At 69.9% G+C, this 54,646-nt stretch carries 54 protein-coding genes and 1 pseudogene (2 of these 55 only partly in view); 24 read left to right on the forward strand and 31 right to left on the reverse strand.

What is annotated here, in order from left to right:
* The 4 genes from ACVTJA_RS48530 to ACVTJA_RS48545 all read right to left on the reverse strand — a co-directional run.
* Positions 1 to 814, reverse strand: partial view of a TIGR02270 family protein gene (locus ACVTJA_RS48530; protein WP_465831205.1) — the 5' portion only. It extends 611 nt beyond the left edge of the window; only the first 814 of its 1,425 coding nucleotides appear in the window; its start codon is at positions 812 to 814; its stop codon lies beyond the left edge, outside the window.
* A 257-nt stretch (positions 815 to 1,071) separates the two neighbouring features.
* Complete coding sequence (locus tag ACVTJA_RS48535) at positions 1,072 to 1,902, reverse strand: Ig-like domain-containing protein (RefSeq protein ID WP_465831206.1); 831 nt, start codon at positions 1,900 to 1,902, stop codon at positions 1,072 to 1,074.
* A gap of 135 nt (positions 1,903 to 2,037) precedes the next feature.
* Entirely contained in the window at positions 2,038 to 2,331 is a 294-nt protein-coding gene (locus ACVTJA_RS48540) for a hypothetical protein (RefSeq protein ID WP_465831207.1), read from the reverse strand.
* A gap of 53 nt (positions 2,332 to 2,384) precedes the next feature.
* On the reverse strand, positions 2,385 to 4,280 hold the full coding sequence (locus tag ACVTJA_RS48545) for a lipase maturation factor family protein (protein WP_465831209.1): 1,896 nt from the start codon (positions 4,278 to 4,280) through the stop codon (positions 2,385 to 2,387).
* 161 nt (positions 4,281 to 4,441) lie between these two features.
* Between ACVTJA_RS48545 and ACVTJA_RS48550 the strand changes: the two genes are divergently transcribed.
* Entirely contained in the window at positions 4,442 to 5,098 is a 657-nt protein-coding gene (locus ACVTJA_RS48550) for an MBL fold metallo-hydrolase (RefSeq protein WP_465831211.1), read from the forward strand.
* A 6-nt stretch (positions 5,099 to 5,104) separates the two neighbouring features.
* Here the strand turns inward: ACVTJA_RS48550 and ACVTJA_RS48555 are convergent, their stop codons facing one another.
* Entirely contained in the window at positions 5,105 to 5,902 is a 798-nt protein-coding gene (locus ACVTJA_RS48555) for a hypothetical protein (protein WP_465831213.1), read from the reverse strand.
* Positions 5,895 to 6,791: a dimethylarginine dimethylaminohydrolase family protein gene (locus ACVTJA_RS48560; RefSeq protein ID WP_465831214.1), complete on the reverse strand. Its 897-nt coding sequence runs from the start codon at positions 6,789 to 6,791 to the stop codon at positions 5,895 to 5,897. Before ACVTJA_RS48560 ends, ACVTJA_RS48555 begins: the two co-directional genes overlap by 8 nt.
* Positions 6,792 to 7,029: 238 nt before the next feature.
* On the opposite strand from ACVTJA_RS48560, the gene ACVTJA_RS48565 reads away from it, so the two are divergent.
* Together ACVTJA_RS48565 and ACVTJA_RS48570 are read left to right on the forward strand one after the other, a co-directional pair.
* Positions 7,030 to 7,197: a hypothetical protein gene (locus ACVTJA_RS48565; RefSeq protein WP_465831216.1), complete on the forward strand. Its 168-nt coding sequence runs from the start codon at positions 7,030 to 7,032 to the stop codon at positions 7,195 to 7,197.
* Positions 7,198 to 7,950: 753 nt separating this feature from the next.
* Positions 7,951 to 9,648, forward strand: coding sequence for a GTPase (locus ACVTJA_RS48570; protein ID WP_465831218.1), 1,698 nt, complete (start codon positions 7,951 to 7,953; stop codon positions 9,646 to 9,648).
* Positions 9,649 to 9,879: 231 nt separating this feature from the next.
* Here ACVTJA_RS48570 and ACVTJA_RS48575 read toward each other — a convergent pair.
* Positions 9,880 to 10,284, reverse strand: a pseudogene (locus ACVTJA_RS48575) (M23 family metallopeptidase); the annotation flags it as partial.
* Positions 10,285 to 10,572: 288 nt separating this feature from the next.
* Here ACVTJA_RS48575 and ACVTJA_RS48580 point away from each other — a divergent pair.
* Positions 10,573 to 11,835, forward strand: coding sequence for an amidohydrolase family protein (locus ACVTJA_RS48580; protein ID WP_465831220.1), 1,263 nt, complete (start codon positions 10,573 to 10,575; stop codon positions 11,833 to 11,835).
* Positions 11,836 to 11,841: 6 nt separating this feature from the next.
* Here the strand turns inward: ACVTJA_RS48580 and ACVTJA_RS48585 are convergent, their stop codons facing one another.
* Both ACVTJA_RS48585 and ACVTJA_RS48590 read right to left on the reverse strand, forming a co-directional pair.
* A complete protein-coding gene (locus ACVTJA_RS48585; RefSeq protein ID WP_465831222.1) occupies positions 11,842 to 12,957 on the reverse strand; it encodes an alpha/beta hydrolase in 1,116 nt (371 codons plus the stop codon).
* A gap of 128 nt (positions 12,958 to 13,085) precedes the next feature.
* A complete protein-coding gene (locus ACVTJA_RS48590; RefSeq protein ID WP_465831224.1) occupies positions 13,086 to 13,952 on the reverse strand; it encodes a sulfotransferase domain-containing protein in 867 nt (288 codons plus the stop codon).
* 140 nt (positions 13,953 to 14,092) lie between these two features.
* Between ACVTJA_RS48590 and ACVTJA_RS48595 the strand changes: the two genes are divergently transcribed.
* From ACVTJA_RS48595 to ACVTJA_RS48605, 3 genes are all read left to right on the forward strand, one after another.
* Entirely contained in the window at positions 14,093 to 14,758 is a 666-nt protein-coding gene (locus ACVTJA_RS48595; protein ID WP_465831226.1) for a TetR/AcrR family transcriptional regulator, read from the forward strand.
* A 10-nt stretch (positions 14,759 to 14,768) separates the two neighbouring features.
* Positions 14,769 to 15,668 carry a sterol desaturase family protein gene (locus ACVTJA_RS48600; RefSeq protein ID WP_465831228.1) on the forward strand — a complete coding sequence of 300 codons (900 nt, stop codon included), beginning with the start codon at positions 14,769 to 14,771 and terminating at the stop codon, positions 15,666 to 15,668.
* Positions 15,669 to 15,806: 138 nt separating this feature from the next.
* Entirely contained in the window at positions 15,807 to 17,396 is a 1,590-nt protein-coding gene (locus ACVTJA_RS48605; protein ID WP_465831230.1) for a glucose-6-phosphate isomerase, read from the forward strand.
* Positions 17,397 to 17,414: 18 nt separating this feature from the next.
* On the opposite strand, the gene ACVTJA_RS48610 is transcribed toward ACVTJA_RS48605, so the two are convergent.
* Entirely contained in the window at positions 17,415 to 18,311 is an 897-nt protein-coding gene (locus ACVTJA_RS48610) for a LysR family transcriptional regulator (protein WP_465831232.1), read from the reverse strand.
* A 111-nt stretch (positions 18,312 to 18,422) separates the two neighbouring features.
* On the opposite strand from ACVTJA_RS48610, the gene ACVTJA_RS48615 reads away from it, so the two are divergent.
* Positions 18,423 to 19,385 (forward strand): alpha/beta hydrolase family protein, encoded by a 963-nt coding sequence (locus ACVTJA_RS48615; protein ID WP_465831234.1) that lies wholly within the window; start codon positions 18,423 to 18,425, stop codon positions 19,383 to 19,385.
* Positions 19,386 to 19,415: 30 nt separating this feature from the next.
* On the opposite strand, the gene ACVTJA_RS48620 is transcribed toward ACVTJA_RS48615, so the two are convergent.
* Positions 19,416 to 19,598 carry a hypothetical protein gene (locus ACVTJA_RS48620; RefSeq protein WP_465831235.1) on the reverse strand — a complete coding sequence of 61 codons (183 nt, stop codon included), beginning with the start codon at positions 19,596 to 19,598 and terminating at the stop codon, positions 19,416 to 19,418.
* Between the two features lie 164 nt (positions 19,599 to 19,762).
* On the opposite strand from ACVTJA_RS48620, the gene ACVTJA_RS48625 reads away from it, so the two are divergent.
* The 4 genes from ACVTJA_RS48625 (at position 19,763) to ACVTJA_RS48640 (ending at position 22,230) form a co-directional block, all read left to right on the forward strand.
* Complete coding sequence (locus ACVTJA_RS48625; protein WP_465831237.1) at positions 19,763 to 19,975, forward strand: hypothetical protein; 213 nt, start codon at positions 19,763 to 19,765, stop codon at positions 19,973 to 19,975.
* A 707-nt stretch (positions 19,976 to 20,682) separates the two neighbouring features.
* On the forward strand, positions 20,683 to 20,874 hold the full coding sequence (locus ACVTJA_RS48630) for a hypothetical protein (RefSeq protein ID WP_465831239.1): 192 nt from the start codon (positions 20,683 to 20,685) through the stop codon (positions 20,872 to 20,874).
* 12 nt (positions 20,875 to 20,886) lie between these two features.
* Complete coding sequence (locus ACVTJA_RS48635) at positions 20,887 to 21,657, forward strand: SDR family NAD(P)-dependent oxidoreductase (protein ID WP_465831241.1); 771 nt, start codon at positions 20,887 to 20,889, stop codon at positions 21,655 to 21,657.
* A 57-nt stretch (positions 21,658 to 21,714) separates the two neighbouring features.
* Entirely contained in the window at positions 21,715 to 22,230 is a 516-nt protein-coding gene (locus ACVTJA_RS48640; RefSeq protein ID WP_465831243.1) for a hypothetical protein, read from the forward strand.
* A gap of 3 nt (positions 22,231 to 22,233) precedes the next feature.
* Here ACVTJA_RS48640 and ACVTJA_RS48645 read toward each other — a convergent pair whose 3' ends face one another.
* From ACVTJA_RS48645 to ACVTJA_RS48675, 7 genes are all read right to left on the reverse strand, one after another.
* Complete coding sequence (locus ACVTJA_RS48645) at positions 22,234 to 22,683, reverse strand: RrF2 family transcriptional regulator (protein WP_465831244.1); 450 nt, start codon at positions 22,681 to 22,683, stop codon at positions 22,234 to 22,236.
* A gap of 439 nt (positions 22,684 to 23,122) precedes the next feature.
* On the reverse strand, positions 23,123 to 25,903 hold the full coding sequence (locus ACVTJA_RS48650) for a hypothetical protein (RefSeq protein ID WP_465831246.1): 2,781 nt from the start codon (positions 25,901 to 25,903) through the stop codon (positions 23,123 to 23,125).
* A gap of 468 nt (positions 25,904 to 26,371) precedes the next feature.
* A complete protein-coding gene (locus ACVTJA_RS48655; protein ID WP_465831248.1) occupies positions 26,372 to 27,391 on the reverse strand; it encodes a cytochrome d ubiquinol oxidase subunit II in 1,020 nt (339 codons plus the stop codon).
* Positions 27,381 to 28,682: a cytochrome ubiquinol oxidase subunit I gene (locus ACVTJA_RS48660; protein ID WP_465831250.1), complete on the reverse strand. Its 1,302-nt coding sequence runs from the start codon at positions 28,680 to 28,682 to the stop codon at positions 27,381 to 27,383. The genes ACVTJA_RS48655 and ACVTJA_RS48660 overlap by 11 nt, the downstream gene beginning before the upstream one ends.
* A gap of 51 nt (positions 28,683 to 28,733) precedes the next feature.
* Positions 28,734 to 29,243, reverse strand: coding sequence for a hypothetical protein (locus tag ACVTJA_RS48665; protein WP_465831252.1), 510 nt, complete (start codon positions 29,241 to 29,243; stop codon positions 28,734 to 28,736).
* Positions 29,240 to 29,644 carry a phage holin family protein gene (locus tag ACVTJA_RS48670; protein WP_465831254.1) on the reverse strand — a complete coding sequence of 135 codons (405 nt, stop codon included), beginning with the start codon at positions 29,642 to 29,644 and terminating at the stop codon, positions 29,240 to 29,242. The genes ACVTJA_RS48665 and ACVTJA_RS48670 overlap by 4 nt, the downstream gene beginning before the upstream one ends.
* A gap of 169 nt (positions 29,645 to 29,813) precedes the next feature.
* Positions 29,814 to 30,842 (reverse strand): ADP-ribosylglycohydrolase family protein, encoded by a 1,029-nt coding sequence (locus ACVTJA_RS48675; RefSeq protein WP_465831256.1) that lies wholly within the window; start codon positions 30,840 to 30,842, stop codon positions 29,814 to 29,816.
* Positions 30,843 to 31,353: 511 nt separating this feature from the next.
* Between ACVTJA_RS48675 and ACVTJA_RS48680 the strand changes: the two genes are divergently transcribed.
* The gene (locus ACVTJA_RS48680) at positions 31,354 to 32,796 is read left to right on the forward strand and encodes a methyl-accepting chemotaxis protein (protein WP_465831257.1); all 1,443 of its coding nucleotides are present in this window, start codon (positions 31,354 to 31,356) and stop codon (positions 32,794 to 32,796) included.
* A gap of 32 nt (positions 32,797 to 32,828) precedes the next feature.
* Here ACVTJA_RS48680 and ACVTJA_RS48685 read toward each other — a convergent pair whose 3' ends face one another.
* From ACVTJA_RS48685 to ACVTJA_RS48705, 5 genes are all read right to left on the reverse strand, one after another.
* Positions 32,829 to 33,089 (reverse strand): hypothetical protein, encoded by a 261-nt coding sequence (locus ACVTJA_RS48685; protein ID WP_465831258.1) that lies wholly within the window; start codon positions 33,087 to 33,089, stop codon positions 32,829 to 32,831.
* Between the two features lie 7 nt (positions 33,090 to 33,096).
* Positions 33,097 to 33,549: an RrF2 family transcriptional regulator gene (locus ACVTJA_RS48690; protein ID WP_465831260.1), complete on the reverse strand. Its 453-nt coding sequence runs from the start codon at positions 33,547 to 33,549 to the stop codon at positions 33,097 to 33,099.
* Positions 33,550 to 33,551: 2 nt separating this feature from the next.
* On the reverse strand, positions 33,552 to 34,553 hold the full coding sequence (locus tag ACVTJA_RS48695; RefSeq protein ID WP_465831261.1) for a 2Fe-2S iron-sulfur cluster-binding protein: 1,002 nt from the start codon (positions 34,551 to 34,553) through the stop codon (positions 33,552 to 33,554).
* Between the two features lie 17 nt (positions 34,554 to 34,570).
* On the reverse strand, positions 34,571 to 34,954 hold the full coding sequence (locus tag ACVTJA_RS48700) for a group I truncated hemoglobin (RefSeq protein WP_465831263.1): 384 nt from the start codon (positions 34,952 to 34,954) through the stop codon (positions 34,571 to 34,573).
* 316 nt (positions 34,955 to 35,270) lie between these two features.
* Positions 35,271 to 35,900: a flavin reductase family protein gene (locus ACVTJA_RS48705; protein ID WP_465831264.1), complete on the reverse strand. Its 630-nt coding sequence runs from the start codon at positions 35,898 to 35,900 to the stop codon at positions 35,271 to 35,273.
* 87 nt (positions 35,901 to 35,987) lie between these two features.
* Between ACVTJA_RS48705 and ACVTJA_RS48710 the strand changes: the two genes are divergently transcribed.
* A complete protein-coding gene (locus tag ACVTJA_RS48710) occupies positions 35,988 to 36,665 on the forward strand; it encodes an ArsR/SmtB family transcription factor (protein ID WP_465831266.1) in 678 nt (225 codons plus the stop codon).
* 14 nt (positions 36,666 to 36,679) lie between these two features.
* Here ACVTJA_RS48710 and ACVTJA_RS48715 read toward each other — a convergent pair whose 3' ends face one another.
* The 4 genes from ACVTJA_RS48715 to atpG form a co-directional block, all read right to left on the reverse strand.
* The gene (locus ACVTJA_RS48715) at positions 36,680 to 37,090 is read right to left on the reverse strand and encodes a F0F1 ATP synthase subunit epsilon (protein ID WP_465831268.1); all 411 of its coding nucleotides are present in this window, start codon (positions 37,088 to 37,090) and stop codon (positions 36,680 to 36,682) included.
* Positions 37,091 to 37,111: 21 nt separating this feature from the next.
* Complete coding sequence (locus tag ACVTJA_RS48720) at positions 37,112 to 37,681, reverse strand: hypothetical protein (protein WP_465831270.1); 570 nt, start codon at positions 37,679 to 37,681, stop codon at positions 37,112 to 37,114.
* A 36-nt stretch (positions 37,682 to 37,717) separates the two neighbouring features.
* Positions 37,718 to 39,163 (reverse strand): F0F1 ATP synthase subunit beta, encoded by a 1,446-nt coding sequence (gene atpD, locus ACVTJA_RS48725; RefSeq protein WP_465831272.1) that lies wholly within the window; start codon positions 39,161 to 39,163, stop codon positions 37,718 to 37,720.
* Positions 39,164 to 39,420: 257 nt separating this feature from the next.
* Positions 39,421 to 40,305: an ATP synthase F1 subunit gamma gene (atpG, locus tag ACVTJA_RS48730; protein WP_465831273.1), complete on the reverse strand. Its 885-nt coding sequence runs from the start codon at positions 40,303 to 40,305 to the stop codon at positions 39,421 to 39,423.
* A gap of 225 nt (positions 40,306 to 40,530) precedes the next feature.
* On the opposite strand from atpG, the gene ACVTJA_RS48735 reads away from it, so the two are divergent.
* The 3 genes from ACVTJA_RS48735 to ACVTJA_RS48745 all read left to right on the forward strand — a co-directional run bounded on the left by ACVTJA_RS48735 (position 40,531) and on the right by ACVTJA_RS48745 (position 42,066).
* Positions 40,531 to 40,953, forward strand: coding sequence for a response regulator (locus tag ACVTJA_RS48735; RefSeq protein ID WP_465831275.1), 423 nt, complete (start codon positions 40,531 to 40,533; stop codon positions 40,951 to 40,953).
* A 78-nt stretch (positions 40,954 to 41,031) separates the two neighbouring features.
* Positions 41,032 to 41,679, forward strand: a complete 648-nt coding sequence (locus ACVTJA_RS48740) for a SanA/YdcF family protein (protein WP_465831277.1) — start codon at positions 41,032 to 41,034, stop codon at positions 41,677 to 41,679.
* A 114-nt stretch (positions 41,680 to 41,793) separates the two neighbouring features.
* On the forward strand, positions 41,794 to 42,066 hold the full coding sequence (locus ACVTJA_RS48745) for a hypothetical protein (protein WP_465831278.1): 273 nt from the start codon (positions 41,794 to 41,796) through the stop codon (positions 42,064 to 42,066).
* A 210-nt stretch (positions 42,067 to 42,276) separates the two neighbouring features.
* Here the strand turns inward: ACVTJA_RS48745 and ACVTJA_RS48750 are convergent, their stop codons facing one another.
* Complete coding sequence (locus ACVTJA_RS48750) at positions 42,277 to 43,854, reverse strand: SMI1/KNR4 family protein (protein ID WP_465831280.1); 1,578 nt, start codon at positions 43,852 to 43,854, stop codon at positions 42,277 to 42,279.
* A 453-nt stretch (positions 43,855 to 44,307) separates the two neighbouring features.
* Between ACVTJA_RS48750 and ACVTJA_RS48755 the strand changes: the two genes are divergently transcribed.
* The gene (locus tag ACVTJA_RS48755) at positions 44,308 to 46,161 is read left to right on the forward strand and encodes a CotH kinase family protein (RefSeq protein ID WP_465831282.1); all 1,854 of its coding nucleotides are present in this window, start codon (positions 44,308 to 44,310) and stop codon (positions 46,159 to 46,161) included.
* A gap of 42 nt (positions 46,162 to 46,203) precedes the next feature.
* Positions 46,204 to 46,548: a thioredoxin family protein gene (locus ACVTJA_RS48760; protein WP_465831284.1), complete on the forward strand. Its 345-nt coding sequence runs from the start codon at positions 46,204 to 46,206 to the stop codon at positions 46,546 to 46,548.
* Between the two features lie 450 nt (positions 46,549 to 46,998).
* On the opposite strand, the gene ACVTJA_RS48765 is transcribed toward ACVTJA_RS48760, so the two are convergent.
* The gene (locus ACVTJA_RS48765; RefSeq protein ID WP_465831286.1) at positions 46,999 to 48,573 is read right to left on the reverse strand and encodes a hypothetical protein; all 1,575 of its coding nucleotides are present in this window, start codon (positions 48,571 to 48,573) and stop codon (positions 46,999 to 47,001) included.
* 82 nt (positions 48,574 to 48,655) lie between these two features.
* Between ACVTJA_RS48765 and ACVTJA_RS48770 the strand changes: the two genes are divergently transcribed.
* The 4 genes from ACVTJA_RS48770 to ACVTJA_RS48785 are packed head-to-tail and all read left to right on the forward strand — an operon-like array spanning position 48,656 to position 51,560.
* A complete protein-coding gene (locus ACVTJA_RS48770; RefSeq protein ID WP_465831288.1) occupies positions 48,656 to 48,973 on the forward strand; it encodes a hypothetical protein in 318 nt (105 codons plus the stop codon).
* A 42-nt stretch (positions 48,974 to 49,015) separates the two neighbouring features.
* Complete coding sequence (locus ACVTJA_RS48775) at positions 49,016 to 49,663, forward strand: peptidoglycan-binding protein (RefSeq protein ID WP_465831290.1); 648 nt, start codon at positions 49,016 to 49,018, stop codon at positions 49,661 to 49,663.
* A 21-nt stretch (positions 49,664 to 49,684) separates the two neighbouring features.
* Positions 49,685 to 50,191 (forward strand): hypothetical protein, encoded by a 507-nt coding sequence (locus ACVTJA_RS48780; protein WP_465831292.1) that lies wholly within the window; start codon positions 49,685 to 49,687, stop codon positions 50,189 to 50,191.
* Positions 50,145 to 51,560, forward strand: coding sequence for a hypothetical protein (locus ACVTJA_RS48785; RefSeq protein WP_465831293.1), 1,416 nt, complete (start codon positions 50,145 to 50,147; stop codon positions 51,558 to 51,560). Before ACVTJA_RS48780 ends, ACVTJA_RS48785 begins: the two co-directional genes overlap by 47 nt.
* Positions 51,561 to 51,587: 27 nt before the next feature.
* Here the strand turns inward: ACVTJA_RS48785 and ACVTJA_RS48790 are convergent, their stop codons facing one another.
* Positions 51,588 to 52,568 carry an NADase-type glycan-binding domain-containing protein gene (locus ACVTJA_RS48790; RefSeq protein WP_465831295.1) on the reverse strand — a complete coding sequence of 327 codons (981 nt, stop codon included), beginning with the start codon at positions 52,566 to 52,568 and terminating at the stop codon, positions 51,588 to 51,590.
* A gap of 857 nt (positions 52,569 to 53,425) precedes the next feature.
* Here ACVTJA_RS48790 and ACVTJA_RS48795 point away from each other — a divergent pair.
* Positions 53,426 to 54,085, forward strand: a complete 660-nt coding sequence (locus tag ACVTJA_RS48795) for a hypothetical protein (RefSeq protein WP_465831297.1) — start codon at positions 53,426 to 53,428, stop codon at positions 54,083 to 54,085.
* A gap of 10 nt (positions 54,086 to 54,095) precedes the next feature.
* Here the strand turns inward: ACVTJA_RS48795 and ACVTJA_RS48800 are convergent, their stop codons facing one another.
* Positions 54,096 to 54,646, reverse strand: partial view of an ABC transporter ATP-binding protein gene (locus ACVTJA_RS48800; protein WP_465831299.1) — the final stretch only. 1,306 nt of this gene lie beyond the right edge of the window; the window shows 551 of its 1,857 coding nt (coding positions 1,307-1,857); its start codon lies off the right edge, out of view — the gene reads right to left on this strand; the stop codon is at positions 54,096 to 54,098.

Raw genomic sequence — 54,646 nt, forward strand, 5'->3', positions numbered from 1 at the left:
TGCGGCCGGACACGTCAGGCGCCTCCGCCAATTCCTGGCACGCCCGCCATACCGCGAGCTGACCGGACACGAGTCCCGCCTCCAGCGCCGCCGCCCGAAGCTGGGGCGCGGACGAGGCAAGCCCCAGGCAGACTTCCTTCGCCCCCACCTCCCCCGGCCAGCACCGCGCCGCCCCCAGCGCCGCCAGTCGCACCTCGGGCGCCGGGTGTGTCAGCAGTCGCGCGAGTCGCGACGGGCCGGGAGAGTCGCCGTGCACGCAGAGCGCCTCCACGGCCGCGGCCACCACTTCCGGCTCCTCCCGCGCATCCAGTACCCGCGACAGTCGGGCGGCCAGTCCCGGCCTCTCACTCAAGCCCAGCGCTCGCGCCGCCGCGCGACGCATCTCCCCGCCCTGGCGCAGCAACGCCAGCACGGACGCCACGCCCTCCCCGTCGTCTCTCCGCAGCAGGACGGAGGCGGCGACTCGCACCTTCTCTTCGTCCCCTTCCGTGAGTGCCGGCCACAGCAGGCGCGTTTCCACCTGGGGGCCACCGGCCACCAGTCCATCCAGATGCGCCCGCAGGCGGCGCTCATGGCCCCGAGCCACCTCCATCAGCGTGTAACGGGGAGAGAGGAGGGCACGCTCCCACTGCGAGGAGAGGAAGCACGCATCCCCGAAGTGGTCCTCCAGCACATCCCAGCGCAGGCGCGAATCCGGCCGCAACAGCAGCACGGGAGGCGAGACGCGCCCCGGAACTTCCGCCCGGCGTACCAGGTTGGACACGTCATGCCCCCCGCGCTGAAGCATGCCCAGGCCCGGCTTGCGAGCCTTCAATGTCTGACTTCAACGGGCCGTCATGGATGACGCAAGACCCGCGAGCCAATCACTGTGCAGTACGTGGCTGCGGGGAAACCCTCACTCCCGCCTCGGCGCATGGGTGCTGGGCAGTACGAGACACAGGACTGCCCCGGCGTGCAATCCTGCTCGGCCAGGTCGCGGGAATCCGCGCGGGCGCCACAAGCACGGCGCCAGGCCCCGGGGAGAGACACCATTCGCGCATGGCAGAGCGCTCGCGCGCGCCCCGCCGTCTGTTACTTGACGACGAGCTCCGCCGCCGTGCGCCGCCGGCCGGCGACGACGGAGACCACGGCGCGGCCGGACCCCACCGCCGTCACGCGGCCATCCTGCGACACGGACACCACCGAGGCGTCCGAGGTGAACCACTCCAGCGGCACGCTCTCCAGCACGGCGCCGTTGCGGTTGTAGGCGCGCGCCTGGAGCTGCACGGACTGGCCCACGCGCTGGAACTCGTAGTGGGTGAGGTTGAGGCCCAGGCGCGCGAAGTCCGGCGGCACCACCTGCACGGCGATGGCGCGGCTCAGGTGCCCCAACGTGGCGGTAACGGTGGCCGAGCCCGGACGCACGGCGATGAGCTGCCCGTCCTCCACGCGCACCACCGACTCGTCCGAGGCGCGGAACTCGGGCGCCGCGTCCGCGAGCGACTCGCCCTGCTCGTTCCTCGCCACCACGCGCAGCTTGATGGTGCGCCCCACCTCCATGAAGTCCGCGCCCGGCGCCTTCACGTCGAGTGAGTTGAGGATGGTGAGGTCCAACGGAATCGCCGTGCGAATCTTGCCGCCGGTGACGCCGATGGTCGTCTTGCCCGACTTGCGCACCGTCACCACGCCGTCCTGCACGAGCGCCACGTCCGTGGCGGAGCTGGTCCACCGGAGCTTCGGCTCGGACATCTGGTGGCCCTCGGTGTCGAGGACCACATAGTCCAGCTTCACGTTCTGCCCCGGCGTCCGCAGGTACTTCGTCGGCAGGGGCTGGACGGTGATGGAGTCGGGGGACGGACCGCAGGCGCTCGCGAGCCCGAGGGCGAGAATCAGGACGGAACGAAGTGGGAGGCGCGTCTTCACGGCGGAGGCGGAAGGGGACGGAGGGCGCGGGCATCCTAACGCCGCGAGACCGCCCCGGTGGGAAAAGGGCCCGCTTTCGTCCACGGCCGCACGCCTGCCGCCGCCCGGCGTCCCTCCGTCCGGGCAGGCACGCGGCTACCAGAGCCCACTCCCCGCCCCGCGCCCTACGAGGCGCGGCCGGGCGGCCCGGGCTGCGTCCGCGGGGGCTTCCATCACTACGCCGACCTGGCCACCGGACAACCGCACCAATGTCCCCACGGGGTAGAAGCCCGCCACCGTGGTGAAGAGGCGCGCCTCCCTGAGGTCGAAGCGGGTGCCGGCGCGGTGGGTGATGAGGCGGAGCGCCGAGTCCGGCGCGAGCCCCGGGTGGGGCGGCGCCGGGAAGGTCAGCAGGTCGAAGGCGCACGGCACAGGGAGAAGACATTGCACCGCCGCAAGACATTGCACCTTCGGAGAGGGTGCGACGCCTTGCGGCACCCCGGTTACGCCTGTGCATCCCATTGCAGCCGGGGGACGCGTCCCCTGGGCTGGGGCCCCGGCGCCAGGGACAGCGGCGGGACGTAGAGGCCCAATTGCTCGCGCTTCCACCAGACGCCGGTGCGCCGCTTCTCCTCCAGGTCGGCCATCTTGTAGTCGTAGAGCACGGCGCGGACCATGCGCGGCGGCTTGTCCGGGAAGGGATTGCGCTCCAGCAGCTTCAGCACCTCGGGCGAGCCCTCCAGCAGACGGCCCAGGAAGGCGATGAACCAGCTCGTCGGCGTGCCGAGCGCCGCGAACCACATCTGCCAATCCAGACGCGGCTGGTGCGGCGCCACCTGCTTCGGCGGCTGGTTCGGGTCGCTGACCTTGTAGCGGAACCGGTATTCCTTCCAGTGCTCGCCGTCGTCGGAGCCCTCGATGAGGATTTCCGGCCGCTCCACTGTCATCACGCTGAAGAGGCCATACGGATTCACGGAGCGCAGCGCACGCGCCCGTGACTCCAGCCACCCCAGCGCGCCGAGGATTCGCTCCGGGCGGCGCGGCCACCACTCGAAGCGGCGGAGCACCTCGGCCGTGCCGAGCACCATCACCGGCGCGGCCAGCACCGTGGACAGCCCCGTGCGCCACCACGGGCAGGGCCGTGCAGGTGTCGTGATGCCGAGCGGCAGCACGCGCCGCAGCGCCGCGTCGTCCAGCAGCCACAGCCCCAGCGCGAGCGACTGGAGGTTGAAGAAGCCGTAGTTGCCCGTGGCCGCGATGCTGGCCTGCAAGCCGGCGAAGGCCCCGAAGGCGAGCTGCCGCACCCTGCGAGGCCCGAAGGTGAAGAATGGAATCGCCGTCTCCATGCCCAGCGTGGCCGCGGTGGTGGCGCGGTGGAGGGACTTCGGCAGGTGGTGCGCGTACCAGCCGCCGCGCGTGGGGAGCGGCGCCGTCTCGTAGTAGTGGTCCATCGCCGTCAGCTCACGCCACGTCTCGTCGCCGGACTGGAGCTTGCTGAGGCCGGAGCCGAAGTAGAGGCGGAACACGAGCAGCCGGAAGAGGACCACGTCCAGCGCGGAGGGCGCCTCGCGGCCCAGGCCCGGCCGCAGGCCTCCGGGCGCGGTGAGCGCGGACAACAGGCCCATCTCCAGCAGCAGCACGTCCCACTGGAAGGAGAGGAACTCGCGGCCCACGGCCACGTAGGACAGGTACAGCGCCCACAGCAGCGACGCGCTGAGCCTCGGCGCGATGTTGAAGAGCAGCGCCAGTGAGAGCACCTGTCCCGCGCGGCAGCCCCGCACCAGCGTGGCGTCGGACGCGTCGAGCCAGAACACGGACGGCGTCATCTGCAACTTCTCCCAGCCGGAGCCGGGCAGCGCCGCACGCTCCGCCTCCAGCCGGTCCCGAATCGGCCGGATGCCGCGCGAGCCATAGAGCCCGAGCATCTGCCGCCCCAGCGACGTGAAGGCGATGAGGAAGGTGCCGCCCATCAGCCGGAGGAAGGCCCAGCGCACCAACCGGTACTCGTGCGGTACCGCCTTGGAGCCGAAGAGCCAGGAGTCCACCCGCGCGGCCGGACGCCGGTTGCGGGCAATGACGGCGTACACGCCGCGCGCCACGTGCAGCACGCCGGGCAGCAATCCCAGCCGCGCGGCCATGCGCGTGCTCCGTCTGGGCGACCAGGCGAGCATCCGGAAGGCCGCCTCCGCTCCGTGGGACACGTGGCCGGACGGCTCCACCAACTGCATGGCCCGCTTCATGTCCGCCTTGCGGATGCCGAAGGCCCAGCGGTGCCACCAGCGGCCCGGCTCGAAGCGCACGCGCCCTCGCGTGTTGAGTTGCCACCGCGCCACCCAGCGGCGGCAGAAGCCACAGTCGCCATCGAAGAGGACGAGCGGCCGCGAGGCCGTCCCACGCATGTTTCGCGCCAGCATGCGTGAAGGTGGGGCGTGTCTCCGCGCGGTGACCGCCCCTCCCCTTCCAGACCGCCCGCCCGTGGAGCAGGAGGAGGGACGTGCCCGCGACACACCCCGGCCGAGGGTGCGGGTGACACGCCCGGGAGGTGCCTACGTTTCACGGCATGAGCGAGCCCAGGGGCAAGGCGAAGCGGCTGATGGAAGTGGTCCCCGGCGTCCACCATTGGACCCTCTCCGACGAGCGCATCGGCGGCGCGCGAAGTGACGCGTACGCGGTGGTGGACGAGGACGGCGCCGTCGTCCTCATCGACCCGCTGCCCATCGACGAGGCGCTGCTGCACAAGCTGGGCAAGGTGTCCGCCATCGTCCTCACGGCGGGCAATCACCAGCGCTCGGCGTGGCGCTTCCGCAAGGACTTCGGTGCCCCGGTGTGGGCGCCAGAGAGCGCGCAGGGCTTGGAGGAGGCGCCGGACTACTTCTACGTCGCGGGTGACACGCTGCCGGCGGGGCTCGTCTCGTTCCACACGCCCGGGCCCACGGAGGCCATGTACACGCTGTGGATGCAGCAGCACCCGCGCAGCGTGGCCTTCATCTCGGACCTGCTGACACACGAGGGCCGGGGCACGCCGGAGTTCGTCCCCAGCCAGTACCAGGACGAGCCCTTCCGCACGCGCCAGAGCGTGCAGCGCATCCTCGACCATCTGCCGGTGCAGACGGTGTGCTTCGCGCACGGTGCGCCCATCGTGAACGAGGGAGCCACGGCGCTGCGCCGCGCACTGGAGCAGGACTCGGAAGTGCTGCCGAGCGCTCCGGCACCCTGATTCGGGTCAGAGCGCGCCCTCGCGCACCAGCACGTGGCCCGCGTCCTGCCCGGGTGGGACGAGGTGCAGCACCTCGCCCGCCTCCGCGCGGTCCAGCAGTCCGCTCAGCGTGGGCAGGTCCGTGACGGACACGCGCTGCGTGGGAGGCAGGGACAACCGCCGCTCCATGGCCTCGGCCACTCGCGCGCCATTGGACACGTCGGTCTCGTAGACGAAGGTGCGCTCGCCGTACTCGTGGCCTCCGGGCACCCGGCCCACGAGGCGCAGCGGGCCGAGCCGCGCGTGGACGCGGATGCTCGGGTTGTCCCACTGGGCCACGCCGCGCAGGCGCGTCGCGCGCAGCATGGCGAGCGTCAGTGCCTTCACCCACGGCGCGGCGCCGGTGCCAGGGAGGAAGCTCAGCAGCGACACGCCGATGAACAGGCCCGGCGTCACCGACGGCGCCGCGTAGTACGCCGCGCCGATGGTCGGGTCCTCGTCAGCCAGTCCGAGCCGCTCACGCACCTCGGGCTTCACCATCCGCGCCGGGCAGCGCAGCAAACCGATGGCGCCCGGCAGCAGGTACAAGTCCGACAGCACCCAGCGCGGCACTCCGATGCCCCCGAAGGCGAGCTGGTTCAGCGCGAGGTACTGCGCCGCGAGGTCGAGGTTCCGCTCCGCGGGCAGGTAGCGCACGGGCACGCCCAGCGGTGACAGGTCCAGCGAGTCCGCATGCTCCACCGAGCCGAGCGCCACCATCGACACGCCCGGGTGCTTGGACAGGAACTCCACCGCGCCCTTCGTCAGCTCACTGGAGTCACGCATCGGCTTCGATGTCCTTCGCCACGCTCGTCAGCCGGTACTCATCCGGAATCTTCACCGACTCCGCGTCCACCTCCGCGCGGGACACGAGACAGCGCGACGAGCCGCCACCCTTCTCACACAGCTCGCGCATGGTGAGCGGCACCACGCGCATGCCGAGCAGCGCCAGCCGCGCGCGCACCGCGTCCGGCACCACCGAGGGCGCGAGCAGGTCGCGTCCCACCGGCAGCCCGTTGGTGGCGTACCGTCGGATTTCGTCCTCCGTCACCACGAGCAACCGCTGCTCACCGAAGCGCTCGCGCAGACGCGCGTACGAGTCCGGCGCGATGACATCCGGGCACACCATCAACCGGTCCACGGCGGACAGTGGGAGCACGGCCATGTTGCCGTGGAAGGCGGGCTCGCGGACCTGCACGCGCACGACTTCTCCGGGGAAGTAGCGCGCCGCGGCCTCCAGTCCGTCCAGCGTGGTACGGCCGCCCCAGAACAGCAGCGTGGCGCCGTCGAAGGAGGCCACGTCGCCGTGCGCCTCCCAGATGCCCACGCCGGGGTCCACCACCTCCATGCCCATGCGGCGGGCCATCGGGGCCCAGTGCTCGCGCTCCGTCTGACGGTGCGCGCTCATCATGCGCGGCAGCAGGAACAGCGGCGGTGCGCCCTTACGCGACACCACCTGTCCGCACTCGGCGGCGTAGGGCATTCCCGTGAGCAGCTCGGAGGGAGAGGGCAGCGCCACCACGGTGCCGCCGCGCGCCTCGATTTCTCGAGCCAGAGCGAGCCACTCGTGCCGGGCCTGGCGTGCGTCGACCTGCGGGGCCTCGCGGCTGCGGAAGTTGTTGCGCCCGCGCAGGGCCCACGTGCGCCCCGGGGGCGACATGAGGAAGAGGTCCATGATGCCTTGCTTCTACTCCCGCCCCGTTCCACGCCGCCACCACGTGCATTCCATGAAGCGGCCTTCCGGACGAGCCCTCCGCGTAAGGAGGCCTGCCCGTGCGCACCGGCCTGTAAAGGCTTCCGGCGGAAAAGGCCCACGCATGCCCACCGTTCTCCCCTGGCCGAAGAGGCCCGAAGCGGAAGCACGGGGCGCACGCGCGGGCCGGCACTCCTCGCGCCCCGACACGGAGAGCACCATGAGCACCGAGACGAAGGTGAAGAAGGTGAAGGAGCTGTTCGTGCAGGACCTGGCCCGCATCCGTGGCGGCGCCGGACAGCAGCCGAAGAAGGACAAGCCGCCGAAGTGCCCGGAGTACACCACCCTCGCCTGTGGTGAAGAGCCCGACGGCTGCTCCGGCTGCTGACCACCGAGTCCTCCATCCCGGCGGGAACCGCATGCCGGTCCCCGCCGGCCCCTTCCGCCTCCGGGCCCATTCACGACGCGGCCATCCATACCCTCGGGCGGCGGACATGCGGAATGAACCGTCATTCCGCTGTGACGAACACCGGGTGCTGCTGTGTCGCCCCATTCTCCAAGAACACGCTCCTGCCCCCGCGGACGACGGCCTCAAGGAATGAACCTTCATTCCGCGGCCATGGGCTTCCGGGCACACAGCCCCCCTCATCAGGCTGGAAACGACAACGCTCCTTCGGGCGACGTACGCGCGGAATGAACCGTCATTCCGCCGCTCCCGGCAGGCGGGGTTCCCTTCTCCCCTCTGGGTGGCAAACCGCAGCCCTCGCACTCCGTCTCGTCCTCTGGGTGCCACGCTCGTGGAATGAAGCTTCATTCCGCCGTTCCCGACCGTGGGGTTGCCTCGTCCCCCTTTCGGCGAAACGCAGCTCCTCGCATTCGGTCCTCGCCTCCGAGCGGCGCACTCGCGGAATGAACCTTCATTCCGCCTTGGCTGGCGATGGGGCGGCCCATCCTCTTGCGACAGGACGCAAGTCCTCGCACTCCGTTCCGCCCCACACGGAGCGCGCTCGCGGAATGAACCGTCATTCCGCGGCCACCCGCCTCCGGCCAGTCGGCCCCCGCTGGGAAATGCACGCTGGCGCACCCTCGGCGCATCTTCTTCGTAGTCACCCGCACGCAGCCGGGACAGTCTCTCTCCCGCGTGGACGAGACGAGCCTCCCCGACCCTGAAGCCCTTCGCACCCTCCTGAAGACCGCCCTGGAGCTGCCCGCGCTGCAACCGCACGCGGCGCGACTGGAGCGGCTCGTGGACGACTACTCGCGCGGCATGGCGCGCAAGGACGCCCCGCTTGCCGTGGCGCTCGTCGGCGCTACCGGCGCGGGCAAGTCCACCCTCCTCAACGCGCTGGCCGGACAGCCCCTGTCGCGCGAAGGCGTGGACCGGCCCACCAGCACCGCCGCCACTGTCTTCGCTCCCGATGGCGCCGCCGCGGACGCCCTCGCCCAGACGGGCGCGCGCGTCATCCGCTACGCCCCCGGTCCACAGGGGCTCTGGGGCGGCCAGGTGTTCATCGACACGCCGGACCTCAACAGCGTGGCCACCACCCACCGCGACGTGGCACGCGCCGCCCTGGAGCGCGCCGACGTGGCGCTCGTCGTCATGCACCGCGGCAGCGTGGCTGAAGCCTCGCAAGTGGAGTTCCTCACGGAGTTCGCCCGCCGCCGCTCGCTCGTCTTCATCCTCAACTTCGCGGACGAGCTCTCCCCCGAGTCGCGCGAGTCCCTCAAGGCCCAGGTCCGCCGCGTGGCCTCAGAACAATACGGCCTCGCCCAGCAGGACGTGCCCGTCTTCGCCATCAGCGCGCTCGCGGCCAAGGACGGCCGCGACGTGTCCGGCGAGTTCGGCGCCCTCCTCTTCCACCTGCGCGGGCTCGCCACCCAGGCCGTGGCCGCGCGCGTGCGGCGCACCAATGCCGTCGGCGCGTTCGAGGAAGTGACCTCCCGCGTGGAGGCCGCGCTGAAGGAAACGGACGCCCTGCTCGCGAAGACTCGCGACGCGCTGGGCTCCGGACTGGAGAAGGCGTCGGAGGGTCTGCGCGCGGACTTCGACGCGCGGCTGCGGCTCGCGCACGGGCACCTCGCGGCCGAGGTGCGGCGTCAGGCGGCGGGCCGCTTCTGGGGCCCCGCGGCCTGGGGACTCCGGCTGTCGCTGTGGGGCGCGAGTGGCCTCGGTGCGGCGGCCCTCGTGGGACGCGCCAGCCTGCCCGCGGGCCTCGCCGTCGCGGCCGCCTCCACCGCCCTGGACGCGGTGCGAGGACGCACGCGCGCTCGGGCCGCGGAGGCCGCGGTAGTGGAGCCCTTCGAGGACGACTTCGGCGTGGAGTCCGCCGCGCGCACGGCGCTCGCGGAGGCGCGCAGCGTGGTGCGGGCCGGAGGCCTGGAGCCTTCACTCCTCGGCGTGCCGGACGTGGACGCGCTGCTCGAGGAGGTGCGCGCGGCCCGCGCCGGAGCCTGGCGCTACACCGCGACGACGGGCGTGGGAGAAGCAGTGGCGGGGTGGTGGCGCACCGCGAGATGGCTGGTGCTGCCGCTCATCAACCTGCCGCTGCTGGGCCTCTTGGGACACGTGGGCTACCGCGTGGTGCGGGCCTACGTGGAGGGCCCCCTGCTGCCGTTGGAGTACTTCCTCAACGCGGGGGCCCTCTTCATGCTGCTCGCCGGAGCGGGCGCGCTGCTGGCGTCAGCGAGTCTCGCTGGGGCCGCTCGCCGTGCGGGTACGGCGGGGCGTGCTCGTTTCGTCGAGGCCCTGGCCGCCCTGGGCGGGAGGCTGATTGAGGCCGTCGATGATGGACTGCGCACCGGGCGGGAGGCCGCGAAGCGCCTGCTGGCGCTCAGGTGACATGGAGTCCACCGCCGTGCCCGGCGTGTGCGAGCCCTCGCTGTTGGCCATGAGCGTCTGCGGACCCGCGTCCTTGCAGACAGGCGCGGAGACGCGCGTGTCGCGCACCGGGTCGCCATAGCCGACGAGGCGCGCCGGCACGGACGGGTTGTTCCAGCCCCTACCCACCTCGCGCGCCACCTTGAAGTGCAGGTGCGCACCGCAGGCCCAGCCCGTGGCGCCGGAGAAGCCGATGAGCTGGCCTTCCTTCACGCGCTCACCGGGCTTCACCACCACCGCGTTGAAGTGGAGGTACTGCGTCTCCAGCCCGTCGCCGTGGGAGATGACGACGTAGTTGGCCTGCGGCGCGAACTTCTCGTCGCAGCCACCCGACGTGCTGTCACCGCGTGCCAGCCGCACCACGCCGTCGCGAGCGGCGACGATGGGAGTGCCCTCCGGCATGCGGAAGTCCCACGCGTAGGTGTCATTGTTCTGGTGGCTGCCCGTGTCGTGCCCCTGGCTCACCGTGTAGATGCGGCCACAGGCGAACGGGATGGCGACCTCGGGAGTGTTGTCGCCCTGCAGGGAAGCAGTCGAGGGGGAAACCGCGGGGGCCGAAGCCAGGAGAGAACCAAGGAGGAGAGCGGAAAGGTTCATATCGGGGCGGGTCGACAACGGAGGCAAGTGCCCCCGGTATTTCCTGTGTCATTTTCCCAGAAGCCCGAGTGCCCTGCGACCGGGGGCCCTGTGCTCCGTTCTCCTTCCTGGAGGTCTCAACGCATGCTTTCCGAGCGAAAATCACAGCGATGGCGGTGGAGCTTCTGGCTGCTCGTCTGCTTGACGGCCTGCCGTAGCGGGCCCGGAGCGGCCGGGGCTTCCACACCGGAAGCGCAATCCCTGGCGCCCCACGCCACCCTGGCCGTGGTGGGAGTGACGGTGCTGCCCATGACGCGTGGAAGCGACGCGCTCGTGGCTCAAACGGTGCTCGTGGATGGCGACCGCATCGTCGCGGTGGGGCCGTCCGCCCGCACGCCCGTGCCCTCGGGTGCCGCGCGCGTGGACGGCCATGGGCGCTGGCTCATGCCGGGGCTGGTGGACATGCACCTGCACCTCCAGCAGGGCACCGGGGAGGCGAGCGACTCCGCGGGCCGGCAGCTCCGGCTGCTGCTCGCCAACGGCGTCACCACCGCGCGCGCACTGGGGGCCGCGCCGACGGGGCTCGCGCTGCGCGAGCGCGTGAAGAACGGAGAGGTGCTCGGGCCCCGGCTGCTGGTGGCGGGCCCGTCCTTTCATGGTGGGTCGGTGAAGGGGCCGGAGCAGGCCCGGCAGCGCGTGCGCGAGCAGAAGGCCGCGGGCTTCGACTTGCTCAAGACGCACGGCGGGCTGGGCCGCGAGACGTACGACGCGATGGTGGCCGAGGCGAAGGCGCAGGGGCTGCGGGTGAGCGGCCACGTGACGCCGGACGTGGGGCTCGCGCACGCGCTGGAGTCGGGGCAGCAGGTGGAGCACCTCGACGGCTGGCTGTCCGCGCTGCTGCCTCCGGGAGACACGGCGGTGGTGGACCAGATTGACTTCACCGACGCGGTGGAGCGGATGGACGCGGCGCGTATCCCCGCGCTGGCGGAGGCGACGCGGAAGGCGGGCGTGTGGAGCTCGCCCACGCTGGAGCTCTTCGAGCTGCTCTCGAACGCGGACCAGTTGGACACGCTGCGCGCGAGGCCGGAGCTGCGCTACGTGCCCGCCGCCGCGGTGGAGGCGTGGACGAAGGAGCTGTCCGCCCCCGAATTCGCGGGAGCGCCCGCCGCGCGGAGGCAGCGCTTCGTGGAGCTGCGGCGGCAGGTGGTGCGCGCGCTGCACGAGAAGGGAGCGGGGCTGCTGGTGGGCTCGGACTCGCCGCAGTTCTTCATGGTGACGGGCTTCGCGGTGCACCGGGAGATGGAGGCCCTGGCCGGAGCGGGGCTGCCGGCGCGCGCGGTGCTGGAGGCGGCCACGCGCGGCGCGGCGGAGTACCTGGGCGAATCCAACACCTGGGGAACGGTGGCGCCCGGCCAGCGCGCGGACCTGCTGCTCCTGGACGCGGACCCTCGCGAGGACGTGCGCCACACACGGGACCTCCACGGCATGGTGCTGAGAGGCCGGTGGCTGCCGCGCGCGGAGCTGGACGCGATGCTCGCGGAGGTGGAGGCGGAGGTGAAGAAGCTGCCGTAGCCGCCCTCACTCCCGCTCACGGGCGGCGAGCCACGTGGAGATGGCGCGCTCGCACTCGACATGGCGGTCGAGGAAGGCGAAGTGCCCGCTGTCCAGCTCCACGTATGTCCCGCGCCGGCCCAGGCGCTCCGCGAAGGCGCGCATGGAGCGCGTGGGCATCATCGAGTCGTGCCGCCCCTGCACCATCAGCGTGGGCACGTGCGGCGGCGACGCACGCGAATCCGCGCCGGACACGAGCACCAGGCCTCGCAGCTCCAGGCGCGGATGGGACACGCGGCCCGCGAGGATGCTGGCCCCCACGCCGCCATTCGACAGGCCTCCCAGGTAGACGCGGCGGACGCCCCGGTCCGCCAGCCACGCGAAGGTCTTCTCCAGCGTCCGCTCCCCCTGCGGCGACCACCAGTCCCCCGCCGGCCCCACCGAGGGACACACCGTGAGCGCGGAGATGGACTGCACCGACTGCGCCATCTCCCAGCAGTACACCGCGAAGTTGCCCGCGAAGCCGTGCAGGAAGACGACGGCCGTCCGTGGCGCGGCGTCACCCCGCGGAGGGATGACCACCGCATCGAAGGACTCCGGAGACTGGAGACCCAGGTACGTGGCCACTGCGGGCGTGGAGAGCGCGCCCTCGTACGCGTCCATCCGGTCGAACGCCGCCTCCAGCGCGGGGAGGAACTCGCGCGAGTCCGAGCGCGGCAGCCGCCCGGAGCGCACCAGCAGATGCCCCGCAAGCAGCGTCCCATCCCGCTCCGCGACGAGCCGGTTCACCCACCGATGGCCACCCTCCGGCAGGAGCTGCGTGTCGAGCTGCGTGCCCCTCGCGAAGACCAGCCGCCCCACCGCGACGAGCACCATCAGCGCGAGCCCCGCCTGCGCCAGCCCCCGCCGCCCGGGCGGCGCGAGCAGGCCGAGTGACACCAGCGCGAAGCCCACGGCGTAGCCCCACCCCGAAGGCGAGGCGCCGATGTACGCCGCCACCGTCACGAGCAGCACCGCCAGCGGCGCGACGAGGAGTCCCAGCACGAACATCCGCCCGCCACCCCGCCGCGAGGACCTCACGGTGGAGGGAGCGGTGGGAGTCACCGGGTGCTGAATCACCGACACGGAGGAGGAATGAGCCATGGCGCCGAGCATGGCCCTCCAGAGGAGCGGAGCGGGGCCTCGGTGGCCGAGCGGTCCGGAACCGTCCGTGAGCGGTCTCGAACGGAGGGGCGCACCCATGCCGAGCGCCCCCGTGGGACTCCGTGCCGCTAGGAGACCTCGGTGTCCTTCAGCTGCAGCTCTCCGCGGAGCTTCACCAGGTTCTTCTCCAACTCGGCGACGTGCTCCTCACGCATGGGCTGCTTCGGTCCACCCCTGCCGCCCTGGCGGATGAACGTCCCGGGAGACTCCTCGTAAATCGCCGTGCGGAAGTCGAACTTGTGGTTGTGCTGGCGCATGTACTCGAAGCTGGCCTTCTCCAGGATGGCCGCCATGCTCTCCTCCTGCACCGGGATGTTGAGGAAGGCCGCGATGCGCCGTGCCTGTGCCTCCAAGTCCTTGCGCATGTCCTCGTAGCGCAGCCACAGCACGTTGCGGTCATTCCGGTGTGGCATCCACGAGCGCATGTACCGGTACCAGCTCATGAAGAAGCCGCGCCCGTTCACCATCTCGTTCATGAAGCGGTCGAACGGAGTGCGCCACCGGCGTGCCAGCTCGTGGTGGTGGTAGCAGGAGATGAAGGTGTCCTTCGAGTCCCGGGTGATGAAGAGGATTCGCGCGTCCTTCGCGTGCCGCAGACGCTCGTACGACATATGCGTCTTGAAGATGCGCGGTGAGGGCAGCCGCTCCAGGTAGTCGAAGCGCTGGTTCTTGATGCATTCCTCCAGGTACGGCGACTTCTGGAGGATGTGGTCGAACTCCGCGTTGCCCTGATTCAGCAACTGCACCAGCAGCATCTGCGTCCAGGTGGTGCCCGACTTGGGATACGTCGCGATGTAGATGTCGTCGGGCCGGGGCCGGAACTCCAGGCGGAATCGGGCTACCTCCCGCATCCGGGCGATCTGGAAGTGGGCGATGCCAAGCAGGTTCAACGGCAGGGTTGAGAGCGTCAGAAAGAGTTTCGTCAGCCACCGCATGGGTAGTTTCTCAGACGTGCATTCAAGGAAGAGAGGGGGAGCCCGGATATTACACCCAACCAGCGGAGCCCCAGCTTTACCGCCTGGTTTCAACTTAGTGACTGGTCACTCGTTAAGTTCGGCGCTATTCTTTTGGAGGAATGGCCTCGAAGACCTCTCCTCCGGAAGAGGCGCGCCCGCCGCGCCGCACCCAGCAGGAGCGCCGGGAGACGACGCGGCGCAAGCTGCTGGACGCCACCATCTCCACGCTGGTGGAGCTGGGCCACGCGCGGCTGACGACGGTGGAGGTGGCGAAGCGGGCGGGCCTGTCGCAGGGCGCGCTCTTCACGCACTTCGACACCAAGGAGGAGCTGCTCGCCGCCTCGGTGGAGCACCTCTTCCCGCGCATCATCCAGGACTACCTGGCGGGCGTGGGGGCACGGCCCTCGGGGAGGGACCGCGTGGCCGCGGCGGTGGACATGCTGTGGGCGGCGTACCAGCGGCCGGAGTTGCAGGCGGCGATTGAACTGTACGTAGCGGCGCGCACGGACCCGGAGTTGCGGGCGGCGCTGGAGGCGGTGGACGGCCCGCACCGGCAGAACCTGCACCGCGTGGCGCGCGAGCTGTTCCCCGAGGTGGCCTCCACCCACCCCGAGTTCGACGACGTGGTGGAGCTGGCGCTTGACGCGGTGCAGGGCGCCGTCGTCGGCGGCAGCGCCCGCCCGAATGACCCGGCGCACCGCCGCATGCTGGACACCCTCACGCGCTTCCTGCGCTCCGCGTTCTCACCCGCAGCGGAGCGGCCTCGCCGCCGCTCCCGTCCATAGGAGGCCCGTCATGGACGTGTCTTTGGCTCAAATCCCCGACGTCACCACCCCCGCCATCCCCGTGTTCGTCATCACGGTCATCGCCGAGGCGCTGTGGGTGAGGAAGCGTCGGGACGAGGGCCGTCCGCTGGTGGGCCACACGTGGAAGGACACGATTGCCAGCCTCACCATGGGCCTGGGCTACTCGGCGCTCATGCTGGGGTGGAAGCTGGTCGCCTTCGCGGGCTACGTCGTGCTGTACGAGTGGACGCCGCTGCGCATGGGCTCGGGCGTGGCGGCGTGGGTGATGCTCTTCTTCCTCGAGGACCTCTGCTACTACGGGTACCACCGCGTCCACCACGAGAGCCGCATCTTCTGGGCGTCGCACGTGGTGCACCACTCCAGCGAGCACTACAACCTCTCCACGGCGCTGCGGCAGCCGTGGCTGGTCATCACGAGCTGGCCCTTCTGGGCGCCGCTCGCGCTGCTCGGCTTCCACCCGGCGATGATTTTCATCCAGCAGGGGCTCAACCTGCTCTACCAGTACTGGATTCACACCGAGGCGATTGGAAAGCTGCCGCGCCCCATCGAGTGGCTCTTCAACACGCCCTCGCACCACCGCGTGCACCACGCCGCCAACCCGCGCTACCTCGACAAGAACTACGCGGGCATCCTGATGCTGTGGGACAGGCTCTTCGGCAGCTTCGAGCCCGAGATGGAGAAGCCGGTGTACGGGCTGACGAAGAACATCCACACGTACAACCCGCTGCGCATCGCCACGCACGAACTGGCCGCCATCATCCGCGACGCGAGGAAGCCCGGCCCGCTGAGCCAGCGGCTGGGCTACATCTTCCGGAATCCGGCATGGAAGCCGGCGGAGCCCGTGCCTCCCGTGCCGCCAGCCCCGGAGGCGGCCCGTCCGTCGGCCTGAGGGCATGCGCGCCGTGAGGTGTTGAGCACTGGCTTCCTGACTCCCGGATGCCCTCGCGAGCGGCTTCCCACCCGCAAGCGGAGGCGCTAAGCCACGCGGCATCTTTTCGCGCGTGCACTTCCAGGAGACAGAGGAGCCATGACCGAGCGAGAGCTGTGGGAGCGGTACCAGCGTTACCTGTGTGTCGTGCCGTCCGTGGGGTTCTCGCTCGACGTCTCGCGCATGAACTTCCCGGCGGACTTCCTGGAGCGGATGCGTCCGCGCATGGAAGAAGCCTTCTCCGACATGGAGGCGCTGGAGAAGGGCGCCGTCGCCAACCCGGACGAGAAGCGCAAGGTGGGCCACTACTGGCTGCGCGCGCCGGAGCTGGCGCCGGACGCGGGGCTGAAGAAGGAAATCACCGACACGGTGGCGGCCGTGCATGCCTTCGCGCGCGACGTGCACTCCGGCACGCTGAAGCCGCAGAAGGCGCAGCGCTTCACGCGGCTGTTGCTGGTGGGCATCGGCGGCTCGGCGCTGGGGCCGCAGCTCGTGGCGGACGCGCTGGGCACGGAGAAGGACGCCATGCAGGTGTTCTTCTTCGACAACACGGACCCGGACGGCATGGACCGCGTGGTGGCGCAGCTCGGTGACACGTTGGCCCAGACGCTGACGGTGGTCATCAGCAAGTCGGGCGGCACCAAGGAGACGCGCAACGGCATGCTGGAGGCCGAGCGCGCGTACCAGGCGAAGGGGCTCGACTTCGGCAAGCACGCGGTGGCCGTCACCGGCGCGGGCAGCGAGCTGGACACCACCGCGAAGAAGGGGGGCTGGCTGCGCACCTTCCCCATGTGGGACTGGGTTGGCGGGCGCACGTCGGTGCTGTCGGCGGTAGGCCTGTTGCCGGCGCGGCTGCAGGGGCTGGACATCGACGGGATGCTGGCGGGCGCGCGGGACATGGACGTGGCGACGCGGCAGCGGGACGTGGCGAAGAACCCGGCCGCGCTGCTGGCGCTGATGTGGCACCAGGCAGGCGAAGGGCGCGGCGCGAAGGACATGGTCATCCTGCCGTACAAGGACCGGCTGCTGCTGATGTCGCGCTACCTCCAGCAGCTCGTCATGGAGTCGCTGGGCAAGGAGCTCGATTTGGACGGCAAGGTGGTGAACCAGGGCATCGCCGTCTACGGCAACAAGGGCTCCACGGACCAGCACGCGTACGTGCAGCAGCTCCGAGAGGGCGTGCACAACTTCTTCGCCACCTTCATCGAGGTGCTGAAGGACCGGCCGGGCCCCGTGTTCGAGGTGGAGCCCGGTGTCACCAGCGGGGACTACCTGCTGGGCTTCCTGCTGGGCACGCGGCGCGCGCTGTTCGAGAAGGGGCGCGAGTCGCTCACCCTCACCGTGCCGGACGTGAGCGCGCGCACGGTGGGCGCGCTGATTGCGCTGTACGAGCGCGCGGTGGGCTTCTACGCGAGCCTCGTGCACATCAACGCGTACCACCAGCCGGGCGTCGAGGCGGGCAAGAAGGCGGCGGGCGTGGTGCTGGACGTGCAGCGCAAGGTGATGGCGCGGCTGGGCGAGGCCCGTGCGGAGGCGCGCTCGGCGGAGCAGCTCGCGGCGGACATCGGCAAGCCGGACGAGGTGGAGACGGTGTTCAAGGTGCTGGAGCACCTGGCCGCCAACCCGGACCGCGGCGTGCAGCGCTCCGGCGGGACGAACCCGGCGGAGGCGCGGTTCCGGCTGAAGTGAGGCGCGAGGGGCGCGGCATTACCGCGCCCCTCCCTCCGCGCCTGCGAGCCCCGCGCGCTCCTTCCGGCACAGCTCCACCAGCCAGTCGGACGCGGCGCGCACGCGGGGGCTCCGCTGCAGGTCCTTGTGGAACACCAGCCAGAGCGGGCGCTTCGCCAGGACGTCCGCCCCCACGCGTGTCAGCCGTGAGTCTCGCTCTCCGCTGAGGCACGGCAGCAGCGCCACCCCCAGCCCCGCCGCGGCCGCCTCGCGCAGCACTCCGGTGCTGTTGCTCTGGAGCAGCCGCCGCGCGCCCGCCGTCAGTCGCTTCAATTCCTCGGACTCGGCGCCGGAGGTGAGGGACGGCCGGTAGACGAGCACGCAGTGCCCGTGGAAGTCCCCGGGCCGGGGCGCGCCGTGACGGCGCAGGTAGCCACGCGCCGCGTACATGGCGAAGGCGATTTCGCCCACCTTGCGCACCACCAGCGCGTCGCCCCGAGGCGGCGCAATCCGCAGCGCGAGGTCCGCGTCTCCGCGCTGCAGGTCCACCAGCTCGCTGCCCGCCACCAGCTCCAGGTCCAGCCCGGGGTGCCGCGCGTGCAGCTCCCCCAGGCGCGGGGCAAGCAGCGCGTGGGCCAGGTACTCGGTGGCGGTGAGCCGCACCGTGCCGACGGGACGGGCCTCCGTGCCCACCGCGTCGTGCAGCGAGCGCAACCCTTCCTCCATCTCCCGCGCCCGCGCCACCACCGCCTCCGCGGCCTCCGTGAGGGCGAGCGTCCGCGCACCGCGCAGCACCAGCCGCGTGCCGAGCGACTTCTCCAGCGCGTCCAGCCGTCGTCCCACCGTGGTGGCGTCCACGCGCAGCTCGCGCGCCGCGCCCGCGAGCGAGCCCTGGCGCGCCACCGCCAACAGGTACCGGAGGTCATCCCATCGCATGTCCATGCCTGCAATGATGCAGCAAAGCCCTGCATGCATGCAGCCTTGCCGAGGCTATCTCCCGCCCTGCGGGGGTCCGCAAGTCGGCCCCGCGCGGACAGGAGGACGGACATGTCTCACGCGGCGACGCTCGAGCAGACAGTGGGCCCGGCGGCACGGGAAACGGTGGTGGACGAGGCGAGCCTCACCCTGGACAGCGGCCCGGGAGTGCCCTTCCCCATCCGGGCGCGCGACGGCTACGCGCTCTCCGGCACGCTCTTCCCCAATATGGGCGCGGAGCTGGGCGGCGTGGTCATCATCGGCTCGGCCATGGGGGTGCGGCAGCGGTACTACGCGCGCTTCGCCGCGTACCTCGCCCGGCGGGGACTGCCCGCCATCACGTTCGACTACCGGGGCATCGGCGCCTCGCGTCCGGAGACGCTGAAGGGCTTCGGCGCGACGATGGAGGACTTCGGGACGCTGGACCTGGCGTCCGTCATCGACACCGTGCGCGAGCGCTTCCCGGGCCGGCGCGTGTTGCTGGTGGGCCACAGCGCGGGCGGACAGTTGCTCGGGCTGGCGGACAACGCGACGCAAGTGACGGCAATGCTCACGGTGGCGTCGGGCTCCGGGTACTACAAGCTGTTCCCCCAGCGGCTGCGCATGGCGCTCAACTGGCGCGTGCTGGCGCCGCTGCTGGTGAAGGCCTTCGGGAAGCTGCCCGGCTGGGCCGGCACGGACGAGGACCTGCCCGCGGGCGTTGCCGAGCAGTGGGCGCGCTGGTGCCTGTCCCCCAAGTACCTGCTGAGCGAGGGCGGCGAGCCGCGCCGCGAGGCCTACGCGTCGCTGTACCTGCCGCTGCGGGCCTACAGCTTCACGGACGACCCCATCGGCTCGCCCGAGGCCGTGCGCGAGCTGCTGAGCTTCTACGCGGATGCCCTCGTGGACCACAAGCTGCTGTCTCCGAGGGAGCTGGGCCGGCCCATCGGCCACTTCGGCTTCTTCCGTGAGACCTTCCGCGACTCGCTGTGGGCGGACGCCGCGGATTGGCTCGCGGACAAGGCGCTGTCCCCGCGCTACGCGCAGGTGGCGTGACGTTCCGCTGAAGCCTGGCGCGCCATGCGCTCAAAGCGTGGCGCGCTGCACGGGCACGTCGCTGCACCGCAGGCCCGTCACCAGCACGAGCCGCTCACGCGCAGGCTCGTCGAGCACCTGCTTCAACGGCATCCCGAACCTGGGAGGCGTCATGGCGCGGAGGCCCGGATGAGCGGGGACGGGAGGAGAGGGTTCAGCGGCGGGCGCGGACATCAGACCGGAATCCTAGCGGGTGTGGACTGAAGGACGGAGGCCCCCGCTCACGTCGTGCCCGGCTGGTAGCATGGACGCGAAGGAAGGGCCCTCACCTCCTCCAGATACGCCGAGCCCGCGACACGTCCCTTCCGCCCCTGGAGCCATCCAGGACAGGAGGAGCCATGCGCTGGTCGGCTGTTTGTCTTTGGGTGCTCACGGTGTCACTGACGTCGGCATGTCCCACCATGCACAAGCGTGACGGCATCCTGGACCGGGCCGCGCATGCGGATACCAAGGAGCAGTTGGAGACAGAGGAGTGCGACCAGAAGACCTACGCCAGACTCTGCAAGGGCCACGAAGACAGTAGGGAATGCATCGAGGTGTGCGGCGAATGAACTGGCGAACCGGCTTGGGTGCCTTCGCAGCGCTCCTTCTCCCGTTGCCATTGGCCCTCGTTCTGGGCAGCGCCTTGCATGACAGGGCGCAGGCACCTCCTCCATCTCCGGACGCGGCACTCACCGTTCCCATGCTCTCCCACGATGAGCGCATGCGGCGGGTGACGTATCAGGACAAGTGCAGGAAACCCGCGGACTGCGAGGCCCCCCTGGCGTGCTTCTGGGACAGCCAACTCGGAAAGCGGTACTGCACCGACAGCGAATGCACCACGGATGCCCACTGCGGAGAAGGGCAGACCTGCCAGAGCCTGACGACCTTCGGCAGCGAGCTCCGTGTGCGGTACTGCGTTGCCATTGGCGTTCGACAGGAAGGTGAGCCATGCGTGGATTACACGTTGGACCCGCTCGACGCCTGTCACCCCGGACTGGTGTGCGGAGGCTGGTTGGGATGGTGTGGCCGCACGTGCAACCTGGATGACTCCGCGAGCTGCCCTGAGGGCTTCTTCTGCGGAGACGTGAAGCCAGGCCCCATCTGTCTGCCCACGTGTGAAGCCCGAGGATGTCCCGAGGGCCAGCGGTGCATCCGGCACGAAGAAGGAATCTCCGCATGCGCCGTCGTTCATGGCGCGGATTGCCAGAACACTCCCTGCCCGGACGGACAGCAGTGCGAGGTCAATTACGAAGCCAGCCGCCCGGGAGAGATGTGGATGCAATGCGTCCTCAAGTGCGGCAAGCCCGGCCGCCCCGAGTGTCCGCAGGGCTTCACCTGCGACAAGTACCAGTGCGAGCCGTCCTGCGACCCCGAAGGCCCCGACACCTGTGCACCGGGCTACCACTGCGGGCGCTGGTCCAAAAAGCGCCCGTACGTGTGCCAACCCGACTACCGCCCGAAGCGCTAGAACGCCCTCCCCATGGACCTGGAGCTCAGAGGAAAGACGGCCCTCGTCACCGGCAGCAGCCGGGGCATCGGCCGGGCCATCGCCACCGTGCTCGCCCGCGAGGGCGCGCGCGTCTGTCTCACAGCGCGCGGCGAGGAGGCACTCGAAGCCACGGCCTCGGAGCTCCGCGCCTCGGGCGCGGACGTCGTCACCACCGTGACGGACGTGGCCACGCAGGCCGGCGCGGTGGCGGCGGTGGACGCGGCGGTGAAGGCCTTCGGCCGGCTGGACATCCTCGTCAACAACGTGGGCGGTAGCGGCGGCGCGGGCGCGTTCGACTCGGCCACCGTCGCGCAGTGGGCCTCCGTCATGGACCGCAATCTCATGTCCGCCGTCTGGTGCAGCCAGCGCGCCGTGGAGGTCATGCGCGCCCAGGGCGGCGGCTGCATCGTCCACATCAACTCCATCTACGGCCGCGAGTACGCCACCAGCGCGCCCTACACCACCGCCAAGGCCGGCCTCACCGCGCTCACCAAGGAGATGGCCGTGGACCTCGCCCGCCACCGCATCCGCGTCAACGGCGTGGCCCCGGGCTCCATCCTCTTCCCCGGCGGAAGCTGGGACAAACGCATGCAGGCCGACCCGGAGAAGGTGGCGAAGCTCGTCCGCGACGAGCTGCCCTGGGGCCGCTTCGGCGCCCCTGAGGAGGTGGCCGACGTGGTGGCCTTCCTCTGCTCGGAGCGGGCCCGCTGGGTGACAGGGGCCACCCTCCCGGTGGATGGTGGACAGGGCCGTGCCTTCTGACGGACAGCCCCGCCGCGCCCCGTGCTATGGAGGCGCCCACCGCATGAGGCCGCACGCGTGCTGAAGCTCTACAAGAAGGAAGGCGACACCCTCCGCTACTGGGAGGCGTGGGTGCACGAAGGCGTGCTCACCGTGCACCAGGGCGTCGTGGGCCAGGTGGGCGAGGAGCACCAGCAGCCCGTCCCCGCCGACGAGGACCCGGACATGGCCATCGCCGAGGCCGCCGGCCCGCTGGTGGACCAGGGCTATGACGAACCCGAACCGGACGCCATGCACACCCTCATCGTCCAGTACCCCGTGGAGGGCAAGGGCTCCGGGCACGACGTCGAGAAGCGCGTCGCCGTGGAGGAGCTCCTCACGGACGCGCTCGGCTGGACGGGCAACGGCGAAGTCGAGGGCGGGGAGATGAAGGAGCAGCGCCTGCGCGTGCACTGTCTCGTCATGGACCCGGACGCGGGCGTGCGCACCGTGGTGGAGGCGCTCGACTCCGAGGACCTGCTCGAGGGCGCCAGCATCCTGCGGGCCCGCGGGGACGAGGAGCCGAAAGCCGTCTGGCCTCCCGCCACGGCCTGAGGCTCAGGTCCCGGCCGCGCGTCGGCGGGGGCTTCGGGTGCGGCGGACGCGGGCGGCCAGCTCGCGGGACATCATCGCCAGCGTGGTGGACTCCAGGCTCTGCTTGAAGGCGGACTCCGCGCGCCCCACCACGCCCTCCAGGTAGTCAGCCACCATGGGGGCCATGTCGCAGGTCTGGTTGGGCCCGGACGGATAGCGGCCGAGCAACTCCGCGTCCTCCTCCACCGCCTCGTACACGTCGCGCAGTGTGATTTCCTCCGGGCCACGTGCCAGGGACACGCCGCCGCCCACGCCTCGCTTCGTCTCCACCAATCCCGCGCGCGCCAAATCCCTCAGCAGCCGCCGTACCACCACCGGGTTCGTCTGGATGCTGCGCGCCATGCTCTCGGACGTCAGGGAGCCCCGCGCCTCACGCTCGGCGCAGGCCAGCATTCCCAGCATGTGCGCGGCCATGGTGAAGCGGCAATTCACAGCGTCCTCCGACCTCCGATGAAGCCCACGGGTGACGTATCGCCCTGGAATTGCGCGCGCAACCCCTCGCTCGGAAGCGCTGCCACCCCATGTCCACACCCCTTCACACCCCGTGTCCCGGGTGGGTAACCATGGCCCCCGCCCGCGACATGCCCGAGACCGGGCAAGGGCGCGTAAACACTGAATTCCGGGACTCCCTGGGCAGGCGCAACGGACGTCCTGGAGCGGACACTGCCCGCGAGACGTAGCCCCGGGCCGCCCTCTCCTCCTCTCCACCAACGCGAAGAGCGGAGCCCGGGTGTGGGCCCGGACTCCGCTTCCGTGATGGAGCCGTGCGGCCGGAGGCCCTACCGCGACGCTACCTCGGCCACGTCATGCCACCGGACTCCGGCTCCGTGACGGGCCCTGGCAGATGGATGCTCTACCGCGACGCTCCCACCGGCCCCGCCGCCACCTCGGCCACGTCGTCGTCGTCGGACGTCTCCGCGCGCAGGTCGCGGTCCTTCTCGTCGCCGTCGAACGTGCCGTCCTCGTCCTGGTCCACGCCGATGCGCCACTCGGTGCCAGCGGGGACGACGGTGTACGTCAGCTCGCTGCCCTCGTGGGCACGGGCCATGAGGACGTACGCGTTGACCTTCTCCGCCTCGCGGTCGGACTGGAACACGCCGCCGCGCACGTAGGTGTAGCCGCGCGACCTGCCCTGCTGGCGTCCCTTCACCACGAGGCCCACCTTCCCCTTCTCCGCCAGGGACATGAAGAGCAGCACGCGGCCGAGCTGCGCGGGCGAGGCCCCCGTGGAGCCCAGCGTCACCTGCTGGCCCACGGCCGCGTGCGAGTCCTGGCTGTCCGGCCCGGGCGGAAGGAAGAACTCCGTGGGCGAGCCCTTCGGCAGGTCCGAGCCCGAGAAGGACAAGAGCAGCGCCACCAGGTCCGCCACCTCCTGGTCACTGGTCGGGAAGAAGGTGGGCTCGGTGACGAAGCGCGCCAGCGAGTCCACGCTGCCGTCGTGGATGAAGCCGAAGCCGGAGAGGCTCTCCTTCTGGGACAGCTCCAGGCCCACCTTCTCGTAGAGGTTGCGCAGCTGCGGCACCTTCAGCGTGACGTTGGTGCTGCCGTCGGTGGACACGAGCGCGTGGTGGAACTCGCCCTTCTCGCCGCGCGGCAGGTCCATGTACATGGCGCCCGTCCACGTCATGTTGGTGGCCACGCCCGAGGGAAAGGTGTGGCACGTGTTGCACGCGAACAGCCCCTGCGCGAGCAGGCGCGGCGGACGGAAGATGCTCAGGCCATTGATGGCGTTGCCATTGGGCAGCGGCTGTCCGGCGAGGCCGAAGCGGCCGGTGGTGAAGTGGCCCGGCAGCGGCAGGTCCTTCGGCAGCGAGTTGTCCAGGTTGCGGAACGGGTTGGGCGGGAAGGTCAGCGTCGCGAGGAAGGAGCGCAGCTCACGTATCTCCTTCGGGGTGAGCTGCTTGTCGTCGCCCTGCAGGTGCTCATAGGCGGGGTTGAACTCCTCCAGGCTCGCCCGGTCCCCACGCCAGTGCAGCGGCTCCTTGCCGATGACGTCCTGGAGCGTCTGCGTCGTCATGGGGCCCTTCATCGGGTGCCACGACTCGAAGGGCGGCAGGCCCAGGCCCATTCCCAGGTTCTGCCCGTCCAGCGTCTTCACGGTGCCGGACGGGTCGCCCAAATCCCACGCCAGCTTGTCCATGCGCCCGTCCACGTGGCACGACGCGCAGGAGAGGTGCCCCAGGCCGGACGTCTTGTGCGTGTCGTAGAGGTGCTTGCGGCCCACCTTGATGGCCATGGGAGACGGGTCGAAGAACGGCACCCGCGACAGCTCGCGGAAGCGGTCCGCGCTCAGCACGGAGACGCTGGCCCCGAAGCGGTTGAGCACATAGAGGCGCTGACGGGCGGCGTCGAAGACGATGCCCGTGGGGCCCTCGCCCACCGACACCTGGCCCAGCCGCGCGCCGTTCGGCCCCATCACCACCACGTTGTTGGAGCCCATGCCCGTCACGTACGCCCGCGTGCCGGTGGAGTCCCACGTCACGCCGCGCGGGTCGCCCACGGACAGGTTGCGCACCGCCTGCGGCACCGTGGGCGTCGAGTAGTCCAGGTGCGGGTTCAAATCGTTCAGTAAGCGCGAAGCCGGCCGGCGCGGGTCCACCGTGGCCATCAGCACGCGCAGGAAGCGGCCGTTGACGTTGGGCTCGAAGCGGACCTCGTTGGTGGCGTCCGTGCCCACCACCGTGACGCTGCCCGACGGGTGCACGGCCAGCGCCATGTTGAGGTTCATCAGCCGCGTGGCGTAGGTGACGCCCAGGGTGGCGGTGTCGATGATGGCGAGGTCCCGGTCCGGCACGTCCCAACCCGTGGGCCGCCCCGACGCCGAGGCGTGCGCGCCGCTCACCAGGCCCGTCCAGTCGCCGCGGTTGTCGTCCATCCACCGGCCGCGCGCGTCCTTCTTCACGATGAGACCCACGGCGGGCGGCGGCGGGTTGGCGGGGTTGAGCGCGGGGAAGAAGGCGTCACCCTTGTTGGGCGGAGGATTGACGCCGCCGTAGGGGCCGCGCGCGTCACCCACGCCGTTGGGAGGGAACGCGTTCGGAATCAGCGACCCGCCGCCGATGACGGTGCTGCCGTTGCCGGACTCGAAGATGGCGGCGTAGACGAAGCGGCCATCGGCACTGACCGCGAGGGCACGCGGGTCCTCGCCCTTCAGGGTGATGCGCCGGGGCTCCGCGCCGAGCCGGAACGGGTCCACCACCAACACGCGATTGACCTGCGAGCAGGTGATGAAGGCCCGCTGCGGGAAGCCCGCGAAGACGACGTCCGCGGGCTCGTCGTCCGTCTGGAGGGTGGCGCGCACGTAGCCGTGCCGCAGGTCGACGATGCTCACGCTGTCGGAGATGTGGTTCACCACCCAGGCCTCGGTGTTGCTGCGCGCGCGCACGGACACCGGGTCCAGCCCCACGGGGATGGCGGCCACCAACTCCGGCGCGCGCCGCGACGTGAGGTCGAACACCAGGAGGCGGTTGTCCGCGGTGTTGACGGCGAGGAGCTTCGTGCCGTCCGGCGTCAGCTCCAGCGGGTGGACGTGCGGGTCCTCCCAGTTGACGAAGGAGTCCGAGGCCAACGACACCTTCGGAGCCAGGACCGCGAGGAGACTCAACAATACGACGGCACGCGTGATGACACCCATCCGGCGACCTCCGAGCCAGGAGCAGCGGTGCGCCCCCATGTCTGCCTTTACCAACGCAATGGGCGCAATCCCTTGCGTGCGACAAATGCAGAACCACATCCGCCACCATGGCTTGTTTCACTCGGGAGCCAGAGATACGGGCGACCTGGACGCCGTCACGCCTCGTCACACCCCTCGAAAAGCCAGACACGGAAAACGTACAGCCAGCCCATCCTCACCCGGAGCGAGGCTGTACCAAGGGACAGGGTGCGAAGCGCGCGATGCGAGGCGCGTAACCCGCTGCGCACGGCGCGCAACGCACGGCGGCGCGCGTCCACCTGGACGGCATTTTTACGGCGCCTGAACTGCAATCAGAAATCGAGACACGCGCGGGGTGGCCGCGACCTCGGGACAGACAATTCATGTCTGTCCAATACTCCCGGGGTTTACACGAATATCAGATGAAACAAATCCAACCTGTGAAACAGCTCACTTCGCCGTGCGCGTGGAGGGCAGGGGCCCCGGCCGGAAGACGCGGAAGAGGAGCACGAGCGAGGGCAGCACGGTGAGCGCGCCCACCACCAGCGCCACCAGCAACATGCGCTGCGCGGTGGGGCCGGACGCGGCGCTGCTCAGCGTGACGTCCGGCACCACGAGGTACGGGTGCTGCGACGCCGCCCACCCGAGGACGATGAGGCCCACCTGCGTGGCCGCCGCCACGCGCGCCCACTTGAAGCGCCGCGTCCACAGGAGGGCGAAGGCCGTCACCGCCGACAACGCCGTGCCCGCGTGCAGCGCCAGCGCGAAGGGAGAGTGCAGCAATCCCTGCCATACCCGGGGCGCGCCCTCGCGCGCGAAGACGAGCACCGCGAGCGCCGCGACGAAGACAGCCACGCCCGCGCCCAACGCGCGCTTGCGGAAATCCTCGCGCAGCTCGGGCGTGGGCGCTTCGTGCGTGAGGTACACCGCCGCGAGGAAGGCGAAGAGGCACAGCGCCAGCGCGCCCACCGTCCACGCGAAGGGCGTGAGCCACGGCGCGAAGAAGCCGCTCACCACCGCTCGGCCCTCCACGCGGATGCCGCCGCTCACCACCGCGCCCACGCAGAGCCCCAGCAACACCGGCGCCATGACGCTGGCCACGCTGAAGACGAGCCCCCACTGCCGCTGCACCGAGTCCCCACGCGTGTCGTACGTGCGGAAGGTGAAGGCGGCGCCGCGGAAGACGATGCCCAGGAGGAGCAGCGTCAGCGGCACGTGCAGCGCCACGCTCAGCACCGCGAAGGCGCGAGGGAAGCCGGCGAACAGCAGCACCACGCCGACGATGAGCCAGATGTGATTCACCTCCCACACCGGCCCGAGCGCATGGGCGATGAGCGCACGCTGTTCCTGCTTGCGCGGCCCGGAGGCGAGCAAATCCCAGACACCGCCGCCGAAGTCCGCGCCCCCGAAGAGCGCGTAGAGGACGAACGTCCCCGCCACCGCGAAGCCGAGCATCATCTCAGTGGACATGCGCTTCACCTCCGCTCGCGAGCGGCCGCCCCGGCAGCGTGCCCTTCACCTGCCGCACCATGAGGAACACCACGGTGACGCCGAGGAAGAGGTACACCGCCGTGAACGTCCAGAAGGGCGCCGACAGGTGCGGCACCGGCGTCACCGCCTCCGCCGTGCGCATGACGCCGCGAAGAATCCACGGCTGCCGGCCCCATTCGGTGACGAGCCACCCCGCCTCCAGTGCAATCACCCCGAGCGGCCCGGCCAACAGCCACGCCCGCGTCATCCACTTCCCGTCCGGCCACGCCTTCTTCCGCCACCGCTGCACCAGCGTCACCAGCGCGAGCAGCGCCATGATGCTCCCCGTGCCCACCATGACCTGGAAGGACAGGTGCACCTTCTCCACCGGTGGCCACTCGTCGCGCGGGAAATCGTTGAGCCCCTTCACCTCCGCGTCCGGGTCCGCGAAGGCGAGGATGGACAGCCCCTTCGGAATCTCCACGCCTCCGCCCAGTCGTATCGGCGCACCTCGCTGCGTCTCGAAGTGGCTCTCCATCGCGGCCAGCTTCACCGGCTGCGCCTCCGCCACGTGCTTCGCGGACAAATCCCCCACCAGCGGCTGGAGCAGCGCGGTGATGCAGGCCAGCGGCAGCGCCACCGAGAGCGCCTTGCGGTGGAAGGCCGCGCCCGGGTGGCGCAGCAGCACGAAGGCGTGGATGCCCGCCATGGCGAAGGCGCTCGCCTGGTAGCAGGAGAGCAGCACGTGCGACGTCTGGTATTGCCAGCCGGGGCTGAACATCGCCACCAGCGGCTGCACGTCCGTGGGCCCGCCCGGCGTGGCCGTGAAGCCCGACGGGTGGTTCATGAACGTGTTCACCAGCGTGACGAAGAAGGCGCTGGCCGCGCCGCTCACCGCCACCATGACGCCGGAGAACAGGTGCAGGCCCGGCGACACCCGCTCGCGCCCGTACAGGTAGATGCCTAGGAAGATGGCCTCGGTGAAGAAGGCCACGCCCTCCAGGCTGAAGGGCAGCCCAATCACCTCGCCGTACTGCCCCATGAACTCGGGCCACAGCAGGCCCAATTCGAAGGACAGCACCGTGCCGCTCACCGCGCCCACCGCGAAGAGGATGGCCGTCCCCTTCGCCAGCTTCTGGCTCAACAGCCGGTAGTCGGGGTCTCCCGTGCGCCGCGCCTTCAGGTCGCTCAGCACCATGAGGACCGGCAGCGCCACCCCCGCCGCCGCGAAGACGATGTGGAAGGCGAGCGACAGCCCCATCTGCGCCCGCGCATAGAGCAGGTCCGTCATGAGCATCAGTCTGCTTTATGTGCGAATTTGTCGCAATTACCTATTCTACTATCAACCTCCAGCGTAGTTGGGCTTCTGTCCCGCGGGCACCAGCGTGCGCACGGCGTTCTGGGCGACGCGCGTGGCGAGCGACGTGGCGAAGATGAGGACGAGCTTGCGTCCCAGCTCCACCGCCAGCGGGCGCTGCTTCGCCGCATAAGCAACGCTGTCCGGATGCTCCCACGCACGACGCAGGGCCTCGCGGCGCTGGCGGCGCAGCTTCGCGTCATGGTGGCGCGAGCGGTAGATGGCGTAGCCCACGCCCAGCCCCACGGCCACCATCGCCACGGCGCCCACGCCGATGAGCACATCCCGGTGCTGCCCCGCCTGGTAGCGCACGCTGAGCGCGCGCTCGCGGCGGCGGTCGAGCTCCTCCAGTGTCAGCAGCAGCTCGTCGCGGATGCGGTCCGCCGTCTGCTCCACCTGTTTCCGGTCATCCATGTCGCGGGTGATGGGGTGCTCGGCGTGCCGTTCGATTTCCACCGGCCCGCCCGCGCCCTTGTCGCGGCCGTTGCCATTCATTGCAGCGTCTCCCGCGTGAGCTGGTAGTCCATCTTCAGCCGCTCCTGCGTGTGCGGCAGCGGCTTCCTGGGCAGTCGCTTGACGCCCAGGAACAGCAGGAGGCCGGAAACGGCGAGCACGGCCACGCCCATCAGCAGCACGTCCCAGGGCTCTTCCAGGGGAATGGCCAGCCCGGCCCCCACGAAGAGGCAGGACAGCGCGATGAGCGACAGCACCGCGCCCGCCCCGATGAAGATGCCGGCGGTGCGCGCGGCCTTCAGCTCGTCGCGCAGCTCCTTCTTCGCGTGCAGCAGCTCGGCCCTCACCAGCAGGCGGGACTCCGTCAGGGCATGCCGGATGAGCTCCGCCGTGGAGAGGGACTCCAGTTGACTCCGCTCCAGGCGTTCCGATTCGAGGTCCACGACTCGCGCCTCCTGCGCTTGGCTCCGCAGGCCCGCCGGGCGCTCGCACGCCCGGTCGGCACCCATGCGGGCCCGCTCCTTCGCACAAGGTGGGCAGCAGGCATTCACGGGAGAAGTCCCAGCCCTCGGGGGCACCAGGGCCGCCCGCCTGCCTCCCCAGCCGGAGAGCTCAGCGGCGGCGGTGGTGGGCCAGCGCGGTGGCCAGCGTCTCGCGCACCTGGCGGGCTCGGAAGAGCCGGTCCGCGGTGTCCACGAGGTTCTCCGCGTACAGCACCTGCTTGCGCAGGCGCGCCGGAATCGCGCGCGTGCCCAGGTGCGCGCCGATGAGGGCGCCGGTGAGCGCCGCGGCCACGTCCGCCTCGCCGCCACAGCGCAGCGTGAGGGCCACGGCCTCGCGGAAGTCGTGCGGCACCTTGAGCGCCGCGTACAGCGACGTGAGCAGCACCGGCACCACGTGCGCCGGCAGCCCGTCCACGCCCTTCAATTCACTGGGCGGCACGCCCACCTTGCGAAGCTGCCCCAGCGCGCGCGCGGTGTCCCACGTGAGCAGGCGAGGCAGGTGGCGGACCTCCTCCGCCAGTCCCTTGTCGTGCACCGCGGCGGCCAGCGCCAGCTCCTCGCAGAAGGCGGCCGGCGTCAGCGCCTCGTCCTCCATGCCCAGCGCGGTGGCCTGCGCGAAGGCGGCGGCGGCGGCGGCACAGACGGGGTCCTTGTGGGTGATGACGGTGAGCACGCCCGCGTCGTGCGGCAGGCGCGCGCGGTGGCCGCTCTCCAGCAGGCCCACCACCAGCGCGCGGCTGAGCACCGACGGGCACCTGATGCCGAGCGGCGCGCCCGCGCTCATCCACGGCGTCCCGCGGGCCAGCCGCTGCAGCGCGTCCGCGAGGCTCTTGGGCGGCTGGAGGATGATGCCCTCCTGCCACAGCCACGCCAGGTGCGCGGCGGCGCTGCGCCCGTCCACCTTGCCCTCGCGGATGACGCTCTCCGCGGCCGCGAGCAGCAGCTGCGTGTCGTCGCTGAACTGGCCCTTGGCGAACTTGCCGCGCGGCCGGGGCGCGAAGTCCTCGGCCAGACCGGGCAGCCGCGCGAGACTCGCCGGCGGGATGCCTCTCAGCGGGAAGCCGAGCGCATCACCGATGGCGAGGCCCACGAACGCCGCATGGAACCTGTCCTGGCGCTCGGCGGGAGTCAGCGGCATGGGGTCGTCGAGATTAACCGAGGCTCAGGGCCGGACGGCCAGCGAGAAGCGCGAGAAACGCGCGAACGAGGGAAAGGGAAGAAGCATGCCGGGGCTTGACGCGCGCTCGGCAGCTCTGGTGGTGCACCGCGCAAGCGGCACTCCGCCCCCATACACCAACACGCACGCCGTCATCACCGTCCACCTTCCATCCCTCGCCAAGGACGCACTCACGCGCGTGCGGGGGGCGGGCTGACTACCGCAACCAGCACGCGCGCGGCAAGCGTCCGGCCACGCGCGCATCCACGCACCTGCACACGTGTCCAACTCCAGAAGCTTCGCGCACGACACGCGTGGCGCACGACAGGTGCACAGGTGGCAGCAGCGCGCGGATGTCGGCACACGAGCGGCGTGGGCAGGTGAGCTCGCACCGCCTGGTGGCCTTCCCGCTCCACGGCCCGGGAGCGGTGCCCATGTCCACCGCCCCGACATAGACGCCGCGTCGCGCCTGGAAATACTGCGGGCCCGCTTCATGACTCCTCCACGCCCCACCCCGCTGCGCGCCTTGCTGCTGCTGTTGCTCGTCACCCCGTGGGTCGCGGCGGCCGCGACGGACACCGTCAAGCTCGGCTTCAACTATCCCCGCACCGGTCCCTATTTCGCGGAGGGGCTGGACCAGCTTCGCGCCGCGCAGCTCGCCGTGGGCGAGGTCGCCGAGGAGAAGGGCGTGCCCTTCTTCGGGACGCTGACGTACTCCAACGCCACCACCGGAAGCGATGGCCACCGGCACACCTTCCGCGAGTGCAACAACGCGTGGATGGCGGCGAAGGTGCTCTCCAAGCACCTCAACGCCCGCTTCGGCGGCAAGAAGTACTTCTACATCACCGCGGACTACACCTGGGGCTGGAGCACCGAGGAGTCCCTGCGGCGCTTCACCGCCACCACGGACACGGCCGTCCACAAGGGTGTGCGCACCCCGTTCCCCGTCTCCACCGCCGAGGACTTCAAGCGCGCCCTGCGCGCGGCCCAGGCGGAGAAGCCCGACGTGCTGGTGCTCGTCCTGTTCGGCCAGGACATGGTGAACGCCATCAACATCGCCTCGGCCTGGGGCCTGAAGCAGATGCGCGAGGCCCTGGGCAGCCTCCAGACGTCCTCGCGCCGCCTGGATGAGTCCGCCGCCCAGCTCACCACCGCCACCCACGTCCAGAGCGAGACACTGTCGCGTCAGGCCAGCGCGCTTCAAGAGACCCACACCACCGCCAACGAGATTCAGCAGACGTCCACGCTGGCGGCGCAGAAGGCCCGGTCCGTGCTCGAGGTGATGGAGCAGGCGGACCAGGCTTCCCGCGAGGGCGAGTCCGCCGTGGACAACGGCATCCAGCGGCTGGGCGAGATTCGCGAGCAGGTGCAGCAGATGACCGGGCGCATCTTCCGGCTGTCCGAGCGCGCCCAGCAGATTGCCACCATCACCGGCACGGTGAAGGACCTGGCGGACCAGTCCAACATGCTGGCCCTCAACGCCGCGATTGAAGCCGCGCGCTCGGGCGAGCACGGCAAGGGCTTTGGCGTGGTGGCGCGTGAAATCCGCTCGCTGGCGGACCAGTCCATTCAGGCGACACAGCGGGTGCGCGAGGTGCTCGACGACATCGCCGCCGCCATCCACGAGGCGGTGGAAATGAACGTGAGCGGCATGCAGCGCATCGAGACGGGCCTGGCCGAGGTACGCGTCACGGGTGACAGCCTGCGCCAGCTCTCGGGCATCGTGAAGGAGAGCACGGCCGCGGCCCGGCAGATATCGGCCGTCGTGGCGCAGCAGGGCGCGGGCGTCCATCAGACCTTCCTCGCCCTCGGCGAGCTCCAGAAGATGATGGATGAGTCCCTGGCGCGGCTCGAGTCCACCCGGGCCGCCGCCAACGTGGTCAGCGAGGTGTCCCGCACGGCCGCCAGCGTGGTGGCGCGATATCAGGTCCAGTGAGCCGCGGAGGGCTCACCTGACGCGGCTTCCGCTCATGCGTCGTCGCGGCCGAGGTTGACGACGGCCTGCAGGCGCGCCAGCACCGCCTGCGCGCCCTGGTGCAGCTGCGTGCCGTCCCACAGCGCGGGCGTGGTGTGGCCGCCCAGGCGGAGCCAGTCCTGCTCCGCCTCGCTGAACGCCACGTTGCGGAAGGCCACGCGGTCCTCCAGCGCGTAGTCGACGATGTAGCGCCGAGCCTCGGCGGAGGGCGGGTCCGCGATGCGGTGGAACAGCTCCAGCGTGCCGGACACCATGGCCGCTTCAGCTCGCGCGCGCCGGCGGCGGCAGGAAGAAGTCCGCCAAATCGGTGCGCGAGCGCTCCAACAGGTCCGCGAGCGTGTACCTGTCGAGCACGGCGAGGAAGGCCTCGCGCGCCTCGGCGAGCACGCTCTTGAGGCCGCACGCGGGGGTGATGGGGCACCCGTTGCGCTCGCGGTCGAAGCACTCCACCAGGTGGAAGTCCGGCTCGGCCGCGCGCAGCACCCGGCCCACGTTGATGTCCTTCGGCTCGCGGCCCAGCATCACCCCACCCGAACGCCCCGCGCGCGCATCCACGACCCCCTGCCCCGCCAGCGTCTGCACCACCCGCACCAGGTGGTGCTTGGAGATGCCGTACGCGTCCGCGATTTCCTGCGTGGAGGAAGGCTTCCCACGCCGGGTGGCGAGGTAGAGGAGGACGCGCAGCGAGTAGTCGGCGTGGAGGGTGAGGTGCACGGTCAGCGGGCTCCGGCGGAGGATTTCGTCATCTCCGCCTGGGGGGCGCTCGGCAGGAAGGAGTCCGCATGCAGGTCCTTCAGCGAGAGCCCGGACAGGAAGAGCTTCTTTCGAAGGGATAGCACCAACTGCGGGTCGCCGCAGAGCCACGCCCGGTGACCGACCGGCTTCGGGACCTCGGCGCGGATGAGCACGTCGAGCGGCCCCTCGGCCACGTCCCGGCTGCCGTCCGAGAGCACGCCCGGGCGGTAGCGCAACTGCGGGTGCCGCTCGGCCAGCTCGCGCAGCTCGTCCCGGAGGTAGAGCCCCGAGGGGTCCCGCGCGCCGTGGAAGAGCCAGATGGGGCCGGTGTGCCCCGCCTCCAGCGCGTCCCGGACGATGCCGTAGAGCGGCGCCAGGCCCGTGCCGGTGCCGGCCAGGAGCAGCGGTTGCTCGGGCCTGCCCGGGACGTAGAAGCAGCTCCCCGCCGGGCCCTGCACGTGCACGGCGTCTCCCGGCCGGGCCTCGGTGGCCAGCCAACCGCTCATCTCTCCACCCGGGATGAGGCGCACGTGCAGCTCCAGCGCGCCCTCGCGCGGCAGGCTCGCCAACGAGTAGCTGCGAGCGAGCCCGTCTCCCCGCACCAGCGAGACGTACTGCCCCGCGCGGTACTCGAAGGGCGCGTCGGTGAGGAGCCGCACGCGCAGCACGTTCGAGGACAGCATCGTCAGCGAGGTGATGCGCGCCGGGACGCGCAAGTCCTCCGCGCCCGCCACCTCCAGCTCGGTGCCTTCGGTGGGCTTGCAGGTGCACGCGAGGAAGTAGCCCTGGGCCACGAGCGTGTCCTTCAAGCCCACGCGCGCGGCCTCGGGCACGGTGCCTCGCACCGCCTTCATCAGGCAGGACTGGCAGGCACCCGCACGGCAGGAGTTGGGGACGGACACACCCTGGCGGAGGAGCCCGTCCAACACGCTCTCGCCCGCTTCGAGCGGGTACCACTGCGACTCATGCTTCACCTTCGCCATGGCGTGTCCTCTCGTTCCTAGCGGTTGAGCACGTCCGCGCGAGCGCTCTCGGCGATGGCCAGGACTCGCTCCACCAACGGCGCGGGCACGTTGAGCTCCTCGAGCGTCTCCTTGAGGTGGCCCGCCACCGCGTCGAAGTGCATGTCGTTGAGGCCGCGCGCGACGAGCTGCGCATGGCCCGCGCGCATGTCCTTGCCCGAGTAGCTCGCCGGCCCCCCCGTCACCATGGTGAGGAAGGCCTTCTGCTTCGCGGCCTGGCGCTCCATGTCCACGTCCTCGAAGAAGTGGCTGATGCGGTCGTCCGAGAGGACCTTCCGATAGAAGACCTCCACCGCGGCCGCCATCGCCGGCTCGCCGCCAATCTGCTCGTAGACGCTCTTCATCGCCGCTCCTGTGCTCATGTGCTCGTCTCCTTGCACCCCTCATGGGCGCCTAATGCTGCATTACGAATGCATGTTAAATGCCGAGCCCGCGACGCGACTACAGCAGGCAAGCGGGCCGACAGAGTCACAGGCGACAACCGCCTGAGCCAGGCGTCATGTTTCCGAAGCGTGACAGCCCCGCGGCCCGAGGCCATGCGCAGAAGTTGCGCGTGAGGGGTGATTGCGCGCGAGGATTGCGCGCGGCGGACGGCTCATCGCGACGAGACGTCTCGCCACGATTCGAGCAGTCAGGTGGCCAGGCAGAAGCCGCGATGCTGGCTGCTCGCTCTTTGCCTCATGTCTCCGAGCGGAAGTTGCGGCCGAGGCTCGGGCCGGTGCCGGCGTAGTGGCGGAACACGTAGAGGAGCGGTTGCCAGCGAGCAACGTCGACATGGTGCGTGCCGGGCACGGTGACGTCCTCGTGCGCGTGGACGCGGGTGACGCGCACCTCCGCGATGCAGAAGGTGGCCTCGGGCTGCTCGGGCGTCGCGGAGGCGGGGCGCACGTCGAGCAGCACGGCCTCCAATTGCAGCGGGCACTCACCCACGCGCGGTGGCGCCACCGTGTCCGACGGCAGCGGCGTGAGGCCCGCACGCTCGAATTTGCGCGGCTCGTGGACGTAGCCCATCGCGCGCTTCGGCTCGGGCACGGGGTCTCGTCCCGTCGTGGGCGCCAGCCGCTCGACCTGGGGCCACAGCGACGCGTTGGGCAGATTCACCACGGCCTCACGCGTGCGCTCCAGGTTGGCGAGCCCCTGCCCCATCCGCCCCATCCCCAGCACCAGCCGATCATCCAGCGCCCATGCGGACGACAGCGGCGAGAGGTTGGGCGTGCCGTCGGCGTTCAGGGTGCTCAAGAGCGCCACGGGCGTTCCGAAGTAGAGAATGCGGGGAGCAATCACGCGGTGCTTCGGCAGCTCGTTCATGCCCCCTTCCCTACGGCTCCCGCGCGCGGAATGGTTCGGCGCGCGCCGAAACGTCAGCGCACCCGCGTCCTCCACGCTTCGTACGCCATGGCCCATCCACTCGACCTCGCTCGGATTGCCCACCTCATCGGCGAGCCCGCCCGCGCGGGCATGCTCTCGCGCCTCCTCGAAGGCCCCGCGCGCACCGCGGGCGAGCTGGCGCGCGAGGTGGGCCTGTCGCCGCAGACGGTGAGCGGCCACCTGGGCCAGCTGCTCGAAGGCGGACTCGTGCGCGTGGAGGCGCAGGGCCGTCACCGCTACTACCGGCTCGCCGGGCCGGACGTGGCGCGCGCGCTGGAGGCCCTCAGCCTCCTCGCGCCCACGCGCGCGGCGCCGGTGAAGGTGCCCTCACCGCTGCGCTTCGCGCGCACGTGCTACGACCACCTGGCGGGAAAGCTCGGTGTCGACCTCGCGGACGCGCTGGAGCGGCGCGGCTACCTGGAGGCCTCCGAGGAGACGTGGGCGCTCACCCCGTCGGGGGAGCACTTCTTCACGCAGCTCGGAGTGGACTCGCAGGCCCTGTCCCGAGGGCGCCGGGCCTTCGCGCGCCGCTGCCTGGACTGGAGCGAGCGCCGGGCCCACGTCGGTGGGGCCCTGGGCGCCGCATTGGCGGAGCGCCTCTTCGCGCTGCGCTGGATTGCGCGCCGCACGGAGGGCCGCGGGGTGCGGCTCACCGTGGAAGGCCGGCGCTGCTTCGACCGGGAGCTGGGACTGTCCTGGCCGTAAGGCGCGGCGAACCGTCAGCCGCGCGGCATGCCGGCGGCGCCGACGCGGGCCGCCTCGCGGCGCACCGTGGCCTGCTCGATTTCGAAGCGCGCGTCCTCGGCGGACAGGCCCTTCATGCGCTCCTGGGCCTCGGACATGCGGCGACGCGCGCCCTCCACGTCGATGCCCGCCACAGGCTCCGCGGCGTCGGCGAGCACGAGCACCTTGTCGTTGCCCACCTCCACGAAGCCGCCCGCGACGAAGTAGGACTCGCGCCGGCCCGCGTCGATGAGCGTGAGCGCCCCCGGCTCCATCAGCGACAGGAACGGGGTGTGGCCCGGGCGCACGCCGAACAGGCCCCGGCCACCGGGGACGATGGCCTCGTCGGCCTGGACCGACAGGATGCGCTTCTCGGGGGTGACAATCTCCACAGTCAGCTTGGCCATGAGGCTCCTCGCACTACCGCATCAGAACGTGAGCCGTTGGGTGGTTCCACCCACGGGCTCGAACTCCACCACCCCGGCGTCCGTCAGTCGGGGCCCCTTGCCGGGGATGCCGAGCGTGCCCTCCAGCCACTTGAAGTGGTGGGTGAGCTGGCGCACCTCGGTGAGCTGCTTCGTGGGGAGCAGCTCCGTCAGCCGCTTCTCCTGGAGCCGGTTGCCCTTGCTGTCGTACTGCGCCGCCACCACCACGTTCGCCCACGCGGGCGGGCCCTTCGGCTGCTTCTGCTTCTTCCCCTTCACCTTCGGCGGCGGAGGCGGTGGCTTGCCCTTCTCCACCAGCGGCCACAACACCCAGACGCGCTCGCCGTCATTGGAGACGAAGAAGAAGTCGTCCACCGTCCCCAGGCACTGCGGCACCTGCCAGACGGGACCGCTCTCCTTCGTCACCTCCAGCCGGCACTTCCCGGGCGCTTCCTCCACCAACGTCACGGTGAAGAGGCCGTTGGCGCTCACCCGGGCCCGTCCCTTGCGCTCCTCCGCCAGGGCGGGGAGCGCCAGGAGCATCAGGACCAGGGCAAGCGCGTGGCGACGCATGGTCACCTCGGGTGAGGCGGGATGGAACGGCTTGCTTTACGACGCCGCCAGCTTGCGGGCGTTCTCGACCACCTCGTCGATGGAGCCCGTCATGTAGAAGGCGCCCTCGGGGATGTCGTCGTGCTTGCCCTCGACGATTTCCTTGAAGCCCTGGATGGTGTCCTGGAGCTTCACGTAGCGGCCGTCCTTGCCCGTGAAGACCTTGGCCACGAAGAAGGGCTGCGACAGGAAGCGCTGAATCTTGCGGGCGCGGGCCACCACCAGCTTGTCGTCCTCGGAGAGCTCGTCCATGCCGAGGATGGCGATGATGTCCTGCAGCTCCTTGTACCGCTGGAGCACGCCCTGGACCTTGCGGGCCACCGCGTAGTGGTCCTGGCCGATGACGCCCGGGTCCAGGATGCGGCTGGTGGAGTCCAGCGGGTCCACGGCCGGGAAGATGGCGAGCTCGGCGATGGAGCGGTTGAGCACCGTCGTCGCGTCCAGGTGGGCGAACGCGGTGGCGGGCGCCGGGTCCGTCAGGTCGTCGGCGGGCACGTAGATGGCCTGCACGGACGTGATGGAGCCCTTCGTGGTGGAGGTGATGCGCTCCTGGAGGCCGCCCATCTCCGTGGACAGCGTGGGCTGGTAACCCACGGCGCTGGGGATGCGGCCCAGGAGGGCGGACACCTCGGAACCGGCCTGGGTGAAGCGGAAGATGTTGTCCACGAAGAGGAGCACGTCACGGCCCTCCACGTCGCGGAAGTACTCCGCCATGGTGAGCGCGGAGAGGGCCACGCGGGCGCGGGCGCCGGGCGGCTCGTTCATCTGGCCGTACACGAGAACGGCCTGCGAGGCCTCCAGGTTGTCCGTCTGGATGACCTTGGTCTCCTGCATCTCGTGGTACAGGTCGTTGCCCTCGCGGGTGCGCTCGCCCACGCCGGCGAACACGGAGAAGCCGCCGCGCTCCACCGCCACGTTGCGGATGAGCTCCTGCAGGAGCACCGTCTTGCCCACGCCGGCGCCGCCGAAGAGGCCAATCTTGCCGCCGCGGGTGTAGGGGGCGAGCAGGTCGATGACCTTGATGCCCGTCTCGAACATCTGCACGCGCACGTCCTGCTCCGTGAAGGGCGGGGGCGGGCGGTGGATGGACCAGTACTCCTGCGCCTTCACCGGGCCCATCTCGTCCACCGGGTCACCGGTGACGTTCAGGATGCGGCCCAGGGTGGCCTTGCCCACCGGCACCTGGATGGGAGCGCCCGTGTTCTTCACCGCCATGCCGCGGCCGAGGCCCTCGGTGGAGTCCATGGCGATGGTGCGGACGGTGTTCTCGCCCAGGTGCTGCGCCACCTCGAGGACGAGGTTGTCCGCCTCGGTGCTCAAGTTGGGGTTGGTGACCTTCAGGGCGGTGTAGACCTCGGGGAGCCCGCCGGGCGGGAACTCGACGTCGACCACGGGGCCGAGGACCTGGATGACCTTGCCTGCCGTCGGAACTTGAGCGCTCATGGAATTCGTCTGCCTCGCGGGGGGAGCGGCCTTCGCGCCGCGCCCTTCGAAAATTCGGCCCGGGTGGGAGGGCGGGCCCCCTTTACCGGGGGCCTCCCGTAGAATCAAGCCTCCCGGGCACTTATGGAGTAAGTCGGGCTTATTTGCCTCCCGGCAGGCCGCTTCCGGGGCGGCCGGGGGGTCTTTGCCTTGAAAAGCAAAGGGCCCGCCCGAATCAACGGGACGGGCCCTGGGAGCCGCTCGGGGAGGCTGGAAGACTACTTGAGGGCCTCGGCGCCGGAGACGATCTCCATGAGCTCTTTGGTGATGACCGCCTGGCGGGTGCGGTTGTAGGTGAGCGTCAGGCTGGCGATCATGTCCGACGCGTTGGAGGTGGCGTTCTCCATGGCGCTCATGCGGGCGCCGTGCTCGCTGGCCACGCTCTCCAGCAGGGCGCGGTAGAGCTTGATGTTGACGGCCTGGGGCACCAGCTTGTCGAGCACGGCCTGGCGGTCCGGCTCGTACTTGAAGTCCACCAGGGCGGTGGCGCCCTCGGTGGGGGCCTGCCCTTCCGCGCCGAGCGTCTGCAGCGGCAGCAGCTGCGACACGACGACCTTCTGGGCGATGGCGGAGACGAACTCGTTGTAGACGATGTGGACGGCGTCCACCTCGCCATTGAGGTAGCTGGCGACCAGCTCCTCGGCGACGTCCGCGGCGGCGCGGTAGCTCAGGCGCTGGTAGAGGCCACCGAAGTCCTTGCGGATGGCCTGGCCGCGGTTGCGGAAGTAGTCGTTGCCCTTGCGGCCCACCGTGGCGAGCTGGATGCGCTCCAGCGCGGTGTTCTCGTAGAGGAAGCGGTTGGCGCGGCGGATGACGTTGGAGTTGAAGCCGCCGGCGAGGCCGCGGTCCGACGTCAGGAGCACCAGCTCCACCTTCTTCACCGGGCGGGCCGCGAGCAGCGGATGGCTGAGGCTCTCGGCGCCGGAGCGCGCGGAGAGGTCCGCGATGATCTGGTCCAGCATCGTCGCGTAGGGCCGGGCCGCGAGGATGGCGTCCTGTGCCTTGCGGAGCTTGGCGGCGGACACCATCTTCATCGCCTTGGTGATCTGCCGAGTGTTCTTCACCGAGCGGATGCGCTTGCGGATGTCACGAAGGGACGCCATGGGACCGGGAAGCTCCTGTGGGACGTTCAGCCCGCGTCACCGTGTGGGCAGGGGACGGCGGCGGGGCCCCTATATAGGCGTACCGGGGGCCGGTCAACGGCGGCATGCCAGCCCGCGTAAGCGCTGCTTCCAGGAAGAGGCAGCCGGGCGGGCCCTATGAGAGGGCTCCCGGCGGTGGGTGGCCGACATACCTTGAGAAGGTGCCCACCCCCCGCGGAGTCCTCCATGCCAGCCGCCAGCGGTCCCCTGCTCATCGTCGAGGACGACGCGGACATCCGTGAGGCCCTCCAGGGGTACCTGGAGCTGCAGGGCTACACGGTGCGCGCGGCGAGCAACGGGAAGGAGGCGCTCGAATACCTGGAGACGCCGCCCCGGCCCGCGCTCATCCTGCTCGACATGGCCCTGCCGGTGATGGACGGCCACCGGGTGCTGACGGCGCGCAAGGCGAGCGAGGCGCTGGCGGAGGTGCCCGTCATCATCCTCTCCGCGGGCATGGCGGCGATGAACCCGCGCGACAGGGCGGTGTACGCGGCCAACTACGACGTGGCGGCGTTCCTGAAGAAGCCGGTGGAGCCCCGGCGGTTGCTGGAGGCCGTCGAGCGCCATGCGCTGAAGCCGGCTGGAGTGCAGGCGGGCACGTCGCCCTGATGCAACGGGGCTACACGGCCCTTTCCGGAGGCAGGCGGCCGGAACACAATGGACCCTCCAGTGGTGTTCTCGGGGTCCATGAAGCCAGGCGGCGCGAGCAGGTTGTGGGTGCGCAGGGGCCTCCTCGCCCTGGCCGTGTGCGGCCTGGGCGTGCTCGCCCTCTCGCACCTCGTGCGGGTGAGCTACGAGGACCGCATCGTGTCCCTCGCGACGGCCCCCGAGGCCCCGGTGGCGCTCGTCTTCGGCGCGGGGCTGGCGCCGGGCGCGGTGCCCTCTCCCGTGCTGGCGCAGCGGCTGGATGCGGCGATTGCGCTGTGGAAGCAGGGGAAGGTGCAGGCGGTGCTGGTCAGCGGCGACCAGGTGCAGCCCTTCCATCACGAGACGCGGGCCATGCGGCGATACCTGGTGGAGCGCGGGGTGCCCGAGGCGGCGGTGCAGGGAGACGAGGCGGGGCTGTCCACGTACGACAGTTGCCTGCGGGCCTACACGGTGTTCGGGGCGAAGCGGGCGCTCCTGGTGACGCAGCGTTTCCACCTGTCGCGGGCGCTGTTCATCGCCAACTCGGTGGGCATCGACGCGTGGGGCGTGGCGGCGGACGAGGGGCGCTCGACGCCCTGGCGGTACACGGTGCGCGAGACGCTGTCGCGCGTGCTGGCGCTGGCCATGGTGCTGCTGGAGGTGGAGCCCGTCTACCCCGCTGGCCGCGCGGCGCTCCCGGAGCGCTGAGGCCCGGGCGAGCGGAGGCAGGCAGGCGGGCGGCGAGAATTGCGGCGAACCCGGCCGGTTCTCATTGTTGACCCGAAGGCAGCCGACCCACCGCGCTTTCTCGAAGGAGAGGCCATGCGATTCAAGAAGCTCGGTTCGGAGGACGTGGGCGAGCAAAGCTCGCGGCGTCACATGAACCCGGACACCGGCGAGGAGGAGATCAACATCTCCGACCAGGACCTGGCGGCGACTCCACCGCTGGAAGAGGAGCCGGACTTCCGCGACATCCTACCGGACCAGATTCACGAGTTCCGCCGGGGCGACGAGGAAGAAGAAGGAGCCGAAGTGACGGCCCAGCCCGAGGACCGCATCCGCCCCATCCGGCGGGACCAGCTTCCCGAAGGGTAGACGCTGGGGCGGCGGAGCCGAGGCGGGTTGTGGGCTCGCGTTGGGCCCGCGCGCGAGAGGTCTTCCGTGCGCGAGCCGCGCGGAGCCTGCGCTCGGTGACGTGAGGTGGTGAGGCGAGGCCGAGCACCGTTGCGGTGCCCGGCCTGATGCTCTCTTCGAGGCGTGAAGTGGGCCGAGCACCGTTGCGGTGCCCGGCCCCAGAACCTTCTCCTACCGTCCGCGCCCCTTGGCAGCCTTCTTCGCCGGTGCCTTCTTGGCGACCGCCTTCTTCGCGGGGGCCTTCTTCACAACGGCTTTCTTCGCCGGTGCCTTCTTGGCAGCCGCCTTCTTCGCAACGGCCTTCTTGGCGGGGGCCTTCTTCGCAGCGGCCTTCTTCACAGCGGCCTTCGTTGCTCCCGGCGCCTTCTTCGCAGCGGCCTTCTTCGCAGCAACCAGAGCCGCCTTCTTCGCGGCCATGGGCTTTCCGGCGGAAGGCCCCACTGCTGCCTTCTTCGCGGCAGGAGCCGGGGCCGCCTTCTTCGCGGCCGTGGGCTTTCCGGCGGAAGGCTCCACTGCTGCCTTCTTCGCGGCAGGAGCCGGGGCCGCCTTCTTCGCGGCCGGACGCTCCGTGGGAGGAGGCTGCACCTCGGCGGTGGTGGACACGGGAGCCGCCTTCTTCGCCGCCGCCTTCTTCTTCGCGGCCGCAGGCTCCTTCACCTCCGGAGTCGCCGGCGCGGCAGCGGGCTCGGCCGGTGCTTCCGTCGCGGGAGCAGCTTCCACCTTGGGAGCCTTCTCGGCACGGGCCTTCTTCGCGGCCTTCTTCGGCGCGGGTGCCTCCGCCGCGGCGGCCTCCGTCGTCACGGCAGCCCCCGCTTCAGTCGCGGGCGCCTCCGCGACTGTCGCCTCGGCGGCCACGCTCGCGGCGCTGGGGAGCAGGACACCCGCCCCACCGATGGCCGGGGACCGGGACTCCGCGCGGGCCACGGGCTTCTCCTTCGCCTTGCCTGCGGCCCGCCCTTCACCCGACCCAATCGGGCGTACCGGCTTCTTGGGCTCCGCCTTGGGCTTCCTCGCGCCGAAGGGCCGCTCCTCGTCGCGCCTGCGCCGCGAGTCATCGTCGTACTCGTACGCGAGCTCGCGCACCTCGCCGGCTTCCTCCTCTTCCTCGACCTCGGCCGTCTCCAGTTCCTCCTCGGACTCCAGCTCCTCCTCGAGGGCTCCCTTCTCGACCCCGGCCTCCGCGCCCTCGGCTTCTTCGCCCTCCTCCATGCCGGACAGCGCGCCCTGGAGCACGGCGTTCATCGCGCGAGCGAACGTGCGCTCACCGAAGCTCTCCACCTCCGCGGGTGGCACGAGCACGTCGAGCATCTCCTTCAGCGAGCGATACAGCCGAAGCTCCTGCTTCTCGTTGTCCCACGTGCCGTAGACCCAGTCCTCGTCACTGAGCACGTCCATCCAGCCGGGCAGCGGCCCTCCGCCGTCCCCCTGCTCCACCATCGCGGACTTGCGCGCGGAGAACAGGTGGCGGTGCGCTCCCTTCAACCCGATGCGCCACACGCCCGCCGCGGGCAGCCCCACCAGCTTGAGCCGGGACTTCTCCAGGACACTGGGAGCCCCTTCCGGCCCATGAAGCTGGAACAGGTGCACCTCACCGCTGAGCTCCCCGCCATTGAAGGCCTCATAGAGGGCCCCCAGCTCCTCGGGGAATGGAATGCCGCACTCCGTCTCGGCCCGGCGGACCTCCTCCGCGGGGACACCAGGTGACGCTGCCCTTGCCGACTTCCGCAGTGCCTCCAACCACTCGTGCATGACCCCTCCACGACAACCAGTGTCACAACCTTACGGCGGGTGTGCCCTCCTGCGCAGTGCGGCTGTTGGCCTTTTGATGACACCTCGCCATGGGTGATCCAACCCGCACGGGCTGACATCGGCCCGCGCGCAAAGCGCATACAGAAAAAACCCCTCGCGCGTGGCCTCCCCATCCCTACCTCCCACGGAGGACGGCCCTGTCTTCACGCGCGATGTATCGCCGCCCCGGAGCTGGCTCGGAGCACGGCGGGAGGGGGCGGATGATCCACGGTGCCAGGAAACGAGGCCCCCTCCGCCCGGCCGCCCTGCCTCCAGACGGACCTGGAGGCAGGGACGGGCAATCTCGGGGGGCAGTGCATAGCCTCCGCCAGCCCTTCGAGGGCGCGGGGCGAGGTCCCCGCCCGGGGCATGCGCGCTGCACGGGGCGATGGCTCGGCCACGCGTGGAGGGAGCATGAGGCAGGGGACGGGTGGGTGGGTGGTGGGACTCGTGGGCCTGCTGGCGTGCGGCCCTGGCGCTCCGGTGGCCCCGAAGGGCGATGCTCCGGCTCAAGAAGAGATGCGCCCGGACCGTCCGGAGGAGGAGACCTCCGACGCGGGCCCGGGGACGCCGGAAGAGGACGCGGGGGCGACACAGGAGACACGCGACGCGGGGACGTCCGGCTCCGACGCGGGAACGGAAGGCTCATCCGTGGACGCGGGCGCTCCCGACGCGGGGCCGCCTCCGGTGCCTACGGCTGCGTATCCGCCGGTGCAGACCCTCGTGCCGACCTTCACGCTGCAGGTGGCACCGGCCGACCTCCAGAAGCTGGAGGCGGACCCGACGTCGAATGTGTCCGTCCCGTGCACGGTGACGCTCGATGGCGTGAAGGCCACGGGGCGCATGCGCTTCCGGGGCGCGAGCACGAGAGATTTGCCGCAGAAGAGCTACAAAATAGAGCTGGGCCCCGGGCAGGAGCTCGGAGACCGGGACCACTTCGAGCTGCTCGCGAGCTGGTTCGACGGCGGCAAGCTGACGGAGAAGTTCGCGGTTGACCTGTACGAGGCCCTGGGCCTGCCGGTACCGCGAGCCCACTTCGCGCGAGTCACCGTGAATGGCGAGCCGCAGGGGCTCTATCTGGACATGGAGCACGTGGGAAAGGACTGGCTGAAACACCACGGCCACGAGCGCGACGCGTCCATCTACCGCTGCGGACATCGCAACTGCGAGCTGACGCTCAAGTCCGGCCCGCACCAGAGCAACTTCGAGAAGAAGACGAACGAGACCACGGGCCGCGAGGACCTCACCGCGTTCCTCGCGTGGGTGAACCGGAGCGACGACGCGCGCTTCGAGGAGGAGCTGGAGCGCCGCGTGGACGTGGAGGCGTACCTGGGCAACCTGGCCGCGGACCTGCTCATCTCCAACAGCATCATCGAGGACTCGCGCAGCTTCTGGGTGCACTCGCTGCACGCGGACCGGTGGACGTACGTGCCGTGGGATTTGAACAACGCGCGGATGCTCTACTGGCGCACGTGGAGTCCGACGTCCGCGCCGGTGGTGGACCGGTGGCCGCAGCCCTTCACGCTGTATGACCCGGCGGTGCAGGAACTGTTCGAGACGCGCGTGACGACGCGGCCCGAGCAGCGGCCCACGTGGAGCGTGCTGGCCACGCGCGTGTGGGACCGGCCGGCGCTGCGGGCGCGGGTACTCGCGAAGCTGGAGGCGGCGCTGGACGGGCCGTTCTCCGAGGAGAAGGCCTTCGCCCATATCGACGCGCTGTGGAAGGTGGTGGAGCCGGAGCTGGGGAATGACGCGCACGCCTCCGCCGAGCACGTGAAGCGAGCACGGCAGTACCTCCGTGATTACGTGCGCGGCCGGCGCGCGTATCTGGCGAAGACGCTGGAGGCGCTGAAGGCCCACGGAAGCGGGCCGCTGGTCCTCCGCGAGGTGGCAACGGGCGCCGGGGGATATGTGGAGCTGTACAACCGAGGCGCGCGCGCATTGGAGCTGGGGCGCTACGAGGTGACGAATGACCTGCGGGCAACGGCGAGACACCGGCTGACGCAGGGGACGCTCGGGCCAGGACAGGCGGTGCGGCTGATGGCGAGCGGGGACACATCGAAGGGACCGCTGCACCTGCCCTTCACGCTGTCGCGCAACGGGGGCGAGGTGGGGGTGTTTGACCGGGAGCGGCGCTCGAAGGCGACAGGGAAGGCGGTGCTCTACGGACCGGAGGACGCGGTCTGGTTCGGACCGCTGCCTGCCGGGACGGTGTACGGGCGCAAGGGCGGCGGGGAGAGCGAGGACTTCGAGCGGCGCGCGCCGTGAGCAAGGTTGAAGGCGGAGGGGGAGACCGTTAGGCAGGAGGCCATGGCACATCCCGTGAGCTACGAGGGGACGGCGGAGAACTTCGACCAGCTGGTCATGGAGCCGAAGGGCGAGCTGGTGGTGGTGGACTTCTGGGGCGACGGCTGCCCGAACTGCGACATCTACGCGGCGGCGGAGCCCATGCTCCTGAAGGAGCTCGACGGGGCGCCGATGCGCGTGGTGAAGGTGAACGCGTACCAGCACGAGGAGCTGGCCCGGCGCTTCGGTCTCTTCGGGATTCCGACGTTCCTGCTGTTCCGTGACGGGAAGCTGCTCGGGAAGATGAGCCAGTACTACGGGAAGGAGTACTGGCTCGGCGTGGTGAGGGACCATCTGCCGAAGGCGTGAGCCTGTGCGCGTCGGCGCTCCGGACTACGCGCAATCGGTCCCCTCACGTTCGCGGAACTTCCACTGGCCACGCGCGTCCCGCTCGTAATGGTCGGTGGAGATGCAGCAGCACAGCAGCGCAATGCCGCCAGTGCCCTCGGGGGGCGGGACCGAGAGCGAGACACCGAGCCTGACGACGGCGCTATCTCCAGACAGGGAAATGGACTCGATGACGACGGAGTACACGGAAGATATCGGGGGTCATCCAGAATCCGCGTAAGCACGACCCGGACCAACGGGCCGACCTCACTCTGGGGTGGAGTGTCCGCGTGTGCCAATGAGGCGAACACGACGAGCGGGATGATGGTGCCCCACTGCCATGACCTGGTGGTATTCATTGAACCCTCTCCACAAGAGACAACGGATTCGGGTCTGGGTTCCGAAAACAGCAGGACATAGTTCAGGCGGAGCTCATGCGCGCAGCACGAGCACATTGCGGCCGGAAGGCGCCTGCGCCTGCTCGAAGCGCGTGCGCGAGTCCGCATCACCGGCATCCTTCCTCCGGTCGAAGATGACGAGCACGCCCGTGTCGAGGCTCAGCCGCTCCAGGTACTCGTCCAACTGGGCGAGCCCCTTGGACAGAGGGGCCTTCTCCCCGTCCCGCCACACCTTCAGCTCCATCGCCTGGCGCTGCCAGCGGCGCTGGCCACCTTCCGCGTAGGGCCAGCGCACCAACAGGTCGATGCGGCCCCGGCCCACACCGTACTCGCGGTCCACGAAGCCTCCGCCGTTGACCACCCGGTGGAGGAAGGCCATGAGCACGAGCTGCGGCGCGACCTCGTGGTACGAGAGTCCAGCGGTCAGCACCTCTCCGTGCTCCCGCCAGAAGGCGGCGAACTCGCGGAGCAGGCGGTCAAAGTCCAGCCGCCCATCCGGCAACACGAAGCTGCGTGGCTCCGCCTGCACCTGGAGCTCGGCGTCTCCCGCGAGCACGCGTGCAATCACCTCGCGGTAGATGGGATTCGCGATTCGCACCGGGTTGTCCCGCGCGAGCAACCCCAGGTCTCGCGCGTACTGTACGTCATCCTGGTAGCTGTCTCCCGAAGTCAGCGTGCCCGCGAGCACGGGCTCCAGCACCCGGCGGATGCGCGGCTCGTGGAGCCGCGCGACCAGTGAGTCCAGATGCGTGACACGCGCGTAGATGAGCCGCTCCTTCGCGGCCTCCACGTGGTCGGCGGTGATGGCTTCAGCGACCGGCACCTTCAGCTCCTCGATGACCTCCCTTGCAAGTGCGTTGACGAGCCAGGGCTGGCCAGCGGTCAGCTCGAAAGCGCGCGCAATCGCCTGCTCCTCGAAGACCTGACCGGTGTCCGTGGTGTGCTGTCGATACAGCTCCGCCACTTCCCCCGCGTCGAAGTCGCCCAGACGGAGTGAGGCGAGCTTGATGTTGAACGGACTCGCGGTGCCGAGCCGGTCCGCGTCGCCTCCACTCGCGGCCTTGTAGTCGCGCACGTCCCGCAGGCCACACAGGACAACAGACGCAGGGAAGGCATGCGGCCTGTTGGGAAAACCGCTCCGCAATTGGCGAAGCACGCTGATGAGGCTCTGACCTCGCAGGGCATCAATCTCATCGAGAAAGAGCACCAGCGGACGTGGGCAGACGCTCGCCCAGACGGACAGCGCCGTGCCCAACAGCAGGCTGTCGGGAGCGTCGGGGAACGACGGCGGCTGAAGCTCGGGAGGAAGGGAGAGTCCAGCGCTGAGCCGCAGGTTTGCCAGGATGGCCCGCTGGGCCTCACCGAAGTCGTCGCCCGCGGCCTCACCCACTTCACATGAAAAATAGAGCGCGGCGTAGCGGCCGGAAGCCGTCAACTGCTCCGCCAGGGCGCGAAGCGCCGTGGTCTTCCCCGTCTGCCGGGGCGCATGGACGATGAAGTAGCCGAGCTGCTCCACCAGCCCGGGCGCCTCGGGAAGCCGGCGCTCGGCGGGAATCATGTAGTGCCAGTCCGGGCGGCACGGGCCCGCGGTGTTGAAGCGGCGCGGCATGCACACAACCTGCACTGGAGAACAGGCCAGCGCAAGGGTCGCTCAGTCCCTGTGCTCTCGCGCCCGCGAACGATGGTGGAGGGTGCTCGCGCACGGCTTCCCGGCCATGCACCAGCTCCCTCCAGACGGCTCGCCCTGTTCCGGGTCTCCGCCAAACAGGCCTTCCACGCCCAGCCTGAGGCCGGCGGAGGCCCCCGTCGAAGAGCCGACGTGGCTGGTCATCGAGCTGGTGGACGACGACGGCAAGCCCGTCCCCCATGCGCGCTACGTGGTGACGCTGCCGGATGGCAGCACCCGCGAGGGCCCCCTCAACAAGAACGGCTACGCACGCGTGGACGGCGTGAATCCGGGGCAGTGCCAGGTGTCCTTTCCCCTCCTGGAAGGACGCAGCTGGAGCTGAGGCGGGGTCGGCCGACCTTCGACAGGGCTCGAGGAGAAAGAGATGTCCACTACCCACATCGTCAAGCAGGGCGAGTGCCTCCTGCTCATCTCGCGACGCTACGGCTTCGCGGACTTCAAGCGCATCTACGAGCATCCGGACAACGCGGAGCTGCGGAAGAAGCGCCCCAACCCCAACGTGCTCTACCCGGGAGACACCGTCATCATCCCGGACCTGGGCCCCGCGAAGACCCAGCCGAACATCTCCACGGGCAAGGCCCACCGCTTCACCGTCAAGGTGGCGGCGCGGTACCCGCGGCTCGCGCTGAAGGACGCGGAAGGAACACCGCTCGCCGGCGTGCCCTACCTGCTCAAGTTCGAGCAGGAGGTCATCGAAGGGAGCACGGACGACGAGGGCTTCCTCGAGGCGAAGGTTCCCTTCACCGCCAGCCAGGTGGAGCTGGAGTGCGAGGGCCTGTCCTGGGAGCTCGAACTGGGCTGCCTTCATCCCATGAAGGACACACCTGACGGGGGTGTCTGCGGCGCGGAGTCCCGGCTCATCAACCTGGGCTACGCGCTGGAGCCCACGGGGAAGATGACGCTGGAGCTGCGCAGCGCCATTCGCGCCTTCCAGCACCGAAGCGGCCTGGAGGTCACCGGCCGCCTGGACGTGGAGACCTTGCGGAAGCTCGAGGAGCTGCACGGGAGCTGATCCCGTCTTTGAAAGGTCCCGATGGCAGCCAAGGCAACGAAGACGAATGCGACCGCGAAGCACGCGGCCACGCAGGACAAGCCCAAGAAGAAGGCGGACGCGGCGACGGCGCCGGAGAACCGGGCCCACCATGCGACGCTGAGCGAGACGGCGTGCTCGGACTGCGCGGTGGGCCTGCTGAAGCAGTTCGCGAGCGAGAGCCTGCGGAGCCAGAAGAAGCACGACCCGGGCAACAAGCAATATCACCTGCAGGATGATGAGGAATTGGAGCTGCTGCGGACGAACCCGCTCACGCTCCAGCTCGTGGGCCTGCGCCGGGAGCGCTCGCTGTCCAACCGGTTCGACGACCTGCTCGTCGTGCTCTACGACCCGGCCCTGCTGAAGGAAGGAGAGAAGACCGTCGGAGACGAAGTGGCCGGCCCCGAAGGACTGGCCGAATCCCGGCGTGGATGTCTCGTGTCCGCAATGCAAGCACTGGCGGGTGGCCGCCCTACCCATCACCACAGAGCCCGGCTACGACGAGGATAAACCTTCCCTGAAGGACGACCAGGGCAACACGCTGCCCGACTTCGACAACCCCACCCTGCTCCCGAAAGACGTGGGAGCCATCGCTCCTGGCATCTACAACGGGTACTACCGGGTGGGTCTGCACAAGGGCGCGAGCAACCCGCCCACCTCCTACGCCGCGCTCCAGTTCGCCATGCCATCCATTCCCGCCCGGCGGCGGTTTCCCGTCTCCGACTTCCTGAACGCCGCACAGGCCGCGCACGACAGCGGCAGTGACGAGGCCTTCTGCGCGAAGTTCGCCAAGGAGGTCGAGGCGGAGCTCGGCAAGAAGCTGCCACAGAAGACGGCCAGGGAGAAAGCGGCCTTCGCGAAGGCGGTCGAGAAGGAGCTCGAAGCGCGGAACCTCGAGCACTACGAGCCCAGGATTGCCGAGCAGCGGAAGCAGCAGGCCCGGGCAATGCTCGACGCGTGGATCAATGGCTCCGAGAAGCTGAGGGTGACGCGGAAGATTGAGGCCGGCGTGAAGTACGTCCGGCTCGAGGACGCCACTGGCGCGGAGACGCAGAACTTCGAGGCGGAAGGCAATCAGGTGTTCCGCCTAGAGGTGGTGGAGGATGACGAGGCGCCCATGAAGGTGGGCTTCCAGTTCGTCTTCACGGCCCCACCGCCTCCGCCCCTTCTCACCGAGACCGCACCGGAGTCCGGGACCGCAGCCTCACCCACCGAGCCCGACCCGAAGGCCGTCGTGCCACCGCCCGCGCCCGACCCGCTGTTCGTGGCGGCGGTCGAGAAGCTCCTGGATGCGAGCCGTTCCTACAAGGACTTCGACAAAGAGGTACGAGATGCTTTCTTGGAGGTCTTCCCGAACAAGAAGTACGACAGCGACGAGAACTTCGCGCTCTTGAAGAGCTACGCGCGAGAAGAAGTGCTCGCTGGACTGCTCCCGGAGGAAACCGTCAAGAAGGCAGTCGAAGGTGCTCCCTTGGAACCGAAGGAAGCCAAGGCTTTTGAGAAGGAGTTGGAGAAGACATTCAAGAAGGCCATCGAGACGGGGCTGGAGAACCTGCAGACGAAGCTTACTGAGACCAAGGACGCGTGGGTGATGGAGCAGCGCACCGAGGAGCTCAAGAAGAGGCACGAGGCGTACTTGAAGGACGGACTCGAGCCCTGTGATTTCGGAGCGTGCGGCTTCAGGTTCAACTACATGCTGGCCGAGACGACCCGGGCCAATATGGAAGCCTTCGTGTCGAGGCTGGGTGGCCGGGACTGGAATGAACTCTTCCCCGAGGATGCACCTCCCCCACCCCCCAAGCCCAAGAAGCAGGCTCCCTCCCAAACAGCGGGGAAGAAAAGCAAGACTCCTTCCCCTTCGGCCGGCGCACCCAGGTAGCCCTGAACCTGGAGTCTCGCGAGAGATTCAATCGTCGGCAGTCTGTTCCCTGTACGGCATGTCAACTCCCACGACATGCCACCCATCCTCGATGAACTCCCACCGGACACGGAAGTTTGGGTATGCGTCCGGCCGCTTGGGAGGGCCAATGGGACCGAACACATAGCCCTTACCTCCGGGAGCCGGGGCAAGGCGGAACAACTCGCTCTGCAAGGTCGCACCAGGAACGGCCTTGTGAGCGAGATCGCGGCCATAGTGATTCCACCCTCGGACGTCCTGCATCTCGAACTCCTCCTCTGGCGAAGGCAGTGACCCGTTGTGGGGAACCCGAGGGTAGGTGCGCAGCCAGGCGGTTACTCCACTGGATTCAGGTGGCACGAGTTCGTATACGAGGAGCGGGCTGCTCATGAACCTCGTGAGGGTGGGCGCCAACTCACTGCCCATCCCGAGGAAGGTCTTGATGTACTGGTGCTCCGTGGGCCCGCGGAACACTGGGACGAAGCCGCCCAGGCACAAGTCCTGGTACCGGCTCCCAGGCCATACTGTCAGCACCGTCAGCCGCGCGGACTTCACGGTGAACTGGCGCGCATAATCCACATAGATGGCCCCGCCCGCCGGGAAGTCGCGAGGGAAGTCGAGCTCGTAGTCCAGCTTGCGTCCCTCGGCGAGCTTCAACTCCAGCTTCGCCTTCCTCGGTCGCGCATTGGCCTTGTAGAGCTTCGCCGACTTCGGGTTGCCCGGCGTCACCAGGAAGGCATGCACCGGCGTGTCCGGTGGGAAGCTCAGCTCCACCCACGCCCCGGCCCCGATGCCCTTCGCCCCTTCCGCCCAGATGGTGCCGAAGTCCTCGTCCAGCAGGTTCGCCAGCCCGTAGCGCCCGGGCTCCTTCGCATCCGCCAGCACCGAGGACGCCGTCACCGTCACGGGGATGCCATGCAGCGTCACCTCCACCCGCGTGGCATCCGATGGCCCCGCGTCGGGCATCTGGGACAGGACGGGTGCGGCCACAGCGGCCTGCCCACCATCCGCGCCTCCGGAGAAGCCCTGCCCACCATCAGGGCCCCCTGAGGAAACCTGAACAGCCGGAATCATCTGCCCGGCATCAGGCACGCCGGAGGGGCCTGGCCCTCCCGCATCCATGCGTCCCGCGTCGGCGGACTGGCCCCAGGCCCCCGGGCTCAGCAGGACGCAGCCCAGGAGGAGCCACGCATGGCCGCCCCACCCTCGGGGTCTTCCTCTCCCGCCGCCATCGAACATGCGCGCTCCCTGGGCCCTGGACGTCGGGCGTCGCACTTTCATTCAGCGACGGCCTTCCAAGCCCATCCTACGAGTCGCCTCGACGCCGGGCGACAGAGTCCCCATGCACCTTCCTTCGTCCCTCGCTGGGCCCCGACGGGACCCATCATGCCCACCATGGCTTCCTGGAATTCCCGTGGGTGAAGCTCACAACCCACTGAGTGAGTCCATGCTGACAGAGGCGGCCCGGGCCAACCGGGAGCCACTCCTGTCGAATTCAGGAAGCCAGGCCGGTTCCCGTCACCCCAGAAGATGCGAGAAGCCTCGTCCAGCAGGTCGGGCCAGGCCCTGGCGCGACAGGCATTGACTCGCCTGCCATTGAATTGCATGAACGAGCACTGGCCCTCACACGCCTGCTCGTGTATGGGAGAGCCATGGGGACTCGGGGAACTACAAACTACGTTCTGTGCGCGCTGTTGTCTTTGACGGTCGTCCTGTCAGGCTGTGACGACAATGAGGGGAACGAGCCTGATGCGGGCCAGAGCGAGCCCGATGCGGGCCAGGGCGAGCCCGATGCGGGTCCGGAGGTCACCGACTCCGGGACGTGCGTGACCACGGAACGCTTGCTCATGCCGGACCCCATCCCCGAGAGCGATGGTGGCATGGCCATCATCCCGCCCCTCTCCTGCCAGCAGTTGCTGGACTGTTGGGCGGCCTGCTCGACTTACGGAGCCGGCTGCCGAGGCCGCTGTGAGGGGGCCGCCACCCCCACGGCACGAAGCCTCCGCGAGGCGCTCAATGGCTGCTATTCCAAGGCATGCGATGGAGGCACGTGCCCGGAGTCCTGTCCGGAGCAGGTCCAGGCCTGTGCGGACAACTCAGCCTTCAGGGCCCTGGCGGACGGCGGGACCGAGCCCGATGTCCCGAGAATCTCCACCGGCTGCATCCCCGAGGAGGTGGTAGGTCGTTGGGGATACGAAATGTCCGGAACTTTCATCCGCTCCGGGAAGTTTTCACTGACCGCCGACGGACGCTTCGAAACGTCCAGCAGTTCCTCCGCCTATCAGTACAGTTCCAGCGACCATGACGAAGGCTGGGTTGAGGGACAGCCGGATGGCGGCCTGCGCTTCTACTACACGGTGAGTTACGGGTCCTCCATTGTCTTCCGCCCGCCGCACGAACCGGAGCGGAGTGAGGACACCAGCATTCCGCCTCCTCACGACGTGAGCTGGGAGCGCACGGATGCGGGGCTGAAGATCTTCCAGACGCAGTACTACCGTCGGCCGTGACGCCCGCCGCTCAGTCCCTGTACCCGCGCGCCTGCAACCGGAACAGGTGCGCGTAGCGGCCGTCCTTCGCCATCAGCTCGTCATGGCTCCCCAGCTCCTCAACGCTTCCGTTGTGGAGCACGGCAATCTGGTCCGCCATGCGCACCGTGCTGAAGCGGTGTGAAATCACAATCGCGATGCGGTCCGCGGCCAGCGCCTGGAAGCGCTCGAACAGCGCGTGCTCGGCTTCCGCGTCGATGCTGGCCGTCGGCTCGTCCAGAATCAGCACCTCCGCGTCGTCGCGCATGAAGGCTCGCGCCACCGCCAGCTTCTGCCACTGCCCCGACGACAGCTCCTGCCCCTTCTCGAACCATCCGCCCAGCATCGTGTCGTACTGGTTCGGCAGCGCCGCAATCACCGTGCTCGCCCCACCCTCCTCCGCCGCCCGCACAATCCGGTTCCGGTCCTCCAGCGCCGGCACGTGCCCCAGGCCGATGTTCTCCGCCACGTTGAACTGGTAGCGCACGAAGTCCTGGAACACCGCCCCGAAGCGGCTGCGCAGGTCCTCCACGTCCATGTCCT

The organism is Pyxidicoccus sp. M6 (assembly GCF_055568925.1).

Excerpts from the sequence above, each read along its gene's own strand:
- ACVTJA_RS48545 (WP_465831209.1), bottom strand. The coding sequence starts at position 4,280 with ATGCGTGGGACGGCCTCGCGGCCGCTCGTCCTCTTCGATGGCGACTGT.
- ACVTJA_RS48550 (WP_465831211.1), top strand. The coding sequence starts at position 4,442 with ATGAGCGAGCCCAGGGGCAAGGCGAAGCGGCTGATGGAAGTGGTCCCC.
- ACVTJA_RS48555 (WP_465831213.1), bottom strand. The coding sequence starts at position 5,902 with ATGCGTGACTCCAGTGAGCTGACGAAGGGCGCGGTGGAGTTCCTGTCC.
- ACVTJA_RS48560 (WP_465831214.1), bottom strand. The coding sequence starts at position 6,791 with ATGGACCTCTTCCTCATGTCGCCCCCGGGGCGCACGTGGGCCCTGCGC.
- ACVTJA_RS48565 (WP_465831216.1), top strand. The coding sequence starts at position 7,030 with ATGAGCACCGAGACGAAGGTGAAGAAGGTGAAGGAGCTGTTCGTGCAG.
- ACVTJA_RS48580 (WP_465831220.1), top strand. The coding sequence starts at position 10,573 with ATGACGCGTGGAAGCGACGCGCTCGTGGCTCAAACGGTGCTCGTGGAT.
- ACVTJA_RS48585 (WP_465831222.1), bottom strand. The coding sequence starts at position 12,957 with ATGGCTCATTCCTCCTCCGTGTCGGTGATTCAGCACCCGGTGACTCCC.
- ACVTJA_RS48590 (WP_465831224.1), bottom strand. The coding sequence starts at position 13,952 with ATGCGGTGGCTGACGAAACTCTTTCTGACGCTCTCAACCCTGCCGTTG.
- ACVTJA_RS48595 (WP_465831226.1), top strand. The coding sequence starts at position 14,093 with ATGGCCTCGAAGACCTCTCCTCCGGAAGAGGCGCGCCCGCCGCGCCGC.
- ACVTJA_RS48600 (WP_465831228.1), top strand. The coding sequence starts at position 14,769 with ATGGACGTGTCTTTGGCTCAAATCCCCGACGTCACCACCCCCGCCATC.
- ACVTJA_RS48605 (WP_465831230.1), top strand. The coding sequence starts at position 15,807 with ATGACCGAGCGAGAGCTGTGGGAGCGGTACCAGCGTTACCTGTGTGTC.
- ACVTJA_RS48610 (WP_465831232.1), bottom strand. The coding sequence starts at position 18,311 with ATGCGATGGGATGACCTCCGGTACCTGTTGGCGGTGGCGCGCCAGGGC.
- ACVTJA_RS48615 (WP_465831234.1), top strand. The coding sequence starts at position 18,423 with ATGTCTCACGCGGCGACGCTCGAGCAGACAGTGGGCCCGGCGGCACGG.
- ACVTJA_RS48620 (WP_465831235.1), bottom strand. The coding sequence starts at position 19,598 with ATGTCCGCGCCCGCCGCTGAACCCTCTCCTCCCGTCCCCGCTCATCCG.
- ACVTJA_RS48625 (WP_465831237.1), top strand. The coding sequence starts at position 19,763 with ATGCGCTGGTCGGCTGTTTGTCTTTGGGTGCTCACGGTGTCACTGACG.
- ACVTJA_RS48630 (WP_465831239.1), top strand. The coding sequence starts at position 20,683 with ATGCAATGCGTCCTCAAGTGCGGCAAGCCCGGCCGCCCCGAGTGTCCG.
- ACVTJA_RS48635 (WP_465831241.1), top strand. The coding sequence starts at position 20,887 with ATGGACCTGGAGCTCAGAGGAAAGACGGCCCTCGTCACCGGCAGCAGC.
- ACVTJA_RS48645 (WP_465831244.1), bottom strand. The coding sequence starts at position 22,683 with ATGGCCGCGCACATGCTGGGAATGCTGGCCTGCGCCGAGCGTGAGGCG.
- ACVTJA_RS48650 (WP_465831246.1), bottom strand. The coding sequence starts at position 25,903 with ATGGGTGTCATCACGCGTGCCGTCGTATTGTTGAGTCTCCTCGCGGTC.
- ACVTJA_RS48655 (WP_465831248.1), bottom strand. The coding sequence starts at position 27,391 with ATGTCCACTGAGATGATGCTCGGCTTCGCGGTGGCGGGGACGTTCGTC.
- ACVTJA_RS48660 (WP_465831250.1), bottom strand. The coding sequence starts at position 28,682 with ATGACGGACCTGCTCTATGCGCGGGCGCAGATGGGGCTGTCGCTCGCC.
- ACVTJA_RS48665 (WP_465831252.1), bottom strand. The coding sequence starts at position 29,243 with ATGAATGGCAACGGCCGCGACAAGGGCGCGGGCGGGCCGGTGGAAATC.
- ACVTJA_RS48675 (WP_465831256.1), bottom strand. The coding sequence starts at position 30,842 with ATGCCGCTGACTCCCGCCGAGCGCCAGGACAGGTTCCATGCGGCGTTC.
- ACVTJA_RS48680 (WP_465831257.1), top strand. The coding sequence starts at position 31,354 with ATGACTCCTCCACGCCCCACCCCGCTGCGCGCCTTGCTGCTGCTGTTG.
- ACVTJA_RS48685 (WP_465831258.1), bottom strand. The coding sequence starts at position 33,089 with ATGGTGTCCGGCACGCTGGAGCTGTTCCACCGCATCGCGGACCCGCCC.
- ACVTJA_RS48695 (WP_465831261.1), bottom strand. The coding sequence starts at position 34,553 with ATGGCGAAGGTGAAGCATGAGTCGCAGTGGTACCCGCTCGAAGCGGGC.
- ACVTJA_RS48700 (WP_465831263.1), bottom strand. The coding sequence starts at position 34,954 with ATGAGCACAGGAGCGGCGATGAAGAGCGTCTACGAGCAGATTGGCGGC.
- ACVTJA_RS48705 (WP_465831264.1), bottom strand. The coding sequence starts at position 35,900 with ATGAACGAGCTGCCGAAGCACCGCGTGATTGCTCCCCGCATTCTCTAC.
- ACVTJA_RS48710 (WP_465831266.1), top strand. The coding sequence starts at position 35,988 with ATGGCCCATCCACTCGACCTCGCTCGGATTGCCCACCTCATCGGCGAG.
- ACVTJA_RS48715 (WP_465831268.1), bottom strand. The coding sequence starts at position 37,090 with ATGGCCAAGCTGACTGTGGAGATTGTCACCCCCGAGAAGCGCATCCTG.
- ACVTJA_RS48720 (WP_465831270.1), bottom strand. The coding sequence starts at position 37,681 with ATGCGTCGCCACGCGCTTGCCCTGGTCCTGATGCTCCTGGCGCTCCCC.
- atpD (WP_465831272.1), bottom strand. The coding sequence starts at position 39,163 with ATGAGCGCTCAAGTTCCGACGGCAGGCAAGGTCATCCAGGTCCTCGGC.
- atpG (WP_465831273.1), bottom strand. The coding sequence starts at position 40,305 with ATGGCGTCCCTTCGTGACATCCGCAAGCGCATCCGCTCGGTGAAGAAC.
- ACVTJA_RS48735 (WP_465831275.1), top strand. The coding sequence starts at position 40,531 with ATGCCAGCCGCCAGCGGTCCCCTGCTCATCGTCGAGGACGACGCGGAC.
- ACVTJA_RS48740 (WP_465831277.1), top strand. The coding sequence starts at position 41,032 with ATGAAGCCAGGCGGCGCGAGCAGGTTGTGGGTGCGCAGGGGCCTCCTC.
- ACVTJA_RS48745 (WP_465831278.1), top strand. The coding sequence starts at position 41,794 with ATGCGATTCAAGAAGCTCGGTTCGGAGGACGTGGGCGAGCAAAGCTCG.
- ACVTJA_RS48750 (WP_465831280.1), bottom strand. The coding sequence starts at position 43,854 with ATGCACGAGTGGTTGGAGGCACTGCGGAAGTCGGCAAGGGCAGCGTCA.
- ACVTJA_RS48755 (WP_465831282.1), top strand. The coding sequence starts at position 44,308 with ATGAGGCAGGGGACGGGTGGGTGGGTGGTGGGACTCGTGGGCCTGCTG.
- ACVTJA_RS48760 (WP_465831284.1), top strand. The coding sequence starts at position 46,204 with ATGGCACATCCCGTGAGCTACGAGGGGACGGCGGAGAACTTCGACCAG.
- ACVTJA_RS48765 (WP_465831286.1), bottom strand. The coding sequence starts at position 48,573 with ATGCCGCGCCGCTTCAACACCGCGGGCCCGTGCCGCCCGGACTGGCAC.
- ACVTJA_RS48775 (WP_465831290.1), top strand. The coding sequence starts at position 49,016 with ATGTCCACTACCCACATCGTCAAGCAGGGCGAGTGCCTCCTGCTCATC.
- ACVTJA_RS48780 (WP_465831292.1), top strand. The coding sequence starts at position 49,685 with ATGGCAGCCAAGGCAACGAAGACGAATGCGACCGCGAAGCACGCGGCC.
- ACVTJA_RS48795 (WP_465831297.1), top strand. The coding sequence starts at position 53,426 with ATGCCGGACCCCATCCCCGAGAGCGATGGTGGCATGGCCATCATCCCG.